Source organism: Streptomyces sp. NPDC015139 (assembly GCF_043079785.1).
Lineage (GTDB): Bacteria > Actinomycetota > Actinomycetes > Streptomycetales > Streptomycetaceae > Streptomyces > Streptomyces albidocamelliae.
On record NZ_JBIBUW010000001.1, the window covers coordinates 453738 to 511408 of the forward strand.

38 protein-coding genes and 2 pseudogenes (2 of these 40 cut by a window edge) are annotated in these 57671 nt (G+C 70.8%); 26 read left to right on the forward strand and 14 right to left on the reverse strand.

Going from position 1 to position 57671, the window contains the following annotated elements; genetic code table 11:
• The 3 genes from ACF08B_RS02050 to ACF08B_RS02060 form a co-directional block, all read left to right on the forward strand.
• On the forward strand, positions 1–295 hold the 3' portion of the coding sequence (locus tag ACF08B_RS02050) for a serine/threonine-protein kinase (RefSeq protein ID WP_392315593.1). 968 nt of this gene lie to the left of the window's left edge; the window shows 295 of its 1263 coding nt (coding positions 969–1263); its start codon lies off the left edge, out of view; it ends in the stop codon at positions 293–295.
• A gap of 156 nt (positions 296–451) precedes the next feature.
• Entirely contained in the window at positions 452–3697 is a 3246-nt protein-coding gene (drmD, locus tag ACF08B_RS02055; RefSeq protein WP_392315594.1) for a DISARM system SNF2-like helicase DrmD, read from the forward strand.
• A complete protein-coding gene (locus ACF08B_RS02060) occupies positions 3694–8016 on the forward strand; it encodes an Eco57I restriction-modification methylase domain-containing protein (protein WP_392315595.1) in 4323 nt (1440 codons plus the stop codon). Before drmD ends, ACF08B_RS02060 begins: the two co-directional genes overlap by 4 nt.
• An 85-nt stretch (positions 8017–8101) precedes the next feature.
• Here the strand turns inward: ACF08B_RS02060 and ACF08B_RS02065 are convergent, their stop codons facing one another.
• Together ACF08B_RS02065 and ACF08B_RS02070 are read right to left on the reverse strand one after the other, a co-directional pair.
• A complete protein-coding gene (locus tag ACF08B_RS02065; RefSeq protein ID WP_392315596.1) occupies positions 8102–8308 on the reverse strand; it encodes a DUF397 domain-containing protein in 207 nt (68 codons plus the stop codon).
• Positions 8305–9210 carry a Scr1 family TA system antitoxin-like transcriptional regulator gene (locus tag ACF08B_RS02070; RefSeq protein WP_392316019.1) on the reverse strand — a complete coding sequence of 302 codons (906 nt, stop codon included), beginning with the start codon at positions 9208–9210 and terminating at the stop codon, positions 8305–8307. The genes ACF08B_RS02065 and ACF08B_RS02070 overlap by 4 nt, the downstream gene beginning before the upstream one ends.
• A gap of 187 nt (positions 9211–9397) precedes the next feature.
• Here ACF08B_RS02070 and ACF08B_RS02075 point away from each other — a divergent pair, with 187 nt between their 5' ends.
• Entirely contained in the window at positions 9398–9859 is a 462-nt protein-coding gene (locus ACF08B_RS02075; RefSeq protein ID WP_392315597.1) for an ATP-binding protein, read from the forward strand.
• A 69-nt stretch (positions 9860–9928) separates the two neighbouring features.
• On the opposite strand, the gene ACF08B_RS02080 is transcribed toward ACF08B_RS02075, so the two are convergent.
• A complete protein-coding gene (locus ACF08B_RS02080; protein ID WP_392315598.1) occupies positions 9929–10297 on the reverse strand; it encodes a hypothetical protein in 369 nt (122 codons plus the stop codon).
• 514 nt (positions 10298–10811) lie between these two features.
• Between ACF08B_RS02080 and ACF08B_RS02085 the strand changes: the two genes are divergently transcribed.
• The 4 genes from ACF08B_RS02085 (at position 10812) to ACF08B_RS02100 (ending at position 16016) form a co-directional block, all read left to right on the forward strand.
• Positions 10812–12071, forward strand: a complete 1260-nt coding sequence (locus tag ACF08B_RS02085; RefSeq protein ID WP_392315599.1) for a hypothetical protein — start codon at positions 10812–10814, stop codon at positions 12069–12071.
• A gap of 75 nt (positions 12072–12146) precedes the next feature.
• Positions 12147–14444, forward strand: coding sequence for a CCA tRNA nucleotidyltransferase (locus ACF08B_RS02090; RefSeq protein WP_392315600.1), 2298 nt, complete (start codon positions 12147–12149; stop codon positions 14442–14444).
• A gap of 71 nt (positions 14445–14515) precedes the next feature.
• Positions 14516–15595 (forward strand): hypothetical protein, encoded by a 1080-nt coding sequence (locus ACF08B_RS02095; protein WP_392315601.1) that lies wholly within the window; start codon positions 14516–14518, stop codon positions 15593–15595.
• Between the two features lie 58 nt (positions 15596–15653).
• Positions 15654–16016: a deoxyxylulose-5-phosphate synthase gene (locus ACF08B_RS02100; RefSeq protein WP_392315602.1), complete on the forward strand. Its 363-nt coding sequence runs from the start codon at positions 15654–15656 to the stop codon at positions 16014–16016.
• Between the two features lie 28 nt (positions 16017–16044).
• On the opposite strand, the gene ACF08B_RS02105 is transcribed toward ACF08B_RS02100, so the two are convergent.
• From ACF08B_RS02105 to ACF08B_RS02125, 5 genes and pseudogenes are all read right to left on the reverse strand, one after another.
• Positions 16045–17136 (reverse strand): MerR family transcriptional regulator, encoded by a 1092-nt coding sequence (locus ACF08B_RS02105; protein ID WP_392315603.1) that lies wholly within the window; start codon positions 17134–17136, stop codon positions 16045–16047.
• 80 nt (positions 17137–17216) lie between these two features.
• Positions 17217–18056, reverse strand: a complete 840-nt coding sequence (locus tag ACF08B_RS02110) for a hypothetical protein (protein WP_392315604.1) — start codon at positions 18054–18056, stop codon at positions 17217–17219.
• Between the two features lie 14 nt (positions 18057–18070).
• Positions 18071–18520 carry a hypothetical protein gene (locus tag ACF08B_RS02115; RefSeq protein WP_392315605.1) on the reverse strand — a complete coding sequence of 150 codons (450 nt, stop codon included), beginning with the start codon at positions 18518–18520 and terminating at the stop codon, positions 18071–18073.
• Between the two features lie 194 nt (positions 18521–18714).
• Positions 18715–21261: pseudogene (locus tag ACF08B_RS02120) on the reverse strand (DUF262 domain-containing protein).
• A gap of 103 nt (positions 21262–21364) precedes the next feature.
• Positions 21365–22204: a hypothetical protein gene (locus ACF08B_RS02125; protein WP_392315606.1), complete on the reverse strand. Its 840-nt coding sequence runs from the start codon at positions 22202–22204 to the stop codon at positions 21365–21367.
• 336 nt (positions 22205–22540) lie between these two features.
• On the opposite strand from ACF08B_RS02125, the gene ACF08B_RS02130 reads away from it, so the two are divergent.
• Positions 22541–28762, forward strand: a complete 6222-nt coding sequence (locus ACF08B_RS02130; protein ID WP_392315607.1) for an AAA domain-containing protein — start codon at positions 22541–22543, stop codon at positions 28760–28762.
• A gap of 79 nt (positions 28763–28841) precedes the next feature.
• Here ACF08B_RS02130 and ACF08B_RS02135 read toward each other — a convergent pair whose 3' ends face one another.
• Positions 28842–31013, reverse strand: coding sequence for a UvrD-helicase domain-containing protein (locus tag ACF08B_RS02135; protein WP_392315608.1), 2172 nt, complete (start codon positions 31011–31013; stop codon positions 28842–28844).
• 181 nt (positions 31014–31194) lie between these two features.
• Here ACF08B_RS02135 and drmA point away from each other — a divergent pair, with 181 nt between their 5' ends.
• From drmA to drmC, 3 genes are read left to right on the forward strand one after another with little or no spacing between them, the layout of a single operon-like run.
• The gene (gene drmA / locus ACF08B_RS02140; protein WP_392315609.1) at positions 31195–35025 is read left to right on the forward strand and encodes a DISARM system helicase DrmA; all 3831 of its coding nucleotides are present in this window, start codon (positions 31195–31197) and stop codon (positions 35023–35025) included.
• Positions 35022–36917, forward strand: a complete 1896-nt coding sequence (drmB, locus tag ACF08B_RS02145) for a DrmB family protein (RefSeq protein ID WP_392315610.1) — start codon at positions 35022–35024, stop codon at positions 36915–36917. Before drmA ends, drmB begins: the two co-directional genes overlap by 4 nt.
• Positions 36914–37693 (forward strand): DISARM system phospholipase D-like protein DrmC, encoded by a 780-nt coding sequence (drmC, locus tag ACF08B_RS02150; RefSeq protein WP_392315611.1) that lies wholly within the window; start codon positions 36914–36916, stop codon positions 37691–37693. The genes drmB and drmC overlap by 4 nt, the downstream gene beginning before the upstream one ends.
• 470 nt (positions 37694–38163) lie before the next feature.
• Here drmC and ACF08B_RS02155 read toward each other — a convergent pair whose 3' ends face one another.
• Positions 38164–38391 carry a hypothetical protein gene (locus ACF08B_RS02155; protein WP_392315612.1) on the reverse strand — a complete coding sequence of 76 codons (228 nt, stop codon included), beginning with the start codon at positions 38389–38391 and terminating at the stop codon, positions 38164–38166.
• 72 nt (positions 38392–38463) lie between these two features.
• Positions 38464–38724 carry an SRPBCC family protein gene (locus ACF08B_RS02160; RefSeq protein ID WP_392315613.1) on the reverse strand — a complete coding sequence of 87 codons (261 nt, stop codon included), beginning with the start codon at positions 38722–38724 and terminating at the stop codon, positions 38464–38466.
• 135 nt (positions 38725–38859) lie between these two features.
• Between ACF08B_RS02160 and ACF08B_RS02165 the strand changes: the two are divergent.
• From ACF08B_RS02165 to ACF08B_RS02190, 6 genes and pseudogenes are all read left to right on the forward strand, one after another.
• Positions 38860–39698, forward strand: a pseudogene (locus ACF08B_RS02165) (helix-turn-helix transcriptional regulator).
• Positions 39699–39811: 113 nt separating this feature from the next.
• Positions 39812–40111 (forward strand): hypothetical protein, encoded by a 300-nt coding sequence (locus ACF08B_RS02170; protein ID WP_392315614.1) that lies wholly within the window; start codon positions 39812–39814, stop codon positions 40109–40111.
• Positions 40096–40401, forward strand: a complete 306-nt coding sequence (locus ACF08B_RS02175; protein WP_392315615.1) for a hypothetical protein — start codon at positions 40096–40098, stop codon at positions 40399–40401. Before ACF08B_RS02170 ends, ACF08B_RS02175 begins: the two co-directional genes overlap by 16 nt.
• An 88-nt stretch (positions 40402–40489) precedes the next feature.
• On the forward strand, positions 40490–40933 hold the full coding sequence (locus ACF08B_RS02180; RefSeq protein WP_392315616.1) for a hypothetical protein: 444 nt from the start codon (positions 40490–40492) through the stop codon (positions 40931–40933).
• Between the two features lie 316 nt (positions 40934–41249).
• Positions 41250–41669 carry an aspartate 1-decarboxylase gene (gene panD, locus ACF08B_RS02185; protein WP_392315617.1) on the forward strand — a complete coding sequence of 140 codons (420 nt, stop codon included), beginning with the start codon at positions 41250–41252 and terminating at the stop codon, positions 41667–41669.
• A gap of 32 nt (positions 41670–41701) precedes the next feature.
• Positions 41702–42046: a GNAT family N-acetyltransferase gene (locus tag ACF08B_RS02190; protein ID WP_392315618.1), complete on the forward strand. Its 345-nt coding sequence runs from the start codon at positions 41702–41704 to the stop codon at positions 42044–42046.
• Between the two features lie 875 nt (positions 42047–42921).
• Here ACF08B_RS02190 and gndA read toward each other — a convergent pair.
• A complete protein-coding gene (gene gndA / locus ACF08B_RS02195) occupies positions 42922–44361 on the reverse strand; it encodes an NADP-dependent phosphogluconate dehydrogenase (protein ID WP_392315619.1) in 1440 nt (479 codons plus the stop codon).
• Between the two features lie 271 nt (positions 44362–44632).
• Between gndA and ACF08B_RS02200 the strand changes: the two genes are divergently transcribed.
• A complete protein-coding gene (locus ACF08B_RS02200; protein WP_392315620.1) occupies positions 44633–45826 on the forward strand; it encodes a transglycosylase family protein in 1194 nt (397 codons plus the stop codon).
• Here ACF08B_RS02200 and ACF08B_RS02205 read toward each other — a convergent pair.
• Positions 45816–47108, reverse strand: coding sequence for a DMT family transporter (locus tag ACF08B_RS02205; RefSeq protein WP_392315621.1), 1293 nt, complete (start codon positions 47106–47108; stop codon positions 45816–45818). The genes ACF08B_RS02200 and ACF08B_RS02205 overlap by 11 nt on opposite strands.
• Positions 47109–47361: 253 nt before the next feature.
• On the opposite strand from ACF08B_RS02205, the gene ACF08B_RS02210 reads away from it, so the two are divergent.
• The 6 genes from ACF08B_RS02210 (at position 47362) to ACF08B_RS02235 (ending at position 56530) form a co-directional block, all read left to right on the forward strand.
• Positions 47362–48123, forward strand: a complete 762-nt coding sequence (locus ACF08B_RS02210) for a (2Fe-2S)-binding protein (RefSeq protein ID WP_392315622.1) — start codon at positions 47362–47364, stop codon at positions 48121–48123.
• 40 nt (positions 48124–48163) lie between these two features.
• Positions 48164–49324 (forward strand): glycogen synthase, encoded by a 1161-nt coding sequence (gene glgA / locus ACF08B_RS02215; RefSeq protein WP_392315623.1) that lies wholly within the window; start codon positions 48164–48166, stop codon positions 49322–49324.
• 49 nt (positions 49325–49373) lie between these two features.
• Positions 49374–50594: a glucose-1-phosphate adenylyltransferase gene (gene glgC / locus ACF08B_RS02220; RefSeq protein ID WP_392315624.1), complete on the forward strand. Its 1221-nt coding sequence runs from the start codon at positions 49374–49376 to the stop codon at positions 50592–50594.
• Between the two features lie 124 nt (positions 50595–50718).
• Positions 50719–53040, forward strand: a complete 2322-nt coding sequence (locus ACF08B_RS02225; RefSeq protein ID WP_392315625.1) for a GH92 family glycosyl hydrolase — start codon at positions 50719–50721, stop codon at positions 53038–53040.
• Between the two features lie 148 nt (positions 53041–53188).
• Positions 53189–54520 (forward strand): wax ester/triacylglycerol synthase family O-acyltransferase, encoded by a 1332-nt coding sequence (locus ACF08B_RS02230; protein WP_392315626.1) that lies wholly within the window; start codon positions 53189–53191, stop codon positions 54518–54520.
• 480 nt (positions 54521–55000) lie between these two features.
• On the forward strand, positions 55001–56530 hold the full coding sequence (locus ACF08B_RS02235; RefSeq protein WP_392315627.1) for an SDR family NAD(P)-dependent oxidoreductase: 1530 nt from the start codon (positions 55001–55003) through the stop codon (positions 56528–56530).
• Positions 56531–56651: 121 nt separating this feature from the next.
• Here the strand turns inward: ACF08B_RS02235 and ACF08B_RS02240 are convergent, their stop codons facing one another.
• Positions 56652–57047, reverse strand: coding sequence for a hypothetical protein (locus ACF08B_RS02240; protein ID WP_392315628.1), 396 nt, complete (start codon positions 57045–57047; stop codon positions 56652–56654).
• 508 nt (positions 57048–57555) lie between these two features.
• Here ACF08B_RS02240 and ACF08B_RS02245 point away from each other — a divergent pair.
• Positions 57556–57671 carry the 5' portion of a hypothetical protein gene (locus tag ACF08B_RS02245; protein ID WP_101377026.1) on the forward strand. It continues 58 nt past the right edge of the window, so only the first 116 of its 174 coding nucleotides appear in the window; its start codon is at positions 57556–57558; the stop codon falls past the right edge of the window.

The following is a 57671-nucleotide window of genomic DNA, read 5'->3' on the forward strand; positions in this document are numbered from 1 at the left end:
CGCCGCCCGCGCCGGAGCCGCCCTGTGCGCAGGGATGCTCGGCCGCACCCGCGAGGCCCTGGACGAGCTGAAGTCCGTCCTCGCCGAACAGCGCAGCCTGCTCGGGCCGGGCCACCCCGCCGTACTGGACACCCGCTACGAGATCGCCGTCGTGCTGATCCGCACCGGGGAGCGGCACGCCGCCGAGGAGCTGCTGCGCCGCCTGGCGGACGAGGAGGAGACGGTCCTGCCCGAGTCCGACGCTGGGCACGGACGGAGCCGGAAGCTCCTGGAGCGGCTGCGCCGCATGGGATGAGGGTCACCGGCGATCGGGAGCTCCGCGATACTTTGTAATCTCTGTTCACAGGATATAGCTCGTGTTAGCCTGCCGTCACGTCGTTCCGGAGGGGAGACAGGACACGGGACACTGTCTACGGACGACGGCAGGTGAACACCGAGGGGAACAGCGCTCATGACGCCAGCAGCTCAGCGCGAGACCGAGCGGACGGGAGCGCAGCCGCTCCCCGAGGAAGGGAATCTGGTCGAGGTGCGCGGCCAGTCCTGGGTGGTCGCCCGCGTCGAGCCGTCCCTGGCCGCCCAGGACGGCGAGGAGAACCGGCGCCCTGCGACCCTGGTCCACCTCCAGTCCGTCGCCGACGGCCGCTTCGGCGACACCCTGTCCGTGATCTGGGAGGTCGAGCCCGGCCGCCGCGTCCTGCCCGCCGGCTCCCTGCCCGACGCCTCCACCGGCTCCTACGACTCCCCGAACCGCCTCGCCGCGTTCCTCGACGCCGTCCGCTGGTCCGCCGTCGCCTCCGCCGACGCCCGGACCCTCCAGGCCCCGTTCCGCTCTGGCGTCGCCGTGGAGCCGTACCAGATGGAGCCCGTCTCCCGGGCCGTCGGCGCGCCCCGCGTCAACCTGCTCCTCGCCGACGACGTCGGCCTCGGCAAGACCATCGAGGCCGGGCTCGTCGTGCAGGAACTCATGCTGCGCGGCCGGGCCCGCCGCACTATGGTCGTCTGCCCGGCCGGTCTCACCCTCAAGTGGCGCGACGAGATGGCCGAGAAGTTCGGCCTGGAGTTCACCATCGTCGACTCCGAGCACTGCGCCCGCCTGCGCCGCACCCACGGCACCGCCGCCAACCCCTTCCGCGTCCACCCGCTGACCATTGTCTCCCTGCCCTGGCTGCGCGGCCAGAAGGCCCAGCGCCTCCTCGACGAGGTCATCGGCGCGCCGGAGGAGAGCCCCGACGGCGAGCACAAGCGCTTCTTCGACCTGCTAGTCCTCGACGAGGCGCACCATGTGGCGCCCGCCGCGCCCAAGCAGGTGTACGCGGTCGACTCCCAGCAGACCAAGCTGATCCGCCGCCTCGTCCCGCACTTCGAGCACCGCCTCTTCCTCTCCGCCACCCCGCACAACGGCTACCCGGAGTCGTACACGGCGCTCCTCGAACTCATCGACGACCAGCGCTTCGCACGCGGCGTCGACCCGGACAAGGAAGCGCTCAAGGACACCGTCGTACGACGTCTGAAGTCGACGGTCACCAACGCCGACGGCACCCCCCGCTTCCGCACCCGTGTCACGCGCGAGCTCTCCGTCGACTACACGCGGCAGGAGCGGGCGATCCACGAACTGCTCGGCTCATTCGCGGAACTGCGCCGCAAGAAGCTCACCCCCAAGGCCCGCGGCGGCCGCCGCGCCGCCGACCTGGTGACCCTGCTGCTGAAGAAGCGCCTGTTCTCCTCCCCGGCGGCGTTCCTGCACACCGTCCAGGTCTACCTTTCCCACTTGGAGGACACCGGCGGCCCCGCGCGCGCCCGTTCGGCTGCCGCCGAAGTCCCGGAGTGGCTGGAGGAGTTCGCCGACCTCGTCGCCGACCTCGACGACACGGGCCTGGTCGACGCCGAGGACGACGCCCTGACCCGCTCCACCTCGCTCACCCCGGCGGAGGACGGCCAGGAATTGGACCTGCTCCAGGAGATGGAGCGCTGGGCCCTCACCCACGAGGCCGCGCCCGACTCCAAGGCCGAGGCGCTGATCGCCGAACTCAAGGCGATCTGCCGCCCCGACGGAAAGAAGTGGACCAACGAACGGGTCGTGGTCTTCACCGAGTACCGCGACACCCAGAAGTGGCTCCACGACCTCCTCCAGCAGGAGGAACTCACCGACGGGGGCCGCGTCGAGCGCCTGCACGGCGGCCTGTCCGCCGAGGAGCGCGAGCGCATCCGCCTCGGCTTCCAGGCCGAACCGTCCCGCGCGGAGGGCAAGGTCCGCATCCTCCTGGCCACCGACGCCGCCGGTGAGGGCATCGACCTCCAGAACCACTGCCACCGCCTGATCAACTACGACATTCCCTTCAACCCCAACAAGCTCGAACAGCGCATCGGCCGCGTCGACCGCTGGGGGCAGAAGCACGACCCGGAGATCACCCACTTCATCGGCTCCGGCTGGCAGCAGGCGCAGGCCGGCTCGTACGAGGCCGACCTGGAGTTCCTGTCCCGGGTGGCGAAGAAGGTCGCGCGCATGGAGCAGGACCTCGGCTCCGTCAACGCCGTCCTCGCCGACGCCGTCCAGCGCCGGATGACCGGCGACACCGCGCCGGTCGACATCGAGAACGCCAAGCCCAGGCCGATCAAGGGCCGCCGCACGGGCGGCGAGGTCGCCCCCGAGCAGAACGTCACCGCGCAGACGAAACGGCTCGCCGACCAGTACGACGAGACGGTCACCGCGCTCGGCCTCACCCCGGGCAACGTCAAGCGCGTCGTGGACACCGCGCTCGCCCTGGACAACCAGCCGCCCCTGCTGCCGTCCACACTCCGGGCGGAGGACTTCGAGCCGGGCGACCTCTTCGACGTACAGCCCTTGTCCGGCAGTTGGGAACGGGCCACCCGCGGCCTCGCCCACAAGCTCCGCGAGGGTGAGCAGCGCCCGCTCACCTTCTCCCCGGCGGTGGCCGCCCAGGGCAGGGACGACGTCGTCCTCGCCCACCTCAAGCACCCGCTCGTGTCCCTCTCCACGCGCCTGCTGACCGCCGCCGTCTGGAACGCGGACCTGATCGGCCTCCACCGCGTCACCGCCGTCGTCTCCGACGACCCGGCCGTGACCACCACCCTCGTCTCCGCGTACGCCCGCTACGTCCTCGTCGGCACCGACGGCACCCGCCTGCACGAGGAAGTGCTGTACGCGGGAGGCTGGTTCGGCGACACGGGCCGCTTCCGCCGCTGGGAGTCGGTCAACGAACAGGGCAGGGTCCTCTCCGGGGCCCTCACCGAGGGCATCGAGGCAGCCCCGCACCTGCGCAGGGAGCTCACCGACGCATGGCCGCGACTCCGCGACCCGCTGTACCGGTCCCTGGAGGCCCGCGCCGGCGAACTCGGCCGCCAGCTGGAGAGCAGGCTCGCCGACCGCCGGGCGGAGGAGGAGCGCCGCATCACCGCGACCCTCGACCGCTTCGAGGCCACCCTGCGCGCCAAGCTCAAGGAGGAGGGCGACGGAGAGGGCGAACAGCTCGCACTGCTGTCCACCCACGAGCTGACCGGCCACGAGCGCCGCCAGTTCGAGGACGACCGCCGCCGCTGGCAGGAACGCCTCGAAGGCCTCCCCGCCGAACGCGAACGCGAACTCGCCGCCATCGCCGCCCGCTACCGCGAGCCCCGCTCCCACCTCTTCCCCGCCGCCGTCGTCTTCGTGATCCCCGCAAAGGAAGCCCGCCGATGAGCCCCCGCCGCCCCGTGAGCTCTGGAGTAGCCGCCGCCAAGGCCCAGGCCGCCGATGGCCGCCGCCAGCACCAGGAGTGGCTCGACCTCACCGAGGTTTCCGGCCCCTTCTTGACGATGCCCGTCCTGCTGCGCGCCTGGCCTCAGCTCGACACGCTGGAGAAGGACGAACGCGCCCGCCTCCGGGCCCGCCACGCCGACTGGCAGACGGACACGACGGCCGGCCGCGACGAGTGGGTGGCCTACCTGCTGGGCCGCCTGCTGGGCTGGGACGACGCGCTGGCGTTCCGTCAGGGCGAGTCGGAGCACCACGGCCTCGACCGCCTCACCCTGCGGGTCGCGGAGCACAACACCGAGGTGCGCCCCGACTTCGCGCTGGTCGAACCGGGGGCTGACCTGGCGGCGGAACCGGACGTGGAGTCGGCGGCGAAGCGCGTACGCCTGCTGGGCATGACGGTTCCGGCGGGCACCGCCCCCACGGCCCGCGTCGGCGGTGGCGGCGACTGGTCCGCGGCCCCCGCCGACCGCCTGGCCCGCCTCCTGCGCCACCACGGCGTACCCCTCGGCCTGGTCACCGACGGCCGCTGGTGGTGCCTGGTCTGGGCCCCGCTGGGCGGCGTCACGACCACGGCCGTCTTCGACTCCATCGGCTGGAACGAGGCCGCCGAGCGCAACGTCGTACGGGCCTTCGTCTCGCTGCTGCGCCGCCGCCGCTTCTTCGAGTACGACGACGCCGAGACGCTGGTGGGCCTGCTGAAGGCGAGCCTCGCGGCGGGTGAGGACGTCACCGAAGCGCTCGGCGTCCAGGTCCGCCAGGCCGTCGAACTCCTCGTGGACGCCATTGGGCGGGCGGACGTGCGGGCGGTCGAGCACGGAGCCCACGGCCTGCACGCCTCCGGCGTCGGCGCGGGCGAGGTCTACCGCGGCGCGGTGGCCGTCATGATGCGTGTCGTCTTCCTCCTCTTCGCGGAGGAGCGGGGCCTGCTCCCGGCGGACAACGAGGTGTACGCCCGCTCGTACTCCGCCCGCTTCCTGCGCGACGAGCTGAAAGCGCGGGCGGACGAGGAGGGCGAGACGTCGCTGGAGCACACGACGTCCGCGTGGCACCGACTGATCGCCCTTTTCCACGCCGTGCACGGGGGAGTGGACCACCCGGGTTCGGGCTTCCACCTCCCGGCCTACGACGGCTCGATCTTCGACCCCGACAAGTACCCGTGGCTGGAGCGCACCACGCCGCTCCTCCCCATCGACGACCGCACGGTCCTGCACATGCTGCAGGCCGTGCAGGAGGTACGGGTCGGCAAGGGCAAGGACCGCGAGGTCCGCACGCTCAGCTTCCGCGCGCTGGACGTCGAGCAGATCGGCTACGTGTACGAGGGCCTGCTGTCGTTCGACGGACGCAGGGCCACCGAGCACATGGTGGGGCTGATCGGTCCCGAGGGACTGGAACACGAAGTCGCCCTGCGGGACTTGGAGGCGCTGGCGGCGAAGGCCGGCGGCTCCGTGAAGACGCTCGCGAAGTCGGTATTCGAGAAGTGGAAGGACCCCAAGCCCCCGGCGACGGCCGGCCAGTTGGAGAAGAAGCTCGCTCCCCTGGGCTCGGAGGACGCGGCGGAGGCCCGTCGCCGCCTGAACGCGGTGACGAAGGACCCGGCGCTGACGGAGCGGCTGCTGCCGTTCGTCGGCATCCTCCGCGACGACCTGCGCGGCCTGCCAACCGTCATCCCGAACGGCGCGCTGTACGTCACGGAGTCGTCCCTGAGGAAGAACACGGGCACGCACTACACGCCCCGCTTCCTCGCGGAGGAGGTCGTGCTGCACGCGCTGGAGCCCCTGGTGTACGAGCCCGGCCCGCTCCAGACGGCGGACACGGGGGAGTGGCGCCTGAAGTCGGCGGACCAGATCCTCGACCTGAAGGTCGCGGACATCGCGATGGGTTCGGCGGCGTTCCTGGTGGCGGCCTGCCGTTACCTGGCGGATCGCCTGATCGAGGCGTGGGAGTCGGAGGGCCGCGCGGACGCGATGGCCTACCGGGCGGGCCGGGCCGTGGACGCGGTCACGGCGGCGGACGCGGAGCAGGACCCGGTCGTGGTCGAGGCGCGGCGTCAGATCATCGAGCACTGCCTGTACGGCGTCGACATCAACCCGATGGCCGTGGAGATGGCCAAGCTGTCGCTGTGGCTGGTGTCGATGGACCCGGGCCGGCCCTTCACGTTTCTGGACGACCGGTTGGTCGCGGGAGACTCTCTGCTGGGCGTGCACGACATGGAGCAGATCCAGTCGGTGCACATGAAGCCGACCGGGCAGACCGACGTCCTGGCCGAGCAGGCCCGGCAGCTGGTGGACCAGCTGACTCGGGAGCGGTTGGCGATCACGGCCATCAAGGGCGTCGACCTGCCGGCGCTCCAGGAGAAGCGGGAGCGCCTGGAGGAGGTCAACCGCCACTCGCGGCGACTGCGGCTGGTGGGCGACCTGATCGCGGGGGCGGCGCTGGCCACTTGCGCTTCGGGGCGGGTGCCTTGGTACGAGGAGGAGGGCGGGGAGCGGGTCCGGGACCTGTTCCCGCGGGCTGCGTGGATCGTCCAGCGGATCATGGAGGACGGGGTCGAGGACGACTCCGAGGTGGTGCGGGAGGCTCGGGCTACGGCGGAGGAATGGCTGGGAGCCGAGCTGCCGGAAGGGGCGTTGGAGCGGCGGCCGGTGCATTGGCCGTTGGTGTTTCCGGAGGTTTTTTCGCTGCGCCATGGATTCGATGCGATTGTGGGCAACCCTCCCTTCCTAGGCGGAAAGAAGCTTACCGGCTCTCTCGGAGATTCTTACCGAGAGTGCTTGGTCGACTATGTCGCTGGAGAAACTCGCGGTTCTGCGGATTTGGTCGCGTACTTCGCACTCAGGGTGCACCACCTGGTGAGTCCGCGTGGCCAGTCCGGGTTGATCGCAACCAACACTCTGGCTCAGGGGGAAACTCGCGAAGTTGGTCTTGACCAATTGGTTCGAGACGGAGTGGTGATCCGTAGGGCTGTTAAAAGTGCACTCTGGCCATCGAAATCTGCGGTTCTTGAGTACTGTGCCGTGTGGACCAGTCGAGAGCTCCTGCAGCCGGATGCCGTTCAGATTCTTGACGGAATGGCGGCGAAGAATGGAATTTCGGCATCGCTTGCTCCTGCGAGTCGCGTGAGCGACTGGGCTGAGCCGCTCGCAGAAAATGCCGGTCTTTCGCACATTGGCTCCTATGTCCTGGGTATGGGATTCACGCTGCACGAGGAGGAGGCGCGTGAATGGATTGCCGAAGAACGCCGGTATGCCGACGTTCTCTTCCCGTACCTCAACGGGCAGGACGTGAATCAGGACCCTAAGCACGGGAGTGAGCGATGGGTTATCAATTTTGGTGCATGGCCTCGCGAACGTGCGGAGACGTATCCGCGAGCCTATGAGCAGGTTGTCAGGAAGGTGGAACCGGAGCGGGCCCGGAACAACCGGAAGATCTACCGAGAGCGGTGGTGGCAGTATGCCGAACGGCAGGCGACGATGCTCAAGGCGATCGCCCCTTTGGATCGTTGCATCGTCATCGCGCTGAGCAGTTCTACGCAAATGCCGCTGATGCTACCTACCGGTCCCGTGTTCTCGCACATGCTGGTTGTTATTGCCAGTGATGACTACGCGCAGCTGGCTTTCCGGTCCAGCGAGTTGCAATATTGTTGGACTTCCGACCGCTGCTCATCCATCAAGTCGGATCTCCGGTTCACTCCCAGCGATGCAGTGAGGCCCCTTGTTCAGCCGGTGCTGACCGAACGGCTCCGCGAAAGCGGCGTGCGCCTCGACGCCTACCGTCGCGACCTCATGCTCTCCCGGAAAATGGGGTTGACCACCACCTACAATCTGGTGCACAGCCCGGAATGCGACGACGAGGACATCGTCGAGCTTCGCCGCATCCACGAGGAGGTCGACAAGGCAACTGCCGAGGCGTACGGCTGGCTCGATCTCCTGGACGAATCTGGCGAGGGTACTCCACCTCCCCATCCGACCTACGAGACGTTCCCGCTCGACCATGGTTTTCAGGAGACCGACCAAGGCGTCCGGTACACCATCGGCCTCCTCGCCCGAACCGAGATCACCGACCGCTTGCGCCAGCTGAACCACCAGGCCTACGCCGACGAGGTACACCTCGGCCTCCACAAGGGTGTCACGGAGAAGAAGGCGCGGGAGAAGCACCCCGACCTGCCCCCGCCGTCTCCCGAGGCCATCCGGAAGCGCAAGGAGCAGCTGGCCGCGCGAGGTGGGTCGGATTTCGGTGAGGGCGCTGAGGGCGCCCTGTTCTGAGCCGCCGACATGACAACGGGCTCGCTCACGTCACCCCAAGTGACGTGAGCGAGCCCGTTGTTCCGCTCAAAAGCCGTACTCGGCCCTACTTCAGCGCGAGCGCCACGAACGCCGCCCACTCGCCCCGGCCGACCCGCAGCACCGGCCCGCCACTCGCGACCTTCGAGTCGCGCACGTACACGGCGTCCAGTCCGGCAGCCACCTCCACGCAGTTGCCACCCCCCGAGCCGCTGTAGCTGCTCTTGAACCAGCGCAGCCCGTCCACGTTCTCGGATACCTGCTCCACGCTCATGTCTCTCCCACCAGCCGTTCGATGAGCCGCGCAGACTCGACGCCGTTCAAAGCCTGCGACCGCAGCTTGCCATACCGCAAGCCGAAGGCACTGACCTCTGCGGGATCATGGACGACGTACCCGACATCCTGAGACTCGATGTAACCAAGGTGCTGGTGCTCCTTGGTCTCCAGCACCACAAACGGGCCGTTCAAACCGGAGTGGAGCCCACACGCCGCAGGCATGACCTGGACCTCCACGTTCCGCAACGCCCCTACTTGCAAAAGGTGTTGCCATTGTTCGCGCATGACGTCGCTGTCGCCAACCGGATTCCGCAGCGCCTCTTCGCCGATGATGAACGACAGCTCCGCGAGCGGCACTCGCGTCAGTAGCTTCTGCCGACCCAGCCGCGCTTCTGTGTGCTGATCGATGATCTCCTCACTCAACGGCGGGCAGTGCCCGGCGAACAGCGCGCGTGCGTACGCCTCCGTCTGCAACAGCCCCGACACCAGCAGTGGCTCATACTCGAACCGGCTCACCGCCTCCGCCTCGATCAGCGCGAAGTTCCTGAAGAACCGTGGCAACTTCGCCCGATCCACCTCCCCCTGAAGCGCCTCGAGAACCCCGCCCGTCTCCAGCACCCGTTCCGCCGCCGCCGTGAACGCCGCCTTCGCCGGCCGCCGCCCCTGTTCCACCGAGGCAACCTGCTCCAGCGAGTAGCCGATCGCGTCCCCGAGCTGCTGCTGGTTCAAACTGGCCCGCTTGCGCAGGTACTGCAACAGCACCCCGTACGCCGACCACACGCCCGGCACTTCGGGTCCCTCGTCCTTCGCCTTCGCACCCCGCCCCGTGCGCGTCTCCCGTACGTCCCGTACTGTCCTCACAGTCCCACGCCCTTCCCATCCCGCTCCGCGCCCCGCCATGGCCGCGCTCGCCACCGGTCCATGTCCAACGCGAGGCGCGGGAACTGGGACACGCGCCGGACCCGTACAACGCCCGTACAAGCCCCGTACAACCAGGCCCACAACGGTCCGCCCACTCCGTACGACGAGCCCGCCGTACGGCCGTCGTACCTGGTCAGTGGATCGCTCACCCCGCCACGCTGACACCGTGACCCACCATCACCTCACCGAAGAGGCGCAGCCGTCTCTCGCCCCTACCCGCCAACTCACCCTGCGTTTCAGCAGAACCCGACGCGGCGCCCTCCTCGCCCGCCGACTCGCCGTGCAGCAGTTCACCGAGTGGACGGGCCTGCCGTACGACTCCGACCCCGCCCGTGCCGTCGCCCTCGTCACCGCCGAGTTGTCGTCGAACGCGGTCCGCCACGGCAGCCTCCCCGGCCGCGACTTCCGGCTGACGCTGCAGCTCCTGCCGGACCGCTTCCGCGTCGAGGTGACCGACACCCGCCCCGAACGCCTGCCACCGCCCGTGACGCGGCGGCCCGCCGACGAGACCTCGGGCCGCGGACTGCTCCTCGTCGAGGCCTACGCCGACCGTTGGGGACGCACCGTCCGCGACGCGTACACGAAGACGGTCTGGGCGGAGGTGCGGCTCAGCACCACGGGCTCGTGAGACCGGCCACCCCTCGTCCGGGACAGGCCGCCCGGCGACAGCCGCCGCAACGCCGACGAGGGGGGACCGTCAGTGACCGCCGTAGTGCTCCGCCAGCTTCTGGATCTCCCGGGTCCACAGCAGCAAATCATCACCCGGCCGCTTGTACGGCGCGCGCCGGGCCAGCTTGAAGAAGCCACCGGACGGCCGGCCGCTGCCCTTCAGCACCACGAGCGCCGACAGCAGAGGCAGCGACCCGTCCGGGCTCTCCCGGACCGAGGCGTCCTCCAACAGGTAGGGCATGGGGCCCTCGTAGGCGGGGACATGATGACCGAGCCGTGCCAGTTCACTGCTCAGATCACCGTACGGAATGGGTGCCGCGCCCTGGCGTGCTCGTGAACGCAGGATCTCGATCACGGCGTCCAGAGCCTCCTCGTACTCCAGCGTGCCCTTCTGCATGTGCCCTCCCGACCTCGATTCCGACGACCGCCGAACCTACGCCACCGGCGGTGGCTCGGTGCACGAATGCGTGAAGTGGCTATGTTCCTCTTGTGAACTGAGTGCATGGGTTTCATACTGATGGCGGCCTACTGCCGCCCGCCTCCTCGGCGGGCAGGCGCGCGTGGCCGGGGGGAAATGAGTGAACGGATCGGCGCGGACGGGCGGCATGTGCGCTTCCCGTTCCGCAGCGATGGAACTGAGGGGCGGGGGCCACGCCGCGGCAGGCCAGGAACGTACGGTCGGCCCGCATCGGTTCCGGCTCGACGACGTACCGGTTCGAACACGCCCGGAGCCATGGCGAAATGCTGCCAAGTCAGGTCGTCGACTCCTTGCCTGCGTAAGGGAAGCGCGCACTGGCGCTGACGGGCTGACACCTCGCTCACCCGTCATCGGAAGAACCCGGCCCCGCCCGGCGACCGCCGTGCGCCCCCCGACCACCCACAACTGCGAGAAGCGACTTCAGGAGCGGGCGATGGACGCCGAGATTCAGCTGATCAGTGACGATGACGGACTGATGGTCATCGGGAACGCGGCGGACGTCGACCGCTTCCTCGTCTCGGAGGGACTGTCGTCGTCGAAGGATCTCGGACCGCAGTGGCTCAAGTCCGTCTTCGGTGTCGGAGCCGCCGTCGCGCAGGCGGGTTCGGAGATGGCCGAGAACTCCGGGCGGTGGGTGAAGCTGTCACCGAAGTCGGCGCAGCTCGTCAAGAAGTACGGGTTGAGGGAAAGCTCGAAGACCGGTTTCGGCACGGGTGTGGTGAAGGGGCCGAAGGGCCAGATCCGGGGCTTCGTCGAGTTTGTGAAGACGCCACGGTCGTTCCTGACCAACCCGGCTGCCCTCGCCAACGCCGCGAAGCTCATGTCGCAGGTGGCGATGCAGCAGAGCATGGACGAGATCACCGACTATCTCGCCGCGATCGACGCGAAGGTCGACGACGTGCTGCGCGCCCAGAAGGACACGGTGCTGTCCCGCATGATCGGAGTGGGCTTCGTCATCGAGGAGACCATGACCATCCGCGAGCAGCGGGGCAGGGTCGACGAAACCATGTGGTCGAAGGTGCAGGACGCGCCGACGGCGATCGCGGAGACCCAGGTGTACGCCTTGCGGCAACTCGACGCGATCGCGGAGAAGATGGAGCGACAGTCCAAGATCGGTGATCTCGCCGCGGCGGTCAGTGAGGCCGAGTCCCCGGTGCGGGAGTGGCTCGCCGTTCTGGCTCGCTGCTTCCAACTCCAGGACGCGATCGCCGTGCTCGAACTCGACCGGGTACTGGACGCGTCCCCGGACGAACTGGACGCTCACCGCCTCGGACTGAAGGCCGCCCGACAGGACCGGCGTGAACTCATCTCGCGGAGCACCGGGCGTCTGGTGGCGCGGATGGACGAGGTCGCCGGCACGGCCAACGCGAAGGTGCTGCTGCACCCGGCCAAGTCCCCGGCCGTGGTCCAGTCGAGCAACCAGATGGCCATCGGAGTCCACGACTTCCACAAGCGGCTCGGCATCGAGTCCGGCCACCGGTCGTCGGAGCCCAGGCGATGGGTGGAAGCGGCCACCGACGTGAGGGACAGGGCGCTCGAGACGGGAGCGAAGGGCGTCGACGCCGCTCGAAGCCGCGGCAAGCTGACCCTCGACCGCGCCGGCTCGGTCAAGGGCAGGATCGCCGACGGGATCGCCGAGCGTGCACGTCGTCTGCGCGGGGGCGAGGAGGAAGCGGCGAGCGAGGCTGAGTGAGCGTTGTACGTCAGCCACGCTCGGACAGCAGGTGGACGCCAGTGACTTTCGCGTGAGACATGAGGGTGCGTGCAGATGGCCTCGGCCGTGACCGAAGAGGACAACCGCAAGGTTCAGACCGCCGTCCTGGGCGGATCTCAAGGGCATCAGCCGGTCTTCCTTCCCTTCGAGAAAGAGGACGCGCAGCGTCTCCGGCAATTGCGCGGCGCCGACGCGTTCAGCTGCGGTGTCCTCCTCGGAGGCTGCGGCCAGGTACTGACCCTGCGCGCCTGCGGTGACAGGAAATCCCACTTCGCCCACCGCCCGCCCGTACGGTGCCGCCGCACCGCCGTAGGAGAGAGCAGCGCGGACCACTTGTACATCGGAGAGGCCCTCGTCCACTGGCTGCGCGGGCAGGGCCAGAAGAACGTCACGGTCGCGTACGTCCAGCAGGCCCACGCCCGCAGCGACTCGATCGAGATCCGCTTCGGCCGGAAAGGACGGCGCCGCCTTCTGCATGTGCAGATGGCCCGGCGCTCCTTCTCCCAGTGGAAGGACGACAGAAGGAGGCTCGAAGCCGCGCCGGGCAAGAACCCCATGATCCGTACATACGGGCAGGAAAGCGAACTCTCCCCCTACGAGGTGCAGGCCGCCGGATACGCGCTGCGCTTCCGGTGCGAGACGCGTGACGGCACGCGAGAGGTGTCGATCGGTACGCAGTCGCCTGATCACACCGTTCAGTGGACGACTCTCGCCCGGTGCCGCCTCAGCGACCTCGGACTCGTGACGCCGTCACTCGAAGTGGCTCCGGACGGCGACGTCCTGCGTCTCAAGAGAGCGGTGGGGGCCGGGGCGTCGGCGTCTCAACCTCGCCGACAGGCAACCGGCCGGGGCGAAGCGCGAGGGCGGGACCAACAGCCGCCGACCGCTGACCCCCGGTCACTCGAGACGGCCGGGCCCGCACATGATGAACCTGCCGATCCCCGGGCACAGGCGGCACGGGCTGCGCTCCCGCCGGTCGTTGACGACCTCCTGCACCGCTTCACGACCGCCGGGCTCTCCCTCACGCTGGCAGGCGCCTCGGTACGCCAAGCGCTGGAGGGCCGCGTCGGGCACGAACTCGACTTCGTCACGGACTCCGACGTGCGACGTATACGACAGATCCTTCACGGCTGGGGTGACGACCTCCGGTTCCAGCGAGACGACGCACCCGATGTCGTGAGCCTGCGCAAGCAGCGGGATGGCGACATTTACACCCTGCGGATCAACGCACGTCCGGCGCCCACGCGCCACCGTCCTTCCGGATCGCGGCGTGCGGAACACGAGAAGGCGTTGGAGGCGTACCTGCGGCGCAGGGACTTCACCGTCGACGCCATGGCCCTCGGACTGTCGCATGTGACCCTGACGGATCCCTTCGGTGGCCTTCAGGACCTGGAGCGGCGCCTACTGCGCACCCCGCGCGCACCCGCGGCGTCGGTCGTCAACGACCCGCCGCTGATGCTTCGCGTGGTGCGCTGTGCGGCCCGACTCGGCTTTGAACCGGTGCCGGAGCTGAGGGACGCGATGAGCGCGACGGCGCGACGTGTCACCGAGATCCCCGCCGAACAGGTGCGAGAGGAACTCACCGCCCTCCTGCTCTCGACCAGGCCCGCAACCGGTCTGCGCCTGTTGGTCGACACCGGGCTTGCCGACCACGTCCTGCCGGAGCTGCCGGCCCTGCGGTTCGAGAGCGCCGGGCACCACCGCCACAAGGACATATACGAGCACACACTGACCGTCCTGGACCAGTCCATCGCCCTCGAAACAGAAGGACCCGACCTCACCCTGAGGTGGGCCGCGCTGCTCCACGACATCGGCACGCCACGCACACGGCGGATCGGACGCAACGGTCAGGTCACCTTTCACCACCACGAGGTGGTGGGCGCCAAGATGGCCCGCAAGCGGCTGCGCGCCCTGGCCTGTCCGGAGCAACTGATCGCGGACGTCGTCCGACTGGTGGAGCTGCATCTCCGGTTCCATGGCTATCTCGACGAGAAGTGGACCGACCCCGCCGTGCGCCGCTACGTCCGCGACGCCGGCCCGCTGCTCGACCGGCTGCACAAGCTCATCCGTGCCGACTGCACCACGCGTGACCGACGCAAGGCGCATGCGCTCGCCCGCGCTTACGACTCCCTGGAGGAGCGAATCGAGCGCCTGGCGGTCGAGGACGCCCGGGAGGCCGCCCGCCCGGATCTCAACGGCCACCAGATCATGGAGATTCTCGGCATCCGGCCCGGGGCCGAGCTCGGGCGAGCCTATGAGTACCTGCGGAACCTCCGCATCGAAAAGGGCCCGATGAACTTCGAGACGGCCAGGGAAGCGCTGCTGGAATGGCGAGCCCGGCGGGACCGCTGACTCCGGCCGGCCCCGCCTACCGACAGACCGACGACCGACCAGAACCACGCACCAGCACACGGAGTCACCTCATGTCCCGATACCGGCGTGCCGCCGGCACTGCCCTGCTCGTCGCCGCCGTGCTCACCATCGGCGGCTCCGGGAGCGACACCGAACCCTCCACCGCGAACCGCTCCGCCGTCCCGGAGGACACGACCGGGACGAAGCCGGCCACACCGCCCGATGAGCCTGACACGGACCCCGCGCCGGCAGAGGCGACGATCGAGGACGACACGTCGGTGGAGGACTTCCTGGCGGCCGCCGGCGTCGATGACACCCTGGTGAACCAGCTCGGCGAGATCGGCGACGCCAACAACTACGGTCTCGGTACGGACGTCGAAACCGATCTGGGGGACCGCCGGGGGCTCGCGGTCGTCCAGGTCACGACCTGCCGCAACGTGACCGTCGGGTACCGGACATGGGAAGGAATCCGGTACGCGGACGAGGCAGGCGGCGCCACCGAGGACCAGGCCGCCGCGATGGCCGGCTTCCTGCGCACGGAGTTCTGCCCCCATGTCACCCCCTTGAAGGAAGCCCCGCTTCCCCAGCAGTCCCTCGACGGACCCTCCGAGGACGATCGGGGCGGCCGGGGGCTCGGATCGCCGCTCACCTGGTGGGACGGACGCTACCCGCGCGTGTCGTGGTCCAAGGCGTGTGCGGCACAGACCGGAATGCCCATCGGTGACCCCGTGGCCTACCGCCTGGCGAAGGACGAGGTCGTCTGCGCCACCGTCCCGCCCGCCGCATCCCTGAAGAAGCACCTCATCAGCCTGGACGTCGTCTTCTCGTCCCCGGTCGACGAGAACCGGGCGCAGAAGGCCGCACTCGCCCTGCTGCCGTCCGACGCGACGGCGACCGAGCCGACGGAGGGCGCCAACCCCGACTGGTCGTATCTGGACGGCGGCTGCCTGAGCACCAACTTCCGCACGGCGACGATGGAAAAGCTGATGGACGGGCTGGGGAAGGACGCCGAGCCGTGGGCGTCCGCCCTGTACTACTCCGACGGATCAACCGAGGACGGAGCCGTGGGCGACTACATCAGCCGGGTCAAGCAGATCTCGCTCTCTACGGGAGCCGACGAACCAAGCGCGTCCGGCGAGCTGACCTGCTAACACCCACCGTGCCGAAAATCCCGTCGAGTTCCACCAGGGCGGCCCTTAGCCTGCCGGCATGGCCCACGCGAAAACCTCATACGTCTGCCTGCCCTGCCGGGCCTCGTACAAGCAGCCCTACGACAGGGACAGGGAGCGGATCTGTCCCCGCTGCGCGCAGCCGCTGATCCACGTGGGCTCCGCCTTCGCCGCACCCCGCCGACGGGACACCGCGGCCTGGCGGACGCTGACCGTGCTGCTGCACGCCGGCGTCCGCTTCCACAAGAGCTGTTGTGGTGGTCCCGGCTACCGCCCCCGCACCCTGGGGGAGGTCCGCGAACGGATGAGGTACGCCCGGCGCAGCGGCGAACCCATCGCCAGGTCACTCGTACGGCACGAGGTGCCCTCGGCCCCGCCGCGCGGTCGAGGCGAGCGGCGGTAGGCAGAAGCCAGCCGGACTTCTGCGCGGCCTAGTTCTCCAACCGGACCGGCATGAGGAGCGAGAAGGCGCCTTCGTCGCCGGGCCGCCGGATCGCGAGCGGTGCCGTGGGCGCGCCCAGTTCCAGAACCAGTTCGTCCCGGGCCCCGGCGGCGAGCGCGTCCAGCAGGAACTCGCGGTTGACGGCGACGTTGTGCTGGTCGTCGTCACCGTCGTCGCACACGATCACGGACCCGTTCTCCACCACCCTGAGCACACTGAGGTCGTGAGGCTCGCCGTCCTGCTCACGTGTCTCGCTCACCCGTACCGGGCCGGTCTCCAGCGCCTTACGGAAAGCCGCCGTATCGACGTGGGCCCGGCGACCGGCCGGGAGGTCGACGAGACGGCGGTAGTCGGGGAACTCGTGGCCGATGCTCCGGCCGGACGTCTGCCGGTCGCCGGTCTCCAGCGTCACGCGGTCACCGTCCACCGCGAGGTGGACGGGCTCCTCACCCGTCAGCAGTGCCCGCATCGAGTCGACGAGCGGAAGAGGCACGACGACCTGCGTCCGGGGCCCGGCATGCCCGGTCGTGGGCGCCTGTGCGACAGCCATGCGGTAGCGGTCGGTGGCCACGAGGTGAAGACCGGCGCCCTCGACGTCGAACAGGACTCCGCCGAGCATCGGCAGCTCCGCGTCGGTTCCGGCCGCGAAACGGACGGCGTCCAGCGCGGCGGCCAGCTCCGGCGCGAGGACGGACAACCGGGCGGTGGCGTTGGCGGTGTGGAGCGAGGTCATGGGGTCTGTCTCCCTGCGGTCGAGTAGAGCTCGGAGGGTGGAGAACTCGACGCGGGCATCGGACAGCCCCAGCTCGAGACGGCGCAGGTGCGCCTGCAGCAGACCGCGCACCAGGTCGGTGTCGGCGCTGGCCCAGCCGGCCAGGACGAGCCGGATGTCGGCCAGCGGCATGCCCGCCCGGCGCAGCCGGGCCAGCAACCGGGCCTCCTCCAGCTGCTCGGGCTCGTACCAGCGGTAGCCGCTGACCGGATCCACCCAGGCGGGGACCAGCACACCGGCCCGGTCGTAGAACCGCAGCGCGCTCACGCTCAGTCCGCCGTCCCGGGCCATCTCCCCGATGCTGCGCATGTCGTTCTCCACCCCCGGAACTCTGAGCCCTCGACAAGGTCGAGGGTCAACCCGGCCACGCCCGCGGACGTCATAATCGTTCAGATCCCGGCGAATTCGGGTGCCCAGGTGAGTCGTAGGCCGACACTGTCGGCCAGTGCGGTCCAACGGACCGCAGACGGGCGTTTCTCCAGTACCAGAACCGGGCGGATCGCAGCGCTTGGGCAGGTGCTCCGGAGCTGGTGGGCGTAGTCGAGGATCTGTCCGATGCCCAGGCGGATCTGCTGGTCCTCGCGTGCTCCGGTGAGGCTCTTGACCTCGGCGACGAAAATGTCTTCACCGAGGGACCACCCGGCATCGAATTCCGGGGCGCCCGCAGCGTTCGTACATGCCTCGACGCCCTGGCGGGACAGGTGCTCGATGAGCGCTCCGACCGTCGCCTCGTGCGCCGCAGTCGCCTCGTCGAGACGACTCAGGTCCACGGTGAGATCACCGGGGGCGCGTCGGCCGGTCCTCCGCAGTCGAAGAGGACCGCCGAGAACGCTTGCTTCGGGTGTGGCGGCCGCGACGGGACGAACGCGTCCCGTGCGCGCTCTTCTCAGCTCCAGGCACGGTGCGGGCCTTCCCCTGAGCAGTGCCGAGAAGCCGTCCGCGTCCACGACGCAGACGTGCCGTCCGCGCCTGCGCTCGGCCTCGGCGTCCACGAGCGTACTGCTGTAGGCGCGACGATCGTCGGTCACGACCTTGCTGGCCAGGTCACCGTAGACGACGAGGGTGACCTTGCGTGAGAAGTCGGTCTTGGGGGTCGCGCCCTGTTGTTCTGCTCTCTCGGCACAGTGCGTTCTGAACCTCCATTCGCCGTCGACGAGAACGCGACCCGTGAAGCAGATCGTCTGGCCCTTGAGTCTGTGGACAGTTCCTCGGCACGGTTGTCCTGGCACAGGTGCTGCCTCCCTCAGTCGTCGTCCGAGGGCAGCCAGCCGATGTGCCGCAGTACGGGCACTATTCGGAAGCGGACGAAGGCGATCACCGGTGTCTCGTCATCGGTGGCGGGAAAGAGCAGGGCGTGCTGGAGGGGCCTATCGTGCTGTGGGTCGTCCAGGTCCACAGGAGGCAGATCCGGTCGGTCGAACGCAACCTCCAGAGCGACACCCTCCCGAGCGGTCAGCTCTCTGAGATGGTGCAGTCCCACGGCGTTCGCCAGGTCCCAGGTGGTGAGCGACTTCTTGATCCGCGGCCTCCCATGTGTGTCGACGTACGTGGGGAACACCATGATCCGCAGTTCGCCATGCCTTGCAGAGGCGCAGACCCCGGAGCGCAGTCGGTTGTGCAGATTGGAGAGGGCCGACGGCATCTCGGGGACGACCGTGGGCTTGTGGAGCACCAGGTCGCGCTCGCCGTTCATCCAGTGATTGTCATGTACCGTCAGCGAAGCCCGCCCGGGGACGCGTACCTCCCACGCAGCGGCGGTCGCCCTGGACATTTCTCCGGAACATGTCGTCCCGCTCTTCTCGATGCCCCTTCCGCCGGCCCGGGCCAGCGTGAGGTCGTTCAGTAACTGCACGAGTGACGCCTCCGTTGAGAAAACCCGACAAGCTTTCAGTTCCGCTGCGCCAGATCCAGCGCAGCCACCCCGACGAACCAGTCCAGGACTTCGCAGATCTCGTCGCCGTGCTCCGCGAAGACACTGACCGGGAAAGAAGGACGCAGCTCCAGCTTCGCCTCGGGCAGGTCGATGCCGTCGATCTTGTTCAGCCGGTTCAGGAGTTCCCGGCGTTGCTCCGTGTCGTCGAAGGGGCTGCGCGTCTTGAGGTACTGGAAGACCACCTCGACGGTTCCGCTGACGGGATAGATCCCGACCGGCCACATCAGGTGCGGCCCATGGCTGGTTCCGAGGTCCAGCATGGGGAAACAACTCGTCTCATCGTGCCGGCCGTACGTCACGTGGCCGCCCTGGCGGCGCCAGAAGTCGAGGGCCGCCACGACCCCCTCGAACGCGGCAGGCCAATTGTCGCGCAGCTACGCACGGAACCGCTCGGCCGCTGCCGCGTCTTCCCCGTCGGGGAGCGGGTCGTGCGCCGCGGGCTGCGTCACGTCCCGGCCCAGCAGGGTGGCCAGCTCGGCGGCGGACAGGCGCTGGGAGGGGTGGGCCCGCCCGAGGGAGTTGAAGCGCACTCCCTCGCTCGCCAGCAGTTCCTGCGGGGGTGGCCGGTCACTGCCGTCCGCCCAGCGGAACGAGGGGGAGACCCTGCCCTCCACCGTGAGTACCCGGTAGGCGCCGATCACGCCCGTGTTGGCGCCCAGGTAGGCCCCGACAGGCACCGGGTGGCTGCCGATGAGCTCGGCGACGTCGCCGTACGTCGTCCAGGTGCCGCTCGGCATCGCCACCAGAGCGGCCCGCAGTTCGACCCAGCCCGGTGATTCCTCACCGGTCGGCTTGACCCCGCCGATCGGACCGGGCCACAGTTCCGCGGCGCGGTCGGCCAGACGGTCGGCCCGTTCGAGGATCTGCGCCTTGCCCCAGCGCTGTGCCGAGGCGATCTCGAGGTTCATGCGCAGGGCACTGGCATCGAGGATCTGCTGCTTGCGTTCGAACGGGTGGTTGGAAAGCTTGGCGTTGTCACCGGTCAGCGTCAGGTTGCCAAGCGTGTGCACCAGCAGGTCGTGCAGTTCCTGCGGAGTCTGGTCCGGCTCGGTTTCCTCGGCGAGCAGATCGAACCAGGCGGGGGCGGGGCGTTGCGGCAGGACGTGCTCCACACTCAGGGACGCCTTGGCGAAGTCCACGGGCTCGGAGGCCCGGTAACTCTCCTCGAGACGGCGCAGAATATAGCTGCGTTGGGAAGGGCGCCCGGACCAGTAGAACGGTTTGGCGCGGACCGCCGCGCGCAGTTCCTCGTCGCTCGGCCAACGCCTGCGTCGGCCGGACAGGAACCGCCTTACCGCCTCGGCGGCCGGCCGGTCGGTCTCGAGCTCCTTCGGCGCTTCCATGAAGATACGGTTGAGGCCGGTCGTGGGCGTCTGACAGATCAAGCGCCGTACGAGATAGGACTCGACGTAGCCCAGCGCCTGAGCCGCGTCGTCGGGCGTCGTCCTGCCCGCCGCCAGAAGGTCCAGCAGGTGCAACGCGAGCGGGTAGTGCGTCTGGCCACCCCAGGAGGCCAGACGCTCCAGGACCGCGCGGAGGGCGGGAGCCTGCTCGCGGGCGGGTTCGACGATGCGCAGGAACCTCGCTGCCCGCTCGGCCAGTTGCTCGATCTCGCGCTGCAACGCGTCCTCGTCGCCGGCCAGCGGCTGGAGCCGCTTCTGCTGCTCGCGGTAGATTTCGCTCTGCTTCGTCTTGTAGTGGCCGCGTACCACCAGGTCGAGCCAGACCAGGAGTTCGAGGTTCTTCGGACCCAGACTCTGCTGCATGGGCAGCCACAGTTCCTGGTAGATCCGCTCGCCTCGCTTGGGCAGCAGCATGAACACGTAGTTGCGCAACAGGTCGCTCTGACTGAGCCCGACACCTGTGTTGTTGATCGACTCGAAGATCCGGTACACGTTGTCGCCCGGCTCGGCGGTGATCTCCACGATGGAGAGCAGGTCCTTGAGCACGGTCTCGACCGTAGAGGCCCACCGCTCGTCGCCCGCCTCGCGGCCCTGGGCGAGGGCACCGCGGAAGAACCGGTAGGCGGCCCCGATGTTGTCACCCCCGCCGGCGTCCGCCCGGGACTGGACGCAGGCGGTGTAGGCGTCCCGGTCCGCCTGTGTGGGCAGCAACCGATAGTGGTCCGCGCCCTCGTGGAACTCGTTGACCAGTACTTGGCGGTGCACCCGATCCACCCCTCGCGCGTCACCCGACTCCTTCAGGTGGTCGCGCAGCGCGGTGAAGGCCAGCATCAGCGTGGTCAACCGCTGTTGCCCGTCGACCACGAGCCACCTTTGCACGCCGCCCGCCTGGATCTGACCGGGAGCGAGCACCACCGAGCCGAGAAAGTGCGGCGCGGCCGGCTCTCCGGCCAGGTGCTGATCGACCAGTTCCCCGATGTCCTCCCACAGCCGCTGAAGCTGCTCCCTGCCCCAGCTGTACGTGCGCTGGTAGAGCGGCACCTGGAACTGCTTGTCCCCTTGGACGAGCTTGAGGAAGGTGATCTCCTGGGCGCGCATGCGCCTCCTTTCCCTACGGCACCCCCGACGGAGGCACAGGGCAGGCCATTCATGTCCGACGCCTTGCGCGCCACGGGCAGTTGTCCGTTGAATCTATGCCTTTTCAGGCGCCGTTGTCCGCCGATGTCAGGGACGAACGGTTCGAGATGCGTGGCATCGTCTCATTCGGGGAGCGGCGCAACAGCTTGATGGTGCGGCCCTCGACCCAGGCGTTCCAAGCTTTGAGGTAGTAGAGCAGATGCTCGCGCGAGTCGTCGCGGCGCCGGTGCGTGTTGCCCAGGGCCAGGTTGAGCATGGTGTTGCGCAACGTCAGACGTGGATCGCCAGGCTCCAGGCGGGCCCCGGTGACGACCCCCACCTCCCAGTCGGACTGGTCGATGTCGGGCCGGGCCTCACTGGTGACGTACCAGCCGATCGTCGCGGCCGTGACGGTGATGCGGCACCCCCGGTTCAGTGCGATGCCGTGGTGCAGGGCATCGCGGACACCGGGGTGCTCGCCGAGTAGGTGCAGCAGTTGGTCGTTGCTCGTGACCGACGATCCGCCGCTCCACGGGGAGTTGGGGGAGTTGCGGTACAGGTGCAGTCCGCGCAATGCGGCCGCCAGGTGGGTCGCGTTGGCCTCCCCCGCGAGGGCCAGCGCGTCCCGGCCGGTGCGCTTGCGGCCCGTGTCCATCACGGTGAACGCGGTGCGCGGCACGCCGTGTGTGACGGTCAGGGGCACGGTGGCGCCCGCCTTGACGATGGCTGCCAGGCGGTGCTGTCCGTCGATGAGTACGTCGTCCTCGTCGAAGGCGATGCCCTGGTGCGTCAGCTGCCATTCCCCGCGCTGGATCTGACCGGCCAGGTGCTGCACCGTGCTCTTGCTGAGCGGCCGGTTGCTGGTGTTGCGGGTGAGCCACTCTGCCGCCAACTGCGGCGACACGTCGACCACTTGCATGCGCATGGCGCCTTTGCCTTCCTCTGGGGTGACATCACCTACAGCTTGTCGTGAACTGTGAACTGAGTCAACACTGTTACGGAGAGGATGGGTGTCGAGGCGTCGTCTGAATGGTCCAGGTTGGGTCATCGTAAATGCCGATCAATCGGCGGATGTGACCTGTTGTGAACGGTGGCAAGGTGCGGTGGATGTCCGCGTTTGCTGATACGCTCGCTATGTGTGCTCAGTTCACACTCGAGTTCGCGCGCCGGGGGGTGCCTTGTGATCGGGCTCGTGGTGGTCGGGGCGGGATGACCGGACGGGCCACCGGATGGCCCTCAGCAGCAGTGGCGGGGTGGGCGTGTGAGTCAGGATGAGCGCGGGCTGAGTGACGGGCTGCAGTCCGTCGGTTCGGTCTACCAGTACGACGACGGGCTGTATGTGCGGGTGCACGACGTGGTGCCCCACGTGCTGGCGGACGCCGAGGACAGTCACGGGTACCGGCAGGGTGACGACCTGGTGCGTTGCACCCTGTCCCTGAGCAACGGCACCGGGCGGCTGCTCGAACTCGACGGGGTCACGCTGCTGGTGCGGGGAGGGCCGTACGGCAAGACGGGCCGTCAGGTGCAGGACTACCGCAGTGACGTCATCGACGACGCGCTGGAGGGTACCCTGCGTGCCGGGCGCAGGGTCTCCGTCACGTGGGCGTACAGCATTCCGCCCGGCACCGCCGGTGACCTGGACATCGAGGTCCGTTTCCTGGCCGGCGACCGGGGGAGCGTCACGTTCGGCACGGCGTCGGCGGTCGGCGCGGTGGCCGCCACGGTGGCCGACGAGCGACCTGTACCGATCGCATTCGATCAGTCCGTGCTGTTCGGTGAGCAGCAGCAGTCGTTGTTCGCGGAGCCGCAGGGCGCCCCGGAGCCCGTGACCGGGACCGCGAGCGAGGCCGGGTACGAGGTCTTGGCCGCAGGCGGGGAGCGGGAGACAGCATCCATCGGACTCGACGCCGTCCCGGCCCAGCCGACCGGCCGCGGGCGACAGACAACCCGGTCACTGGCCCCGGAAATGTCCGCCGACGATCTGGACGCCGCCCGCGTCCGGCAGATCTTCCGGTTCCTCGCCGAGGCTGAGGAGTCGAAGACACGCCCCGTGCGCACGCTCGACGGGGCGGCCGGTGCCGTGTGGTTCGACGAGTTGCCGGACGGCGACGGCGTCGAGGTGATGACCGACGGCGCTCTCGCCAGGGACGACCCGGCCTGGCTGACCGTCGCCCGCCCCGAAAGGGAGGAAGCGCCCCAGCCCGGGGCCCTGCTCGCGCCCTGGGTGGACGAGACCCGTTTCCGCGACTTCAAGGAGCCTCGCGCCCCGCACCTGCGCCGTCGCATCGAACCGGAGTTCCCCCACTGGTCACAGGGCATCCCACTCGACAAGACCTACCACGTGCTCGACGAGCACCCCCAGTGCGAGAAGATCGAGAAGCTGTACGCCGCCTGGGAGCAGGAATGGCTCGCCTGGGCGGAACGCCGCCGCGCGATCGACCCCCTGGTCCGGCTGTACGACCGATTGCACAAGATGCACGAGGACGCCGCGGGCCTCGGAGAGGCGTACGAACTCGTTCTCGGACTGGGCCGGCTCATCTGGCAGACGAGCACCGGGCAGCGGGTGGAACGGCACCTCATCACGCACCGCGCCACCCTCCGGCTCGACCCGTCCACCGGCACGCTCACCGCCGCTCCCGACCCCACCGGCGCAGGCCTGGAACTCGAAGAGGGCATGCTTGAAGGAGCCCAGCATGTGCCGGGCACTGTGCGCGAGACGATCGTCGAGGTGCTGGACGACGCCTCGGACGTGACCGACCCCGAGCACCTCGAGGCCGTACACACCGCTTTGCGAAGTTGGGTCAATGCCGCTCACAGCGCGGGAAGTTACGCACCGACCGTCGAGCGCGCGAAGCCGCGCAGTCTCGACGTCCCCCAGGTGGGGCTCACTCCCGCGCTCGTCCTGCGTGAGCGCAGCCGCCGCTCCACCATGGACGCCCTCAAGGCCATCGCCCGGCAGATCGACGCCGGCACGCCGCCCACCGCACTGCTCGGCTACATCGCCGGCCGGGACGGCGCGCTGACCGCGGCGGACCTCGCGGCGGCGGAGGACGACGGAGCGGCTCAGGGCGGCGACGAGATGTACTTCGCGCTGCCCGCCAACGAGGAGCAGCGCACGATCGCCGAACGCCTGCGCGCCAACCGGCTCGTGGTCGTCCAGGGCCCGCCCGGCACCGGCAAGACGCACACCATCGCCAACCTGGTCACCGACCTGCTCGCCCAGGGCAAGCGCGTCCTCATCACCAGCCACACCCCGCGCGCCCTGCGCGTGCTGCGGGACAAGCTTCCGGAGTCCGTCCGCGACTTGTGCGTGAGCCGCACCGAGGACGGCGCAGCCGCCCAGCGGGAGCTGGAGGCGTCCGTGCAGCGGATCCTCGGCGAGTACGCGGGCTACGACGAGAAGGCCTCCCACCAGCAGATCCGCACCCTCCAGACGCGCCTCGCCCAGGCCCGTGCCGCACAACAGGCCATGCTGCGCGACCTCGCCGTGCTGCGCGAACAGGAGACCCACCGCTTCGAGGCGGAGATCGGCGACTACAGCGGCAGCCTGCAGGAGATCGCCGAGCGGCTCACCGCGGAGGCGGGACGGTACGACTGGATGGGCCCGGTCCCGCAGGAACAGCCTGCCCTGAGCGCCGACGAAGCCCTGCGCCTGCTGCACACCACCCGTGCGTACACCCCGCACCACCAGGCCCTCGCGGCCGAGGTGCCCGGCCCCGCCGAACTGCCGGGCCCCGGCGACTTCGAGGAGGCCGTGCGCATCGTACGGTCCGCCGAGGAAGCGCACACCGCCGCGCGTCAGGACCCGCTGTGCGCGGAGTACGACACCGCCGTGAGGAGCCTCGGCGAGGGGGAACAGCAGCGGCTGTCCTGGGCGCTCGACGCCTTCTCCACCGCCCGTGCCCGCGCCGCGGCGCTCGCCGCCGCGGCCGGTGACTGGGCCGCGGCGCTCCTGAGGCAGGTGACCGAGGGACAGGACTGGCAGGCACGCAGCCGGCGGGCCGCCGTCACCGAAACCCTGGCGGCCGTCGACAACTCGCTCGCCACCCTCGGCACGGCCATGGTCAGCGGCCTGGAGCAGTACGACCCGGCCACGACGCTCGCTCAGGCCACCGCACTGCACGACGGCCTCGGGCAGGGACAGAAACTGCGCGGGCCCCTCGGGATGCGCTCCAAGCTGGCGAAGACCGTCGGCGCGTTCGCGGAGAACGTACGCGTCGACGGGCGGGCGCCGGAGGACGTCCCGACCTCGGCCGTCGTCCTCGCCCGAGTCCAGCTGGAACTGCGCCTGGCCCAGGTGGAGTCCGAGTGGGGCACGCCCGTCGCCGCCTGGCAGGGACACGGACCGCGCCTCGCACGGCTGCGGCAGGACGCGGAGGTGCTCGACGCGCTGCTCGCCGTCGCCGCCGCCCGCACCGACGTCCTGACCGCCGCGGCCACCTCCCCCACCCTCGCCGTCGCCACCTGGCACGATGCGTCGGTCGAGAACGCCGTACGCACCCTGCTGCGCGCGTCGACCACCCTGCGCGCGGCAGACGAGTCCCGCAAGGTCATCGCGGACGCCGAGGAACTGCTGCGCGTCTGGGGCGACCGGCCCGGTGTGTCACCCGCCGTGGTGCGCGCACTCGGCGCCGTCCGCGACCGTGACCCCGACGGCTACCGCGCGTTCGGCGACGAGATGGCCGAGGTGCGCGAGGCGGCCCGGCTGCGAGCCGATCGGGACGTGGCCCGCGCCCGTGTCCGCGAGGTGTTCCCGGCCCTGGCCGACCGGATCACCGCCGCACACGAGGACAGCGCCTGGGACGCCCGACTGCCCTCCCTCGCCGAGGCCTGGGCCTGGTCCGCGTGGCGCGATCGCATGGAACGACTGACCGACCCCGAGGCCGAGCGTGCCCTGCGCCGACGGCTGACGGAGGCCGACGACGAGGCCCGCATCATGCTCGCGCGGCTCGCCGCCGCCCGCGCCTGGCACCGCTGCCTCGGCCTGCTCACCGGCGACCAGTCCCGGGCGCTCAGCGCCTACCAGCAGGCCGCACGCCGTATCAAGGGCAAGTACCAGCACCGCTACCGGCGCGACGCACAGGCCGCCCTGCGCAAAGCGCAGACAGCGGTGCCGGCCTGGATCATGCCGCTGCACCAGGTCGCCGAGACGGTACCCATGGACCGGCCGGGGCTGTTCGACGTCGTCATCGTCGACGAGGCCAGCCAGTCCGGCCTGGAGGCCATGTTGCTGAGCTGGCTCGCCGACCGGATGGTCGTCGTCGGTGACAGCAAGCAGGTCAGTCCGTCCAACGTCGGCCTGAAGCAGGACGAGTACTTCCACCTCCGGGACCGTCTGCTCACCGCGCTGGAACCGGACGTCCGCAGCCTGTTCGGACCCGATTCCAGCTTCTTCGACCTCACCGAAGCGCTCTCGGCGGGCCGCGGGACACTCATGCTCAAGGAGCACTTCCGGTGTATGCCGGAGATCATCTCCTTCTCCAACGACCTCTGCTACAACCGTGATCTGTTGCCGCTGCGGCAGTACGGCGCCGACCGGCTGCCCCCGGTCCGCACTGTGTACGTGGAGACCGGCGAAGCCGTGGGCGCCAACACGCGGCTGGCCAACACCGCCGAGGCGGAAGCCCTCGTCGACGCGATCGTGCGCTGCTGTGCCGATCCCGCCTACGACGGCAAGACCATGGGCGTCATCAGCCTTCGCGCGAGCAAGGGGCACCTCACGGAGCTGGAGAACCTCCTCGCCGAACGCCTCGACTACGAGCAGCGCGAGGAGCGGCGCATCCGGGTCGGTGACGCCGAGGACTTCCAGGGCGACGAGCGGCACGTCATGTTCATCTCCTTCGTCAACTCGGCGACCACCGCCGCCGGCGCGGTCCCGGGCGGCTTCAACGGCAAGACCTACGAGCAGCGCATCAACGTGGCGGCCTCGCGTGCCCAGGACCAGGTGTGGGTGTTCCACAGCGCGCGGGCCGAACAGTTCCATGAGAACGACCTGCGCCGACGGTGGCTCGACCACCTCACCCGTCCCGCGGAGGAGGACGTCGTCGCGGTCGAGGGCGAGGTCCTGCCCGACGTCCGGCACGAGGCGTTCGACAGCCTGTTCCAGCAGCAGGTGTACCTGGAACTGACCGCACGGGGCCACCGGGTCCGTCCGGGTTACAAGGTGGGCCGCCACACGATCGACCTGGTCGTGGAGGGTGGAACGCGCCGGCTCGCGGTCGCGTGCGACGGGGACGCCTTCGCCGAAGGCGAGGACGCCTCCACGGCGGCCGCCAGACAGCGCGACCTTGAGCGCGTCGACTGGACGTTCGTCCGGATCCGGGGCAGTCGCTTCCACCTCGACCGCGAGCAGGCCTTGGCCCCGCTGTGGGCTGAACTGGAACGTTTGGGCATCGAACCGGTCGGCCGGGAGCCGGAAGTCACCGCCCCCGTCGCCGTGACCGCCGCCGACCCCACGACCGGCGAGGCTTGGCCGACCGGGGAGGCGGCGGCCTGCGGTGAGGTGAGGGCAGACGCCGACCTGGCTGTGCCCAGGCGCGTGGTCGTGCCGGGCAGCGCTGCCGAGGCGGGCGATGGGGCGATGCGAGGGGGAGTTGCAGAGGCCGGTGATGCGGCCTCGGCGAGGGCCGGAGCCCCTGCCGGGGCCGGGGTCAGTGGCCCGGTCGGTGACGGCGGGGCGTCCGCGCCGCGGGGCGCGTCGAACCATGGGACGGGGAGCCCGGACACGGCACGAGCGCAGCAGCCGACGGGACCGGCGGCCACCCTCGGGGCGGTGCCCGCGCCCAGGGCCACGGACCCGCGCGAGTCCCTGAGCGGCCCGGGCCGACGGCCGACGCCCCCTCCGACGCCGCCGCGTGCGACGACCGCGGACAGCGGAGCCGCTCCCGCGCCGGCGGCGGGGACGACGATGCCCGAGGCACCGTCTGCGGTACGGCCGGCGGGGACGGCCCACCCGGCCGTGCACGTCGTACGGTCCGATGGCCCGGCGCCGTCGTCGATGCCGAGCCGGACCGCCCCGAGCAGCCCTCTGCCGGTCCGGGAGATCCCGGCCGCGGCTTTCCAACGCCTTTTCCGTGAGGTGCAGCAGTTGCAGGCGGCCGTCGATGCTCCCGCCGAGATCCCTGACGGAGCGGACGCGGCCCAGAGGGTGTTCCTCAGAAGGACCCAGGCGGAGCAGCGCGACCGGCGCACCAAGCGCCTGGCCTTCTTGCGCACCTTCCTCGACTCCGTCGGCGTCGGACGGGAAGGAACGGTCCCCGACGTCGTCATTCCAGGCGCGCTGCTCCGCCTGGAGTTCGATGGGCAGGTGGACGAGGACACTCTGTACACGATCGCCGAGCTTCCCACCGAAGAGGCGGACATCGTCTCTCCGTCCTCTCCTCTCGGCCACGCGCTCATCTGGCAGACGACAGGACGCGCGATCTCGTACGACGCGTCCCAGGGCAAGTCGCGCACAGTCGTCGTGCGGGAGATCCGCGTCTGATCGCGCTGATGGCTCGTGACCGGACGGGTGCCCTGCCCCGCGGACCGGTTTCGGCCCGCGGGGCAGGGCCCGGTGCGGCTCAGCCGGCGACCGGGTCCAGCATGGGGCTCCGCTCACCGCTCCAGGAGATCGCCAGCGCGTCGCGCGCCCGCGTACAGGCCACGAAAAGCAGACAGTGCTCGGCCAGCAGGTCCGAGCGGTGCTGCACGGCATCCTCGTCGGCCGGCGTCACCTGTGGGGCGAACGGCAACGCGTTGGCCGTCACGCCGACGACGGCCACACAACGGAACTCCAGCCCCTTCATGGCGTGCATCGTCGCCACGCGCACACCCGAAACCGTCGGCCCGGGGTCGTCCTTGACGGCGACAGCGGGGAGGCCTTCCCGGCGCAGGCGGGCGATGACGGTGTCGACCAGTGTGTTGAACCGGGCGCACACCGCCACTTCGGACGGCTTCACACCGTCCTGGTCGACCCAGGTGCGGATCTGCTCCACCAGCGCGCGCAGCTCGTCGTCCTGGCTGCCATGGCCGCGAGCCACCGGGACGCGGCCGTGCAGCTCGGAACGGTAGCCCCGCAGCGAGTCCCGCCCGCCGTCGTCCTCGTCGTCCTCACCGAGCCGGCCCACCGGCTGACCGTCCAGGAGGGACGCGGACCAGCGCAGAATCTCCTCCGTGCTGCGGTAGTTGAGGCGCAGCCGGGACGTCCGTCCCCGCACGTTGATGCCCAGGGTCCGCAGCGAGACCCGGGAGTCGTAGATGCGCTGGTGGGGGTCGCCCACGAGGAACAGGTCATCGGCCTGCTCGGCCACGCAGGCACGCAGCACCCGCCACTGGGCCGGGTGCAGGTCCTGTGCCTCGTCCACCACGACGTGGCGGTAGCGCGGCCCCCGCTCGGCCAGGATCCGGGCGGCCTGGTCGCACACCATGGTGTATGTCGCGGAGTCGCGAGAGGCCAGATCTCCCGTGAACTTCTCCATGACCCGCCACAGCCGCGCCCGTTGGACTCGTCCCACCGGTGTGCCGCGCCCTCTTCGCACACATCTCAGGTACTCCTCCGGCGTGCGTAGTCCCTGCGCCAGGACGACGCCCCGGAACTCCTGGGACAGAAAGCGCTCCGACCAGGGCAGGTCCTCGCGGGCGGCGGCGCGGGTCCACGCGCTCTTCTCCGCCGCAGCCGACAGCGGCTTCGGCGAGCCGCCCCTGGCTTCCCGTATGACCCTGGCGGCCAGCGAGTCCACCGTCGTGACGTCGACACGGTCGAGCAGACGCGCGTCCGCGTCGCCGAGCAGGAGGGCCAGACTGTCCCGCAGAGCGGCCGCCATCGCGTTGGTGAAGGTGGTGAGCAGGATCCGGTCGTCCTGGCGTCCGGTGCGCAGCAGGTGCCTCACCCGGTGCAGCGCGACGACCGTCTTGCCGGTGCCGGGGCCGCCTGTCACCTGGGCCGGCCCGTTGAAGCCCGGGTGATAGGCGTATCTGCGCTGGGTGGGGTGCAGGAAGACGCGCCAGCGGGTGAAGTCCTCGGTGAGGATCCGCTCCAGCTCGCCGGGGCCGGTGACCTCCACGATCCGGTCGGGCGTGTTGAGGATCGCCTCGCTGAGCGTGACGGCCGGCCGGTCCTCAGCGGCGCGCACCGTCTGCCCGCGGGGGGCGATCAGTTGCTCCCAGACGTCCTGGGGCGAGTAGTCGGCCGCCAGGTATTCCAGTACCTCGTACTGATCGGCGGGCATCATGGGGGGCGCCATGACCGTCAGGTCGTCGGCGGTGACGCACACGCGCGCCAGTCGCAGGACCTGCTCGTCGATGCCGAGGTCACGCAGTACGGTGTCGGAGTGCTGCGCGAAGAGCCTGGCAGGGGTTCGGCCCGCCTTCGTCTCGAAGTAGGTCTCCATCTGCTCGAGTGCCTCGACGTTGCGGACCTCCAGGCCCCCGGTGGCGCCGTTGACCGAATAAGCGCGCTTGCAGGCCCAGTTGATCGCCTCGTCGTGGGGTGCCACCCTGAGGAGGGTGAACAACTCGCTCCCGTCGTCGGGGGCGAGGAGAACACCGCGGTAGAACCTGGTGACCCGGATGGTACGGATTCGGGGGTCGTGCGCCCGCTCGAGCTTCTCCAGATGCAATCCCTTGCTGGCGTGTAGCTGAGGCACGGTCAGGCTCCGGAACTTCCGGATCGCGTCGTTGACCTCCTTCTGGACAGGTCTCTGCAGGGAGATCAGATCCGTGACGAAGTCGTCGGAGAGGGCGAGGCGGGGCATGGAGGTCCTCGGGTCGCGGACAGGCAGTGGGCGGGCACCAGCCTAGAGACCGGCGGAGCGCCGAGCGAGGGACCTCCCGTATTCGTTGTGTGAACTGAGTCAACGGGTCTATATTTCTCGTGCTGTCACACCAACGGCGCACATCCGTGCTCCCACGGCCCTGTCCGGAAGGACCCACCGCATGCCGGCCCAGCCTGCCCAGGCCGCTGTTCCGCACCCGCTCGACGAAGTACCCCAGACGTTCCGAGCCGGGGACTCCTACGCGGTGCGGGACGCGCTCGTGCACTACATCCGCCGGGATCTGCTGGGTCCCTGGGACGGTGAGACGGAAACCCTGCCGAGCGCCTCCTCGGGCCCCCGTGACCGGTATCTGGTCGGCATGCTCGGTCCGCGCCCCCAGGCTGTCACCGCGGACCGGATTGCCCGTGCGGCCGCCCAGGGCGCGGACGGCGAGTCGGGCGACGAGCAGGAAGGTGACGACGGTGACCTGCAGGACCGGCTGAGTCCCCAGGCCGCCGGACACATCTGGGCATCCTCCATGGGGCTGTCCTTCACCGCCGCAGCCTCGGTCGGCACGCTCAGCGCCACTGTCCGCTGGGGCCGCTACAGCCAGTCGGGCGAGGCCACCGAGCGGGGGACGACGCGCCGGGTCTGGTCACGTGAGCCGGTCGAGCGTCTGGTGGACATCGACGTGACCGACGGGGCCGACCGCACCGTTCAGCTCGACGGCGACAGCGTCGTCCTCGACGTGCAGGTACGCCGGCACACGGGCCGCGCGGGCGTCGAGGACCTGCGCATAGTCGAACTCGCCCTGGTGAACCGGCAGCAGGACAGCGCGGACGCCCGCGACGCGCACTGGCTCTTCCAGACCGAGATCGACGTCACCGCCTTTCCCGACGACCAGGCGGCCGTCTTCCTGCCGGTCGACGACCCCCTCGACCCCGCGAGCCACGGCAACGCGCCCGAGGACGCCGAGGAGCGGCGGCTGCGTCTGCTCTACCGGGACAGCCTCAGCCATGCCACCGGCCGCAACGTCGCCGTTCACGCGCACGTCCGCGACGGAGAGCGCAACGCGCACCGGCTGACCACAGTCTGGCTTCCCGAGTACGACGTCCGAGCGACCACCGCACCGGCGCTCGAGGAGCAGGACCTCCTCCAGGGCCTGGAGCTGGGCATGGACGAGCTGGCGGCCCTCGCCGTGCCCGCCCGACGGGCCGAACTCAGCGCCGCCCTGGCGCCGTTGGCCGACGGCTACGGCACGTGGCTGGAGCGGCAGCGCAGCAGTGCCGCCGCACTCCCCGAGGATCTGCGAGCGGTGGCCGAGACCGCCATCGATCAGGCGCTCGAGGTCTGCGACCGCATCACCCTCGGCATCGACCGGCTCGTGGCAGACGAGACGGCCCTGCTGGCCTTCCGGTTCGCCAACCGGGCCATGGCCCTGCAGCGCCGCAACACGGCGATCGCCACCGCCCGCAGCGGCCGTGGGAACGACTCCCGCTCCTACCAGGAGGCCTTCGACGAGGTGCACGGCAAGGGCAAGGCGGCGGCCAGCTGGCGCCCGTTCCAGCTCGCCTTCGTCCTGCTGAACACCGACTCCCTCACCCGGCCCGGACACCCGCACCGGGGCACAGGCCGTGAAGCCCTCGTCGACCTGCTGTTCTTCCCGACCGGTGGCGGCAAGACCGAGGCCTACCTCGGACTCGCCGCCTACACCTTCGCACTGAGACGCCTCCAGGGCACGTTGGGCTCGGGTGTGGAAGCCCGGAGCGGCGAGGCGGGCGTCGGCGTCCTCATGCGCTACACCCTGCGGCTGCTGACCGCCCAGCAGTTCCAGCGGGCCGCCGCCCTGGTGAGCGCCTGCGAGGTCCTGCGTCGCGAGGAGTTCGCGCGGGACCGGCGCTGGGGACCCACCCCGTTCCGTATCGGGCTCTGGGTGGGCACCTCCGTCTCACCGAACTGGTTCGACGAGGCCAAGGAACAGATCGCCGAAGCCAAGGAGAACGCCAGCGACAAGCACGCCCGTGTCCTGCAGGTCCTCACCTGCCCCTGGTGCGGCAGCGGGCTGACCGCCCGCTCGAACATGGAGTACGACGAAGGGCGCCGCAGGGTCCTGCTGTACTGCCCTCGCGGCGAGGGGGAGGACCGCTGCCCCTTCTCCCGTCGCGAGGCACTCGGCGAGGGCATCCCGGTGCTCACCGTCGACGAGGAGATCTACCGGCTGGCCCCCTCACTGCTGATCGCCACGGTCGACAAGCTCGCCCAGCTTCCCTGGAACGGCTACTCCGGGCTGCTGTTCGGCAGGGTCACCGAGTTGTGCCCCCGCCACGGCTACCGCCATGACGACCTGGACGCCAAGACCGGCTGCGGCGGCCGCCACAACGCCCGTGGCGATCTGCCCGGGGTCACCGCCCAGCCCGTCACGCGCCTGCGGCCTCCGGACCTGATCATCCAGGACGAGCTGCACCTGATCTCCGGAGCCCTCGGCACCACCGTGGGCCTCTTCGAAGCGGCCGTCGACCAGTTGTGCACATGGAGCGTCACCGACGCCCACGGAGGACGTCACGAAGTCAGCCCCAAGATCGTCGCCTCCACCGCGACCACCAAGCGCTCCGCCGACCAGGTGCTCGGTGTCTTCGGCCGCAAGGTCGCCGTCTTCCCTCCCCAGGTGCTGGACGTCGGCGACACCTTCTTCTCCCGGCAGGTGGACCTGAGCCTGGAGAACCCTGGCCGCCGCTACCTCGGCGTCTGCGCCCACGGCACCCGCCTCAAGGCCGCCGAGATCCGTGTCGCGGAGATCCTGCTGCTCGCGGCACAGCAGCTCTTCGACGACTACGGCAGGCCGGCGGACCCGTACATGACGTTGGTCGGCTACTTCAACGCGACCCGTGAACTCGCGGGCATGCGGCGGTACATGGACGACGACATCACCACCCGTGTGCGGTCGAACGGCAGCCGCAAGGGCCAGGACACGCTGTCGGACCGCATCGTCAGCAAGGCTGGGATGCTCGGCATCCAGGAACTGACCTCACGCATCTCCTCCTCGGACGTCGGCGCGGCCCTGAAGCGGCTGGAGATCGAGTTCGACCCCGAGCGGGACACCTCGGTGCGCAGGCGGGCCTTCCTGCGCGAGTACGCCGCCGCCATGAAGGACAAGCGCGAACCCCGCGCGTCCATGACACCGACCGTGCGGCAGGCCGTCGACGTCGTCCTCGCAACCTCCATGCTCCAGGTCGGTGTCGACGTCTCCCGCTTCGGCCTGATGCTCGTCGTGGGCCAGCCCAAGAACACCGCCGAATACATCCAGGCGTCCTCGCGAGTCGGCCGCGACGCCGCCCGCCCTGGTCTGGTGGTGACCCTCTACAACTGGTCACGCCCCCGCGACCTCGCCCACTACGAGGACTTCGAGCACTATCACGCGACGTTCTACCGCCAGGTGGAGGCCCTCTCCGTCACCCCCTACACGCGCCGGGCGCTCGACCGCGGTGTCGCCGCCACTTATGTCGCCGCCCTGCGTCACGCGGCCTACGACTCCTCCCGTAACCTCGACGCCCACCACGTCGACCTCGACGGACCGCTCGCCCAGGAGGTCGAACGGCGGCTCCTCGAACGCGCCGAACGGGTGGGAGGCGACCTGCCCCGCCAGTACCTGAGCGAACGTCTGGACCGGCTCAAGGACGAATGGCGCCGCAAACGCGACGAGAGCAGTTCGGCCCTCGCCTACCGCAAGGAGAAGCACAAGACGACCGTCGTGAACGGCCTGCTGCGACGGGCGGACGGATCCCGGTGGACCGAGCTGACCGTCGGCATGTCGATGCGTGAGACGGAGAACGAGATCAACCTGCTCCTTCCCGGCGGCGGCGCCTTCCTGGAGGAACCCTCCGGCGACGGACCCGACTGGACGTTCGGCGCGTCCGGCGCCGACTCCGACACCGACCCGGACACGGCGAGCACCGTGGACAGCGACGAGTACGGGCCCGTCACGGCCGACACGGTCAGGAAGGCACAGCGATGAGCAGCCAGGGCAGCAACCGCAGGGTCGGCGCCGTACGGCCCAGCCACCTCATGTTCACCGCCGGGATCGGCGCCCTCGTCGACCTGCCCAACTTCTCCGTCCTGATCCGTGGGATCGACTCCTGGAATCACTCCGGAGTCACCGACTACGACGTCGACGAACCCCGGCTGCGCGCCGCCGTCAACCGGTCGCTCCAACGCTACGGACGCGGCCAGATCGAGCAACTGCGTGCCGCTCCCTGGCTGGAGGGCGCCGACGCGGACCCGAAGGGCTGGGCGGCCCAGGGCGTCGGAGTGCCTGTCACGCCGTTCCCGCAGTGGCTGCGCTGCACCGCGTGCAACGTGCTGGCGGCGATCGATTCGGGCGAGTTCGCCTTCGTCAACGCCAACCCGCGGACGCCGCACGAGGCGAAGTTCGTCCACGACTGCAAGCGGGGCAAACCGCTGGCGGTGGCGGCCCGTTTCACCCTCGTGTGCACCGCAGGCCATCTCGACGAGTTCCCGTACACCACGTACGTGCACCGCGGGCAGACCTGCGTCAAGACGCCGCGCCCGAAACTGCGTATGAAGGACCATGGCGGCAACCAGGCCGCAAACGTCACCATCGAGTGCGTCGCCTGCGGTGTGAAGCGCAACATCCGGGAAGCCATGGGTGAACGAGGCCGGCGCAATCTGCCCAGCTGCCGTGGACGGCACCCACATCTCGGTACCTACGAGACGAACGGCTGCACAAAGGAACCGGTCCTGATGGTGGCGGGCGCGTCCAACCAGTGGTTCCCGCTCACCCTCAGTGCCCTGGCCCTGCCCAAGGCACCGGGCGGAGACATCGACAAGCTCCTGGACGACCACTGGCCGGACCTCGAACTGATCGAGGACCGTGGGCAGTTCGGCTTCATGGCGCGCATGCCCAAGTTCACCTTCCTCAAGGAGTTCGACGCCGACGCGGTGGTCGCGGCGATCACGGCCCGCAAACAGGGAACCACGGGGCCGGCCCCCTCCGCCCCCGACGTCCAGGCCGACCTCTTCGGACCCGAATGGGACGCGCTCTCCGGTCCGGTTCCCACCCCCAGCGAAGACTTCGCACTCCGGCAGATGCCCGTGCCGGCCCGTCTGAGCGAACTGTTCTCCGATGTCAGGCAGGTCGAGCGGCTGCGTGAGGCACGGGCACTGATCGGGTTCACCCGGCTCGACGCGCCCGACCCCGAATCACCGGAGATCGCCACGCGCGTCGAGCTGTCCCGCGGGGTCCGGAACTGGGTGCCGGCCAGCGAGGTGCGCGGCGAGGGCGTCTTTCTGCGTGTGCGGGACGGTCTGATGGCCGAATGGACCGCCCGTATGGAGAAGTCACCGCAGATGGACGCGCACAGACAGGCGTACGCACGGTTCCGCGCCAACCGGAAGTCGGACCGCAAGACGAGCGACTTCGACCCCTACTCCGGTTGGCCCGGAGCGCGGTACATCGTCCTGCACACCCTCTCCCACCTGCTGATCCGCACCATCGCCCTGGAATGCGGCTACAACTCCGCCTCGCTGGCCGAGCGGATCTACGCAGGGGACGAACAGAACCCGAGGACCGGCATCCTCATCTACACCGCCGTCCCGGATTCCGAGGGCACCTTGGGAGGGCTGGTGTCCCTGGCCGAAGAGCGGGAGTTCGACCGGATCGTGCGTCGCGCTCTGGCCGACGCCCGCCACTGCTCGGCAGACCCGCTCTGCGCCGAGCGCCTGCCGCAGGACCCGGCGGACTTCCTGCACGGAGCCGCATGCCATGTCTGCCTGTTCGTGTCGGAAACCACGTGTGAACGCGGCAACAGGTTCCTGGACCGTCGGTTCCTCGTCCCGCTCACCGGAGACCCTGATCCGGTGCTGACGCCGGTCGGTCTGCTGCCGTGAGCCGACCCGCGTTCGAGGCCGCTGCCGAGGCCGCCGTCGCGGCTCTGGGCCTCTCGCGCAGCAAGGACCTCGCGGGCCTGCTCGCCCGGGGACGCACGAGAGAACGGATACTCACCGAACTGGCGACTCCGGGAGTCAGCGCCGCTGTCGCGGCGTTCTGCGATGCCATGGAGTCGGAGTCGATACCTCCCTCCGAGGCGGCTGCCTACGTGCGAGGCTATGTCGCCGCCCGGCGGAAAGCCCGGGACATCGTCCAGGTCCGCACCGTGTGGAGCGGCCCCTCGACACCGGCGGTGCCGGTGCGGGCCACCGCTCAGGTGCTGGTCGAGGTCATCAACGAGGCGCAGCACGAACTGCTGGCGATGACATATGCGGCTCGTCCGTATCCGGCCCTGACCAGGGCCCTCACCGAGGCTGCGGGCAGGGGAGTCCAGACGCATGTCGTGGTCGAGACCCTGGCCGGCGCAAGTGGCCTGCTCTCGGGGAGGGAACCGGCTGAAGCGTTCGCCTCCGTACCGGGATTGCGGCTGTGGGTCTGGGCACGGGACCCGGCCGAACGGGGCCGCTCACGCCAGCACGCCAAGCTTGCCGTCGCGGACCGCCGCACTCTCCTTCTCGGCAGCGCCAACCTGACCGAGTCCGCCGCGCGGCGCAACATCGAGGCGGGTGTCCTGGTGACCGGTGGTGAAGCACCGCGACGCACGGCAGAGCACATCGTCGAGATGCAGCGTCTCGGCATACTCAGGCCTTTGCCGCCCCGTGAAGCTGTCGGTTGACCAGGCGACCGTGCACGTGGTGGAGGCTCGTCGGCTCCCCGCCCCAGCGCGGCGCCCGCGAGTTCCGGGCCCATACCCTGGTGGCGGACCCGCCCGTGTCCAGGGCCGCCTCGACGCCTTCCTTCGCCATCCACGACATGCGTTTCCCGCATGTCTCTGTGGCCGCTGTGCTCCCATCTCGACGACAACCTTCGTATGGTCGCCCGTCCGCCCAGTCGTGGCTGCACTCGTGAAGGCTGCGGTGAGCGCGCTGACGGGGACACCCTGTCGGGACGGTAGAGCTCGCCGTCCCCAAGTGGCGGCAGGCCAGGTACTTCCCGCACTGGCTCCTCCCAGCAGGGTGCCGGCACGAGGAGGCCCTCATGCCGAAGGTGGCCACCGCCTGCCTGCTCAGGTCTCCACCCGCTGGGTCGAAAGCTCGCCGAGTAGCTCGGCGTCGCCCAGGTGGGCGGTTGGCCGGCCAGGCGTCGTCACGGTTCTGTCCGTCCGCGCGGTCCGGTGCCGGCTGCGCCGGTGCTCTCGGCTGGCCTGTGGTCCGCGGCGATCCATTGGGCCAGGGACACCATGGTGGTCTCGACGCTGTCTTCCATATAGCGGCGGAGCGCGTCCAAGTCGGCGCGGGTCGCGCCGAGGACCGGGTCGAGGCGCAGGAGCTGCCAGGACTGCTGGACGAGCGTGCCGTCACCCTGGGGACGCAATGTCGAGCCCCACTGCACGATGCCGTTCTCGCGGTCACCGACGACGAAGCCGAACGCGGTTGGGGGATCGGCTCACACGACTTGGGAGCGGGTGGTCCACTCCCTGCCGTCCTTGCGGTTGCGCCCGCTGAACCAGGCACCGACGCTCGGCCCGGCGTTGTGATCGTAGGTGACGTTGCTTGCATTGGGGCTCCAGCGGCTGATCGCCGACACGTCGCTGACCAGTTCGTAGACGCGGGCGGGTGTGGCGTCGACCCAAGCCCGTCTGGTGAAGGAGAACTCTGATGCTGCCAGTGCCTCGAAGGGCTCCAGTCCGGTGGTGATGGCGCGCAAGGCATCCTCCTGGGTGCGTGCCGGGGGGCGGAGGTGCCCAGTTCACCGAAGGTGGGGCCAGGCAGCCAGACCCGCCCGTGGCTATCCCCGGCCGGGGCAGGCGCTGTGCTGTCGAGCGGGTCGATACTCGGAGCCATGAACGGTCAAGCACAGCTCGGAGACTTCCTGAGGACGCGGCGTTCCCAGTTGCGTCCCGCGGATGTCGGCGTACCCGCGTACGGAGACCGCTGGCGGGTTCCGGGGCTCCGGCGGGAGAAGTTGGCGCTGCTGGCGGGTGTGAGTGCCTCCTCCTACACGCGGCTTGAGCAGGGCCAGTCGCAGAGCGCTTCACCTGCGGTACTGGACGGGGACCGCCCCCGCGATCGGCGGCCGGTGCCGGAGCGGGTGAGCGAGGCGACGCGTCAGTTGTTGGAGGTACTGGCGGACGTTCCCGCGGTCGTTCTCGGCCGACGCGGTGACGTCCTGGCGTGGAACCGGCTGGGCCACGCGCTGTTCGCCGGGCACCTGGACCCCGATGCGCCACAGCGCGCGGGTGGGCGTCCCAACATGGCCCGGCTGGTGTTCCTCGACCCCCACAGCCGCGGCCTGTACGCGGACTGGCCCAGCAAGGCCAGGGCCGTGGTGGGGAACCTGCGGCTCGTTGCCGGGCAGCACCCGCAGGACAGCGCGCTGCATGCGCTGGTGGGTGAACTGCCAACAGCCCTGAATTCGCGTCGATGTGGGCCGACCACCGGGTCCGGCCGTACGAGATGCGCCATCCACTGGTCGGCACGCTCACCGTCATCCAGCAGACCCTGAGCCACGGGCCCGGCCCCGTCGTCGTCGTTGCCACCACGGAGACGGACTCACCCTCGTGTGCCGCCCTGACCCTGCTCGCCCAGGTCACCGTACCGACCGCCACCGGACCGGCACAGCAGAACCCCTTCCCCGTCGACCCGGCGCATCCGGGATCTCGGTGCCCACCGACTGACTGACCCCTGCACCCTCCCGGCGACCGCGCACGTGCGCGTCTCAAGACCCCCATGCTTCGCACACACGCCGCTGCCTACGGCAGCCGCGTGGTGGTGCGGTCCTGGCATGCCCTTGTTTGCCCAGCCGCCGCCGTCCGGCGGCCGTCCTCCTCGCGGCGACCGGCGCCGCGCAGAGCCCGATCGCCTCGGCCTCGACCGCACCGGCCGTCGTCCCCCACGTGTCCGTGCAATTCGACCTGGCCAAGGGCCAGACACCGGAGAACATCACCCTGGCGCCGGACGGCGACACCAACGTCACCTTCGCCGCGGGCCGACAGGTCGCCGTGGTTTCCCGCGACGGCGCCACCGGATCCTGGCCACCCTGCCCGAGCCCGCCGACGGCGGCATCCACACCCCGGTGTTGGGCTTCCCGCTGACAGTCGGCATCGTCCGCGCGCACGACGGCACGCTGTACTTCCTCTATGCCACCGGCACGCGCGACCTGACCGGCGTCTGGCGCCTGCGCCCCGGCGGCGAGCCGCAGCGGATCGCCGCGCTCCCCGCGAACGGCCTGCCCAACGGCCTGGCCCTCGACACACGCACGAGAATGCTCTGCATCACCGACTTCGTACTCGGCGCCTCTCCCGTGTGTCCACCACCGGTGGCACCACATGGTCGGCGGCCCCCGAACTGGCCTCCGCCGGCTTCCTGGGCGCCAACGGCCTGAAGATCCACGAAGGCGCGGTCTGGGCCACCAACCTCGACAAAGGCACCGTCCTGCGCATCCCGATCCTCCCGGACTGTCGTGCCGGCGGATGGCAACCGAGGCCACCGGGCTGCAGGGGATCGACGACTTCACCTTCACCGGCCGCGGCGGGCAACTGCTGGCCACGCTGAACGGCACGAGTCAGGTCGCGCTGGTCAAGCCCGGCGGTGGGCACTCCATCGTGCTGACCCCCGCCGACGGACTGCAGAACCCCACGTCCGTCGCCGTGCGCGGGAACACCGCCTACGTCACCAGCGCCGCGTACCTGACCGCCGAGGACCCCAATCTGATCCGCCTCCGACTGGAGAGCCGAGCAGCCCGGGCGCCAGCTGGACCTGCGCCCATCAGTGGCGCCAGTTCGCCGGACAGCAGGCGTCGCAGCTGCCCGGACGGGCCGTCGGCGTATTCGGGCAGCGCTGCGCCCCTCCTCGTTGCAGAGCCGGACTGGGCGACCGGAGACGACGCAGACCACGACCGGGCGCCAGGCGCATGAGGGCGGCTGAGGAGCCCGCTGAGGCCGATCCCTCGCGCTCGCGCGCTGAGAGGCCGCTCATCTGCCTGACGCATCACCGGGTGAGTCGGCAACTGATCAGCATCAGCCCTCGAACATCACGAAACTGCTGTCCGAACAGATGCCGGATCAGCGCTGTCACGGCAGCCAGGCTCTCGTAAAAGTGCAGGCACAGAGCCTGTCGCAAGAGTGAACCGATGTTCCTTGACATCTTCGAGTTCGACGCGTGCCCGTGTACAGTGACGACCGCCCTTGACCTGTAAAAAGCAGGCAGGGAGCCGTCTTCCAGGAGTCCATAGTGCTGCGCACCATGTTCAAGTCCAAGATCCACCGTGCCACCGTCACCCAGGCCGACCTGCACTACGTGGGATCGGTGACCATCGACGCGGATCTTCTCGACGCCGCCGACCTGCTGCCCGGCGAGCTGGTGCACATCGTCGACATCACCAACGGCGCCCGGCTGGAGACGTACGTCATCGAGGGCGAGCGCGGATCCGGAGTGATCGGGATCAACGGTGCCGCCGCCCACCTCGTCCACCCCGGCGACCTGGTGATCATCATCAGTTACGCTCAGGTCAGCGACGCCGAGGCGCGGCAGTTGCGGCCGCGGGTCGTGCACGTCGACGCCGGCAACCGGATCGTGTCCCTCGGCGCCGACCCGTCCGAGCCGGTACCCGGCTCCGACCAGCAGCGCAGCCCGCAGGCCGTAGGGGCCTGACCGGCGGACCAGGACCAGGAGCGTGCGTGCCCATGAGCGAGATCGAGATCCGCGACGACCGGGCGGCGGGCCGCCTGGAGGCCGTCGGCGACGGTGAAGTCGTCGGCCGCATCGAGTACTTCGTCCTGGAGTCGCCTGCGCGCGCCCTGGTCCCGGTCCACACGATCGTCGAGCCCGCCCACGAGGGGAAGGGCATCGCCGGTTCACTCGCCCGCGAGCTGTACGCCGTCGCCGAGCGCGAGGGCGTCCCCGTGGCCCCGCTCTGCCCGTACGTCGTCAAGTGGGCCGAACGCCACCCCGCCGTCGCCGGCCAGGCCGACCCCCGGCTGCTGGCGGCGGCGAAGGACTGGCTGCGGGCCCATCCCGGGAAGTTCTGAGGGCGGAGAGCGGGGTCGGGATGCGGACGCCGCTGTGCTGCCCCCGGGTGAGTGGCCGGGCGGGCGTCGGGTAGGCGGGGGAGTAGTCCAGAGGCGACGTACAGCGACTGCCCGGAGGACACGATGACGAATCCGTACCCCGACCCCGCACCGCCGGGACCGGCACCCGGTCCGGGCCCGACTCCGCCGGACCCCTACCCGAGCCCCGTGCCGCCGCCGGAGCCGGGTCCCCAGCCGACACCGCCAGGCCCCGGCCCGGAACCCACACCCCCCGCTCCGGGTCCCGACCCGACCCCGCCGCCGGCACCGCCGGCCCCGGGCCCACCGGAGCCCTCACCGTCCCCGATCCCACCAGGACCGGAGCCCGTACCGAGCCCCGAGCCGGGCCCACCGCTCACCTGAGGCTCCGCGGGGGCGGGGCGGGCAGCTGCCGCTCGGTGGGGCAAGGAGGCCGTAGGGCTGCTGCCCGGCGAGGCGGAGAACGTGCGGCTGCCGTCCCACGGCCGTGGGGCCGTGCGGCTGCCGCGTGGGCGTGGAGACGGCACGGCTGCCGTCCGGTGAGGCATGCAGGCCGTACGGCTGCCATCCGTCGAGACGCGCTCAAGGGGCGTGCCAGGTGAACGGGGAGCCCGGCTCCCGGCTGGACACCGGGCTCGGGCCCCGGCCGGAACGGGCAAGCCGAGGGCTGTGACACGGCGCGGCGGCCGACCGGACGGACCCGGACCCGCTCATCGCGGCGGACCCACCAACCGGCAACACTCACCCCGCCGGACGGCAGCCGCCCGCCCCCGGCCCCCAGGGCACCGCAGGGCCAGCCTCCCGGCCGCCAGAGGCCAGCCCCCCCGGCAGCCAGAGGCCGGCCCGACCCGTCACCCCTACGCCGTGACCTCCGACCGGTCCCCGCCCCACAGCGTGTGGAACGTGCCGTCGCGGTCCACCCGGCGGTACGTGTGCGCGCCGAAGAAGTCACGCTGGCCCTGGGTGAGCGCCGCGGGCAGTCGTTCCGCGCGCAGGGCGTCGTAGTACGCGAGCGCCGCCGCGAAGCCCGGGGTCGGCACGCCCTGCCGGGTCGCCGCGATGATCACCTCGCGCCAGTCGTCCTGCGCCTCGGCGATCTCCCGGGCGAACGTCTCGTCGGACAGCAGGCTCGGCAGCTCGGCGCGGGCGTCGTACGCGGCGCGGATACGGTCCAGGAAGGCCGCGCGGATGATGCAGCCGCCGCGCCAGATGGAGGCCACCTGACCGAGGTCGATGTCCCAGCCGTACTCCTCGCTGCCCGCGCTGATCTCGTGGAAGCCCTGCGTGTACGACACGATCTTGGACGCGTACAGCGCCTGCTCGACCCGGTCCGCGAAGGCCGCCGCCTCCGACTCGCTCAGCGGGGACGCCGTCGGCCCGGCGAGGTCCCGCGAGGCCTCCCGCAGCGCCGCGTGGCCCGACAGGGAGCGCGCGAAGACCGCCTCGGCGATGCCGGACACCGGAACGCCCAGGTCCAGGGCGATCTGCACCGTCCAGCGGCCGGTGCCCTTCTGCTCGGCCTGGTCGACCACGACGTCCACGAAGGGCTTGCCGGTCGCCGCGTCCACGTGGGACAGCACCTCGGCGGTGATCTCGATCAGGTACGAGTCCAGCCGGCCCGTGTTCCAGGTGCGGAAGATGTCCGCGATCTGCGCGGGCGAGTACCCGGCGACATCGCGCAGCAGCTGATAGGCCTCGCCGATCAGCTGCATGTCGGCGTACTCGATGCCGTTGTGGACCATCTTCACGAAGTGCCCGGCGCCGTCGGGACCACAGTGCGTGACACAGGGGGCGCCGTCCTTGGCCTTCGCGGAGATCCTCTCCAGCATCGGACCGAGGCTTTCGTACGACTCCTTCGACCCGCCCGGCATGATGCTCGGCCCGTGCAGGGCGCCCTCCTCGCCGCCGGAGACACCCGTGCCGACGAAGTGGATGCCCCGCTCGCGCAGCTCCCGCTCCCGGCGCCGGGTGTCGGCGAAGTGCGCGTTGCCACCGTCGATGATCATGTCGCCGGGCTCCAGGAGCGGCGCGAACTCGCGGATCACCGCATCCGTCGGCTCGCCCGCCTTGACCATGATCACCAGACGGCGCGGGCGTTCCAGCGCCGCCACGAACTCCTCGGCGGTCTCGGTCCCGATGAAGTCGCCCTCGCTCCCGAACTCCTCCACCAGCGCCTTCGTCCGTGACGCCGTACGGTTGTGCACGGCGACGGTGTAGCCGTTGCGCGCGAAGTTACGGGCGAGGTTGCGTCCCATGACCGCGAGTCCCGTGACGCCGATCTGCGCTGAAGTGCTCATACCGCCTGCTCCCTAGCTGCCTCGTGACCACGGCTCCGTAAGTAGGGGCCCTCGCCCATCCTGACGTGCCGCTACGGCGAGCGCACATCCGACCCGCCACGCTTGATTACGCGGCGACGGCGCCCAGTGCCTCAGTCTTCTGCGATCGCGTCCAAGGAGAGGCCGATACCGGCCACTTGGCAGGGATGCGCGGCTGAATTTCTGTCTTGTCATGGCCTGTTCGCCGCGCTTACTTTTGCCCCTCCTGACGCATGCCGAGGGGATTTCGGACATGGCCGTACGCGGCCGGCACCGCCGGTACCAGCCGAACAGGATCAACCGCGCCTCACTCACGGTCACGGCCGGCGGCGCCGGACTCGCGATCCCGCTGGTCGCCGCCGGTACGGCGGACGCCGCCGAGGCGGCCACCTGGAACAAGGTCGCCGCCTGCGAGTCCAGTGGCAACTGGAGCATCAACACCGGCAACGGCTACTACGGCGGGCTGCAGTTCACCCAGTCCACCTGGGAGGCCTACGGCGGCACCCGGTACGCGCCGCGCGCGGACCTGGCGTCCAGGGACGCCCAGATCGCCGTCGCCGAGAAGGTGCTCGACGGGCAGGGGCCGGGCGCCTGGCCGGTGTGCTCGGTACGGGCCGGACTAACCCGGGGCGGCCCGGAGCCGGACCTCCACACGGAGAGCACCACCGCGCACCCGGCGCGGAGCGGCTCACCCAAGGGCCACTCCGTGCGGGACGTGCAGCCGCAGACCACCCCGCAGTCCCGCGCGGGCCGCGCCGAGATGTACACGGTCGTGCACGGCGACACCCTCTCCGGCATCGCCGGCGACCACCACGTCCGGGGCGGATGGCGGCAGTTGTACGCCGACAACCGCACGACGATCGGCGCCGACCCCGACCTGATCGTGCCGGGGCAGCGGCTCGACCTGCACCCCACGCCCACGGCGCCCGACAGCCACACCCCGGCCAAGCCGCCGAAGCGCAAAGGCCCTTCACCGAAGCCGAAGACGAAGACCAAGCCGCCTTCGGAGAAGAAGGCACCCACGCACCACACCCCGGGCGGGCACGGACTCGTCGCGCCGGTGCACGCGTCCATCGGCACCGGGTACCACGTGGCGGGCTCCCACTGGTCGAAGGGCTACCACACCGGCGTCGACTTCCTCGTGCCGACCGGCACCTCCGTGCAGGCGGCGGAGGCGGGGCAGGTCGTGTCCGCGGGATGGGGCGGTTCCTACGGCTACCAGGTGGTGCTCCGGCACACCGACGGCCGCTACACCCAGTACGCCCACCTGTCCGCGATCTCCGTGCGGGCCGGTCAGCACGTCGGCGCGGGCCAGCGCATCGGCCGCTCCGGATCCACGGGCAATGTCACCGGCCCGCACCTGCACTTCGAGGTGCGCACCGGCCCCGGGTTCGGCTCGGACATCGACCCGCTCGCCTATCTGCGGGCCGGCGGCGTCAGGATCTGACGCGGGCGCGGCGCCGGCCCGGCGCAGCCTGCGGCACGTAGATGCCGAGGGGTGCCGTCCACAGGATCGGGGGCAGGCCGCCGGCCGGCGGTCCGCCGCCGTCGGCGTCCGCCGTGCCGTCGCCGGGCCCCGGACCGGGCAGCAGCAGCTCCCGCAGGACGGGGTCGACGGGCTCGGTCCACCGCGGTTCGGCCGGCTCGCCCGCCGGTGCCCCGGCCGGCTCGACCCGCTGGACCAGGACCGGTCCGCCCGGTTCACGCGGGCCGGCCGCCACCTCGCCCGCCGACCGCTGGGGCGGGACGGTGAGGGGAGCGGGAGCGGCCACGGCTGCGGAAGCGGCCGGCTCGGCGGAAGCGGACTCCGGTACCGAGGACACGGCGGCGGATTCCGCCACCGAGAGCACGACGGCGGTCTCCGGTACCGAGGGCGTCCCCGCGGACTCCGGTACCGAGGGCGTCTCCAGACGCTCGGACGTCAGCAGGATCAGGCCGCCCGCCGCCACCACACCGCAGCCCAGTGCCAGCGCCGTGCCCGTGCTGCCGTAGCGGAACGTCTCGCCGAACATCAGGATGCCGACCGCGGCCGCCAGCACCGGGTTGACGACGGTCAGCGTGGCCAGCGGCGCGGCCAGGCCGCCGCCCCGGTAGGAGGCCTGGGACAGCATCACCCCGGCCGTGGCGAACAGGCCGATCACCGCGAGGGAGGACAGCTCGCCCGGGCCGATGCCACGGGTCCAGTCCACGGCGACGGTCTTGGTGAACACCGACGACATGCCGAACGCTGTGCCCGAGGCGACGGCGAGCAGCACGCTGCGCACCGCGGGGTGCCGGTGCGCGGCGAGTCCGGCGCACATCAGGGCCACCACCGCCCCGCCCGTGACCAGGGCGACGGCCACCCGCTGGGCGGCGTCGAGGGAGTGCACGTCGGAGACGCCGACCAGGGACAGCAGGCCGGCGAGGCCGACCGTGGCCATCAGGGCGCCGCGCCAGGCGGTCGCACCGGCCCGGCGGCCGACGAACAGCGCGGCCATGGGCAGGGCGAAGACGATGGTCAGCGCTCCCAGCGGCTGCACGAGGCTGAGCGGGCCGTAGGCCAGCGCGACGACGTGCAGCAGGCCGCCGAGGCCGTTCAGTGCCAGCGCCCCCCACCAGCCGGTCCGGCGCACCGGCAGGTACGCGCTGTCGGGGGAGGACACCGCGACGCGCTCCTGCACGATCGCTCCGCCCGCGTACGCGAGGGCGGACACGAACGACAGGAGCACGGACAACGCGAGGGCGCTCATCGGCGTCTCCCCTGCGTGGGGCGGGGGCCCCGGCCCCGCGTGAGACGCGGACGCGGAGCCCGGCGCTGCGGACGGTCGGCTTCCATGACCAACACTCTGCCCGCCCGAGGGCTTCCCGTCGTCGTACCTGAGCACACAATGCGTCCTACTGCCGATGGAGTACACCAGCCGTCCGATCATCCCCTGGGCGGGCGACACGGGGTGGAGGACCCGCGCGGCCGGCCCGCGACCGTCCCTGGTACCAGTACCTGTTGTGGACCTCGACCCCGAACTCGCCGCCCTCCGCCTCCTCGGCGGCTTCTCCGTCCTGCGCACCGCCCCGCGGGCGACCGGAGCCACCGGAGCACCGCGGACCCGGCGGCTGCCGACCCTCGCGGAGGCCTACGCACGGGCGGCCCCGGCCGCCCACCCCGATGCGCTGACAGTGCGCGTCACGACGGTCGCGGACCGCCTCCGCACCCCGGAGCCCCGGGTGGCCGCCTCCCTCGCGCAGCAGGGGCTGGCCGCCCGGCTGTGGTCGGTGTCCCTCGGCTGTGCCGTCCTGTACGGCGGGGTGCCCGACCTCGATCCGGGGCTGCTCCACTGGGATCCCCTCGCGTCCGCCCCCGACGACCTGTGGCTCGCCGGGGTGCGCCCGCTGCCCGGCGACGCGGCCACCGTCGCCGGCATCGTGCTGCACGGCCATCTGGAGCCTCTGGCCGCCGCCCTGAGGGCGCACCACGGCGTCGCGGCCGGCCTGCTGTGGGGGAACGCGGGCTCCGCGCTCGCCGGGGCGGCCCGGGAACTGGACCGCTGGGCCCGCGCCCACGGCCGTACCGACGTCGCCGCGCGGGCCCGGGCCCTGACGGACGAACTCTTCGCCCACCCCCTCCTGCGCCCCACCGGCACCCGCGCCGGCACCGCCTTCCGCCGCCGCAGCTGCTGCCTGTACTACCGGGTCCCGGGCGGCGGGGTGTGCGGCGACTGCTGCTTCACCCGGCCGCCGCGCTCTTCCCCACGGGCCGCATCTGGGTGACCATGAAGGGAACGTGCCACCGAGACCAGGGGGTTGTCGGGTGCGAGTGGGACTGCTGACCCGGGAGTACCCCCCGGACGTGTACGGCGGCGCCGGTGTCCATGTCGAGTTCCTCGCACGGGAGTTGGCCTCCCTGGTGGACCTGGAGGTGCACAGCTGGGGCGAGGGCCGCGGCGTGGGCGTCGTACGGCACCGGCCCTGGTCCGTCCTCGACGGCTCCAACGACGCGCTGCGCACCTTCTCCGTGGACCTCTCCATCGCCGCCGCCCTCGAAGGCCGCGAACTCGTCCACTCGCACACCTGGTACGCCAACCTCGCCGGTCATCTCGCCAAGCTGCTGTACGGCGTCCCGCACGTCGTCACCGCGCACTCGCTGGAGCCGTTGCGGCCGTGGAAGGCGGAGCAACTGGGCGGCGGGTACGCGCTGTCCGGCTGGGCCGAGCGCAGCGCGATCGAGGCCGCCGACGCGGTGATCGCCGTCTCGGGCGCCATGCGCGAGGACATCCTCGCCTGCTACCCGGCGCTCGACCCGTCCCGGGTCCACGTCGTGCACAACGGCATCGACACCCGGCTCTACCGCCCCGACCACGGCACCGACGCGCTCGTCCGGCACGGCATCGACCCCGCACGGCCGTACGTGCTGTTCGTCGGCCGGATCACCCGGCAGAAGGGCGTGCCCCATCTGCTGCGTGCCGTACGGGAGATCGACGCCAGTTCCCAGGTGGTCCTGTGTGCCGGAGCGCCGGACACCCCGGAGATCGACCGGGAGTTCCGCGAGCTGCACGAGGAGCTGAGCCGGGTCCGGGAGGGCGTGTTCTGGATCCCGCAGATGCTGCCCCGTCCCGAGGTGATCCAACTCCTCACGCACGCGGCCGTGTTCGTCTGCCCGTCGGTGTACGAACCGCTCGGCATCGTCAATCTGGAGGCGATGGCCTGCGGGACTCCGGTCGTCGCCTCCCGGGTCGGCGGGATCCCCGAGGTCGTGGACGACGGCCGTACCGGCCTCCTGGTGGACCCGGCCGACGACGCCGGCGCGTTCGAGGCGGGCCTCGCCCGGGCACTGGACACCGTGCTCGCGGACCGGGACGCGGCCGGGCGGATGGGGGAGGCCGGACGGGAGCGCGCGGTCGGCGAGTTCGGCTGGGACGCGGTGGCCCGGCGCACGGCCGGGCTGTACGAGGAGATCCTCAAGCAGGCTTAGTCCGGCCCGCTCGGGGCATCCATGGATATCCAGGGTGAGGGGAGACGCCATGCGTCGTGGTGGGCCTTCGGTTCTCGGGATCGTGCTGGCGGGCGGGGAGGGGAAGCGGCTGATGCCGCTCACCGCGGACCGCGCCAAACCGGCCGTCACCTTCGGCGGGACGTACCGTCTGGTCGACTTCGTGCTGTCCAATCTCGTCAACGCCGACGTGCTGCGGATCTGTGTGCTCACCCAGTACAAGTCGCACTCGCTGGACCGGCACATCACCACCACCTGGCGGATGTCCAGTCTGCTCGGCAACTACGTCACGCCGGTCCCGGCCCAGCAGCGGCTCGGCCCGCGCTGGTACCTGGGCAGCGCCGACGCGATCCTGCAGTCCCTGAACCTGGTCCACGACGAACAGCCCGAGTACGTCGCCGTGTTCGGCGCCGACCACGTCTACCGGATGGACCCGCGGCAGATGCTCCGCCAGCACATCGAGGGCGGGGCGGGGGTGACGGTGGCCGGTATCCGGGTGCCGCGCGCGGAGTCCTCGTCCTTCGGCGTGATCACTCCGGGCTCGGACGGCCGTGCGGTCCAGCGCTTCCTGGAGAAGCCGGCCGACCCGCCCGGACTGGCGGACGACCCCGAGTGCGTGTTCGCCTCGATGGGCAACTACATCTTCACCACCAAGGCCCTCGTCGAGGCCCTGCACCGGGACGCCGAGGACAGCCGGTCCGTGCACGACATGGGCGGCTCGATCCTGCCCCAGCTCACCGTGCGCGGCGACGCCCAGCTGTACGACTTCAGCGACAACCACGTGCCCGGCGAGACGACGCGCGATCAGGGCTACTGGCGGGACGTCGGCACCCTCGACGCCTACTACGAGGCGCACATGGACCTGATCGCCGAGCGGCCCGCCTTCAACCTCTACAACCGGCAGTGGCCCATCTACACGCACTCCTACCAGCTCTCCCCGGCGCGCTTCAACGCGGGCGGCATCGCGAGCGAGTCCATCATCAGCGCGGGCTGCCTGATCCGCGGTCAGGTCACCCGCTCGGTGCTCTCGCCGGGCGTCCGCGTGGACCCGGGCGCGGTCGTGCAGGGCTCGGTGCTCCACGACAACGTCCGCATCGGCCGGGGCGCGGTCGTCCGCGGCGCCGTGCTGGACAAGAACGTCGAGGTCCCGCCCGGCGCGACGATCGGCGTCAACCCGGAGCGGGACGCCGAGCTGTACACCGTCTCCAAGGGCGGGGTCATCGCGCTGGGCAAGGGCCAGCGGGTTCCCTGACCGACCGGAACGCCCTCACCGTCACCGCGACGCGTTTCGTGTAATCCCTTCAGAATGCCCGGATTTGCGCCCTCCGCCCCTCAGGATGCAGGCAACGATGTCGAACCTGCGGAGGTCATCCGACATGAGAGGGACCCGGCGCACACGGCTGTGCATGGCGGGGGTGATGGCGGCGTCCGCGCTGATCGCCACCCCCGCCGCACGTGCCGCCGAGCGGACGGACGGCCACCTCACCGACCTGGTCAACCCCCTGATCGGGAGCCAGAACGAGGGCAACACCTTCCCCGGCGCGGCCGTGCCCTTCGGCATGGTGCAGCTCTCCCCGGACACCGGGCACAGCACCGGCTACGACTACACGCAGAACCGTATCCGCGGGTTCTCGCTGGTCCATCTCTCGGGCGTCGGCTGCCGCATCGGCGGTGACCTGCCGGTGCTGCCCACCACCGGCGACGTCACACAGACGGACTACGCCCGGTACGCCGCCCGGTTCTCGCACGCGGACGAGCGGGCGAGCCCCGGCTACTACGGCGTCGGCCTCGCCTCCGGCATCCGCGCCGAACTGACCGCCACCGCGCGCACCGGCGTGCAGCGCTACACGTTCCCCGCCACCGACAAGGCCAACGTCCTGCTGAACGCGGCCCAGTCGCTGCACAAGCCGGTCGCGAGCACGGTGGAGATCCTCGACGACCGCACGGTGCGCACCGAGATCACCGGCCACGGATTCTGCCGGGACACCGGCCCCTACACGGTCTACACGATCACCCGCTTCGACCGGCCCTTCACCGCGTACGGCACCTGGGACGGCGCCACCGTCACCCCGGGCGCCCGCAGCGGGCACGGTGGCGCCTACCTCCGCTTCGACACCACCCGGGACCGCACCGTCGAGGCGACCACCTCGCTGTCGTACGTCGACGCGCGCGGTGCCGCCACCAATCTGCGCGCCGAGGGCGGCCGGAGCTTCGACGCCGTGCGCGGCCGGGCCCGCGAGGAGTGGGAGCGCAGGCTCGCCGACGTCCGCGTCGAGGGCGGCGCGCCCACCCTGCGCCGCACCTTCTACTCCTCGCTGTACCGGACGTTCCTGGCGCCCAACGTCGGCAGCGACGCCGACGGCCGCTACACCGGCTGGGACCGCCGTACCCACCGCGCCGCCGGGTTCACGTACTACCAGAACTGGTCGCTGTGGGACACGTACCGCACCCAGGTCCAACTGCTCGGCCTCCTCGCGCCGCGCGAGACACGGGACATGGCGCGGTCGCTGGTCGCGGTCGACGAGGACGGCGGCTGGCTGCCCAAGTGGGGCTACGGCCCCGTCGAGACGAACATCATGAGCGGCGACCCGGTCACCCCGTTCCTGACCACGGCCTACCACCTCGGTCTGCTCCGGGGCTTCGAGGAGCGGGCCTACCGCGCGCTGCGGAAGAACGCCGACGGCGTGCCGCCCGCCCAGTACCCGGGCGTCGGCCGGGAGGCCAACGCCGAGTATCTCGCGCAGGGGTTCGCCCCGTACGTCAAGGGCAAGCCGTACGCCAAGATGGGCGACTCCGACTACCACCACGGTGCCTCGGTCACCCTCGAGTACGCGCTCTCCGACGCCATGCTCGCCCAGATGGCCCGCGGTCTCGGACACCACGGCGACGCCGCCCGGTACGCCGCCCGGTCCCGGAACTACCGCAACGTCTTCGACCCCGCCACCGGCTTCTTCCGCGCCCGCGACGCCGCCGGCGCCTTCACCGGCTCGCCCGACCCGGCCCGCGGCATCGGCTTCCACGAGGGCACCGCCTGGCAGTACCAGTGGCTGGTCCCGCAGGACCTGCCCGGCGTGGTCGGCCTGATCGGCGGCAAGCGTGCGGCCAACGAGCGGCTGGACTCCTTCTTCGCCTACGACCGGCTGCTCGCCGACCCCGGGCGGACCGCCCGCGAGGTCTGGGTGCACGGCGACCCGTACGCGTACTACAACGCGGACAAGTACAACCCGCAGAACGAGCCCGACCTGATCGCGCCGTACACCTACCTGGCCACCGGCCAGCCCTGGAAGACCACGGACGTGGTGCACGCGGCGCTGACCCTGTTCACGGACACGCCCACCGGCATGACCGGCAACGACGACCTCGGCACGATGTCCGCCTGGAACGTGCTGTCGTCGATCGGCCTCTTCCCGATCCAGCCGGGCTACGACACCTGGGGCCTGTCCACCCCGGTCTTCGACCGGGTCCACCTCAGCCTGGACCGGCGCTACTGGCCGAGCGGCGGGCTCACCGTCGCCGCGCCGGGCACCTCCGCCGCCGACCGGTACATCCAGGCCGTCCGCACCGACGGCCGGCCGCACGCGCGGACCTATCTGACGACGGCCGGGCTGCGCACCCTGCGCTCGCTCGCGTTCACGGTCGGCCCGCGCCCGTCGGAGTGGGGTACGTCACCCGAGACGGCGCAACCCGTGCTGAGGTGACCTCCCCTGTCACTTGGGTCCCGCCTCTTTCGGCGGAAGCGGGACTTAATCTGCTGTTAACTGTGCGTAGCCTGATCGTACTTGACCGTAATCAGCTCACGGAGATTGACTGCAGATCCACCCCTTCGTCGATGCGCGAGGCAAGCCCTTGACTTCCCACCTGCTCGCTCCCCTCGACCTGGCGTTCTGGAACATGGAGTCCGAACGGCATCCGATGCACCTCGGTGCGCTCGGCGTCTTCGGCGCGCACTCGCCCACGGCCGGTGCCCACGCCGCCGATCTGCTCGCGGCGCGCGCCGCCGCCGTACCGGGCCTGCGCATGCGCATCCGCGACGTCTGGCAGCCGCTCGCCTTCGGCGGCGCGGCCCGCGAGCCCGACCCGGACTTCGACCCGCTCCACCACGTCAGGCTGCACGCCCCGACCGCGGACTTCCACGAGACCGCCGGCCGGCTGATGGAGCGCCCGCTGGAGCGCGGCCGGCCGCCGTGGGAGGCCCATGTGCTGCCCGGCGAGGACGGGGTGTCCTTCGCGGTGCTGTTCAAGTTCCACCACGCCCTCGCCGACGGGCTGCGCGCGCTGAAGCTCGCCGCCGGCGTGCTGGACCCGGTCGACCTCCCGTACTCCGCGCCCCGCGCCGCCGAGCCGCCGCGCGGCCTGCTGCCGGACGTGCGGGCGCTGCCGGGCCGCGTCCCCGAGCTGGTCAGGGGAGCGCTGTCGGACGTGGGCCGGGCCCTGGACATCGGCGCCTCGCTGGCCCGGTCCACGTTCGGCATGCGTCCGTCCTCCGCGCTGACCTCCGCGCCGAGCGGCACCCGCCGGACGGCCGGGGTCGTCCTCGACATCGACGACGTGCACCGGGTGCGCAAGAGCGTCGGCGGGACCGTCAACGACGTCCTCATCGCGGTCGTCGCCGGTGCGCTGCGCCGGTGGCTGGACGAGCGCGGCGACGGCAGCGAGGGGGTGGCGCCGCGCGCCCTCATCCCCGTCTCCCGGCGCCGCCCGCGCACCGCCCACCCACAGGGCAACCGGCTCTCCGGGTACCTGATACCGCTTCCGGTCGACGACCCCGACCCGCTCGCCCGCCTCGCCGCCGTGCGTACGGCGATGGTGCGCAACAAGGACGCGGGCCCCAACCGGGGTGCCGGGGCCGTCGCCCTGCTGGCCGACCACGTGCCGGCGTTCGCCCACCGGCTGGGCGGACCGCTCGTCGGCCAGGCCGCCCGGCTGTGGTTCGACATCCTGGTCACCAGCGTGCCGCTGCCCGGCCTCGGGCTCCGGCTCGGCGGGCACGACCTGACCGAGGTCTACCCGCTGGCCCCGCTGGCGCCCGGGCAGTCGCTGGCGGTCGCGATCTCGACGTACCGCGGCCACGTGCACTACGGCCTGGTCGCCGACGCGAAGGCGGTGCCGGACCTGGACGTGTTCGCGCACGCGGTGACGGCCGAGGTGGAAACGCTCCTGATCGCCTGCGACGCGTAAGTCCTCCGTCCGGGGCGGGGCGGCTGCTCGACACGGGGTGCGTGGGTCCTCCGTCCGGCGCGGGATGTGCGGCGTCCTGGCCGACGAGGGCCGAGGACTTGGCTTGGGGGCGGGCCAGGAGGCCAGGGACTGCGCGTCGGGGCCGGTGAGCACCCGGTGCGGGGGGCACGGAGCGCCGGGCTGTGCCGGGTGGGCGCTCCGCCTGCGACGCGTGGGGCGCCGCCGGTGGGCCCCGGCGCCCGGCCGGGGCAGGGGCCTGGGCGCCGCTCTCCGGGCGAGGCCGGGTCCGCGGTTCGTGACGCCCACACGGCGCCGACAGGGGCCCCACCGGGAGAGCGCGCCCGGGGGTGGAGAACCCACTCCCGTCGTCCCGGGGATCGGGCGGGTTTGGCCGGAAGCGGTGCCGCTCCGTAAAATTCCCCGTTCGAAAGCGGGCGCGAGTCGGAGCGCTGCGCAGGTGATCACGGAAGCGGCAGCGCGATGACGGTGACAGAGGACGGGTCTGCGTCCATGGAGGTCCCCATGGAGGTCCCCACGGACGCCTCCATGGACGAGATGGTGCACGGTCCCGGTATCGACCCGGAGCGGCTCGCCGTCTGCCTGAGCGTGCTGGAGGAGCTCGACCGGATCGACGTCGACCACCCCGACGCGATCACGGTACGCCGGGCCACCTCGCACATCTACCGCGCGGTCAAGCAGCGCCGCCGCCAGGAGCGCCGCGCCGCCAAGACCGCGCACGACCGCGCCGTCACCGAGGCCACCGCCACCGGCAGCGCCGAGCGCATCGACGACGAGACCGAGGGCATCCTGCCCTCCTCCAAGATCGAGGCGGGCAGGATCGCGGGCATACTCCAGCGCCCGCGCTCCTGCTACACCTGCAAGGGCCGGTACGTGGAGGTCGACTACTTCTACCACCAGCTCTGTCCGGACTGCGCCGGCGTCAACCGGGCCAAGCGCGACGCCGGCGCCGACCTCACCGGCAAGCGTGCCCTGCTCACCGGCGGCCGGGCCAAGATCGGCATGTACATCGCGCTGCGCCTGCTGCGGGACGGCGCGCACACCACCGTCACCACGCGGTTCCCCAAGGACGCCATCCGCCGCTTCAAGGCGATGGACGACTCGGCGGACTGGATGCACCGTCTGGAGGTCGTCGGCATCGACCTGCGCGACCCGGCCCAGGCCGTCGCACTGGCCGACCAGGTCGCCGAGGCGGGCCCGCTGGACATCCTGATCAACAACGCGACGCAGACCGTGCGCCGCCTGCCCGCGGCGTACGCCGCCCTCGTCGAGGGCGAGAACGCCCCGCTGCCCGCCGGTGAGCTCCCCGCCCACCACGTCATCGGCGCCTTCAACTCGGGCGCGGTCGACGGGCTGGCCGCGCTGCCCCTCGGCGCCAGCGGTCTCGACGCGCAGAAGGTCGCCGACCTCGCCCTGGTCGCGGGCAACGCCAGCGTCGCCCGGCACCTCGACGGCACCGCCATCGACGCGGGCGGCCTGGTCCCGGACGTGGTCGAGAGCAACACCTGGGTGCAGACGATCGACCAGATCTCCCCGGTGGAGCTGCTCGAGACGCAGCTGTGCAACTACACGTCGCCGTTCATCCTGATCAGCCAGCTCCGCCCGGCCATGGCCGAGGCCGCGAAGAAGGCGGCGAGCGGACGGGCGTACGTCGTGAACGTCTCCGCCATGGAGGGCGTGTTCGGCCGCGGCTACAAGGGCGCGGGCCACCCGAACACCAACGCCGCCAAGGCGGCGATGAACATGGTGACGCGGACCAGCGCCGACGAGATGTTCCAGGCCGACGGCATCCTCATGACCTCGGTCGACACCGGCTGGATCACCGACGAGCGCCCCCACTACGACAAGCTGCGCCTCGCCGAGGCCGGCTTCCACGCCCCCCTCGACCTGGTCGACGGAGCCGCCCGCGTCTACGACCCGATCGTGCGCGGCGAGGCGGGCGAGGACGTGTACGGCGTCTTCCTGAAGGACTACGCGCCCGGCAAGTGGTGATCACGGCCGACCGGGCGTGAGCCGCCGGGCGGCCGGGCCGGGCAACCGGCGGCCCGCCCGGCGGCCCGTTCTGCCGACCGGCCACCGGGCGGACCGGGCCGTCGCGACAGTGGGCCGGCCGTCAATCCACCGCACGGAGGCGGGAGTTGCGGGCCGCCACCAGCTCCAGCACCGTGCGCCAGTCCTCCAGCACGCCCGCGTCGAAGCCGCCCGTGCGGCCCTCCTCGACCGCCTGGCGCAGGCGCAGCACGTCGTCCTCGGCGGCACCCGCGTCCCCGCGCACCAGTCGGAACACGCGCTCGCCGAGCAGGGCCCGCACCGCCTCGGCGGCGCTGCGGGCCCGGGCCCGCTCGTCGCCGGGGGCCAGCACCGGACCGATGCCGAGCACCAGCCCGGCCACCTGGAGCTCCTTGTCGGCGGGCCGGCCGCGGCGCAGCAGCGCGGCGGTCCGCAGCGCGTCCTGGTGCCGGCCGGCGTACAGCAGATCCATCAGCTCCTCGACGCTGCGCAGCTCCATGCGTCAGTCCTTCCGCGAGACAGCCGTTGCCCGCACGCCAGCAGATCATGGCGAGCTTGCGGCCCGGCCAACGGCACTTGAACTGCGCCGCGCCCGGCCGGATGGGCGTACCGGATCCGAGGCCCGGGATCGAAGAGGTGTTCGGCCGGGTAGGCCAAGTGGGTGATTCGCTCTGTTGCGCAGCTGATGCGGTTCGTGACAAATAGCCGCATATTGAGGGCTATTGAGGGATCAATTGGCACGCACAAGTTACATCTTGTTTGCACTCCCTATCGAGCGGACCTCCGCTCATTTGGTTAATCTGGAGCGGACGGGCAGCAGTACGGGTCCCACCCACACCCACCGTCCGTCCCGGGGCGAGCCGGTTCACAGCGGCCTGCTCTGACACGAGGTACCGGCGCCACCGCGCCCGAACTGGCCTTCCATCCAGACCTGAGCGGGCGTCCGGCTCCGGAGTGCGGACTGTCCGGTACGCCCCGAGGGTGACCCGACACATAAGGAGTGCGCGGTGACACCGGAGAAGACGAATCGCGAGCAGCGCCCGGCGGAACGCTCGGAGCGCGCGGGCCGGCGGCCCGGAGAACTCGGCAGCCTCGACGTCTGGGCCCGTTCCGCCCCGATCCG

Excerpts from the sequence above, each read along its gene's own strand:
- ACF08B_RS02095 (WP_392315601.1), top strand. The coding sequence starts at position 14,516 with ATGTCCCGATACCGGCGTGCCGCCGGCACTGCCCTGCTCGTCGCCGCC.
- ACF08B_RS02180 (WP_392315616.1), top strand. The coding sequence starts at position 40,490 with ATGGCAACCGAGGCCACCGGGCTGCAGGGGATCGACGACTTCACCTTC.
- ACF08B_RS02105 (WP_392315603.1), bottom strand. The coding sequence starts at position 17,136 with ATGCGCAGCATCGGGGAGATGGCCCGGGACGGCGGACTGAGCGTGAGC.
- ACF08B_RS02085 (WP_392315599.1), top strand. The coding sequence starts at position 10,812 with ATGGACGCCGAGATTCAGCTGATCAGTGACGATGACGGACTGATGGTC.
- drmB (WP_392315610.1), top strand. The coding sequence starts at position 35,022 with ATGAGCAGCCAGGGCAGCAACCGCAGGGTCGGCGCCGTACGGCCCAGC.
- ACF08B_RS02240 (WP_392315628.1), bottom strand. The coding sequence starts at position 57,047 with ATGGAGCTGCGCAGCGTCGAGGAGCTGATGGATCTGCTGTACGCCGGC.
- ACF08B_RS02060 (WP_392315595.1), top strand. The coding sequence starts at position 3,694 with ATGAGCCCCCGCCGCCCCGTGAGCTCTGGAGTAGCCGCCGCCAAGGCC.
- ACF08B_RS02235 (WP_392315627.1), top strand. The coding sequence starts at position 55,001 with ATGACGGTGACAGAGGACGGGTCTGCGTCCATGGAGGTCCCCATGGAG.
- gndA (WP_392315619.1), bottom strand. The coding sequence starts at position 44,361 with ATGAGCACTTCAGCGCAGATCGGCGTCACGGGACTCGCGGTCATGGGA.
- drmD (WP_392315594.1), top strand. The coding sequence starts at position 452 with ATGACGCCAGCAGCTCAGCGCGAGACCGAGCGGACGGGAGCGCAGCCG.
- ACF08B_RS02135 (WP_392315608.1), bottom strand. The coding sequence starts at position 31,013 with ATGCCCCGCCTCGCCCTCTCCGACGACTTCGTCACGGATCTGATCTCC.
- ACF08B_RS02225 (WP_392315625.1), top strand. The coding sequence starts at position 50,719 with ATGAGAGGGACCCGGCGCACACGGCTGTGCATGGCGGGGGTGATGGCG.
- ACF08B_RS02090 (WP_392315600.1), top strand. The coding sequence starts at position 12,147 with ATGGCCTCGGCCGTGACCGAAGAGGACAACCGCAAGGTTCAGACCGCC.
- ACF08B_RS02100 (WP_392315602.1), top strand. The coding sequence starts at position 15,654 with ATGGCCCACGCGAAAACCTCATACGTCTGCCTGCCCTGCCGGGCCTCG.
- ACF08B_RS02115 (WP_392315605.1), bottom strand. The coding sequence starts at position 18,520 with ATGAACGGCGAGCGCGACCTGGTGCTCCACAAGCCCACGGTCGTCCCC.
- ACF08B_RS02080 (WP_392315598.1), bottom strand. The coding sequence starts at position 10,297 with ATGCAGAAGGGCACGCTGGAGTACGAGGAGGCTCTGGACGCCGTGATC.
- ACF08B_RS02070 (WP_392316019.1), bottom strand. The coding sequence starts at position 9,210 with ATGGCGGGGCGCGGAGCGGGATGGGAAGGGCGTGGGACTGTGAGGACA.
- drmA (WP_392315609.1), top strand. The coding sequence starts at position 31,195 with ATGCCGGCCCAGCCTGCCCAGGCCGCTGTTCCGCACCCGCTCGACGAA.
- ACF08B_RS02190 (WP_392315618.1), top strand. The coding sequence starts at position 41,702 with ATGAGCGAGATCGAGATCCGCGACGACCGGGCGGCGGGCCGCCTGGAG.
- ACF08B_RS02065 (WP_392315596.1), bottom strand. The coding sequence starts at position 8,308 with ATGAGCGTGGAGCAGGTATCCGAGAACGTGGACGGGCTGCGCTGGTTC.
- ACF08B_RS02125 (WP_392315606.1), bottom strand. The coding sequence starts at position 22,204 with ATGCGCATGCAAGTGGTCGACGTGTCGCCGCAGTTGGCGGCAGAGTGG.
- glgC (WP_392315624.1), top strand. The coding sequence starts at position 49,374 with ATGCGTCGTGGTGGGCCTTCGGTTCTCGGGATCGTGCTGGCGGGCGGG.
- ACF08B_RS02205 (WP_392315621.1), bottom strand. The coding sequence starts at position 47,108 with ATGAGCGCCCTCGCGTTGTCCGTGCTCCTGTCGTTCGTGTCCGCCCTC.
- ACF08B_RS02200 (WP_392315620.1), top strand. The coding sequence starts at position 44,633 with ATGGCCGTACGCGGCCGGCACCGCCGGTACCAGCCGAACAGGATCAAC.